The organism is Marinimicrobium alkaliphilum, from assembly GCF_003259155.1.
GTDB lineage: Bacteria > Pseudomonadota > Gammaproteobacteria > Pseudomonadales > Cellvibrionaceae > Marinimicrobium_A > Marinimicrobium_A alkaliphilum.
This window is the reverse complement of record NZ_QGMQ01000007.1, coordinates 115,344-173,014: the sequence shown is the minus strand read 5'-3', so window position 1 is coordinate 173,014 and position 57,671 is coordinate 115,344. Positions and strand designations below refer to the sequence as shown.

The 57,671-nt window shown below is 59.1% G+C and carries 51 protein-coding genes and 1 pseudogene (1 of these 52 only partly in view); 11 read left to right on the top strand and 41 right to left on the bottom strand.

Annotated features, from left to right (window positions below; all coding sequences use genetic code 11):
* Positions 1–209 precede the first annotated feature (209 nt).
* The 3 genes from pelA to DKW72_RS12805 all read right to left on the bottom strand — a co-directional run bounded on the left by pelA (position 210) and on the right by DKW72_RS12805 (position 4,533).
* Complete coding sequence (pelA, locus tag DKW72_RS12815; protein ID WP_111642780.1) at positions 210–1,436, bottom strand: pectate lyase; 1,227 nt, start codon at positions 1,434–1,436, stop codon at positions 210–212.
* A gap of 121 nt (positions 1,437–1,557) precedes the next feature.
* Positions 1,558–3,174, bottom strand: a complete 1,617-nt coding sequence (locus tag DKW72_RS12810) for a carbon-nitrogen hydrolase family protein (RefSeq protein WP_111642779.1) — start codon at positions 3,172–3,174, stop codon at positions 1,558–1,560.
* A 21-nt stretch (positions 3,175–3,195) separates the two neighbouring features.
* On the bottom strand, positions 3,196–4,533 hold the full coding sequence (locus DKW72_RS12805) for an MFS transporter (protein ID WP_111642778.1): 1,338 nt from the start codon (positions 4,531–4,533) through the stop codon (positions 3,196–3,198).
* 114 nt (positions 4,534–4,647) lie between these two features.
* On the opposite strand from DKW72_RS12805, the gene DKW72_RS12800 reads away from it, so the two are divergent.
* Together DKW72_RS12800 and DKW72_RS12795 are read left to right on the top strand one after the other, a co-directional pair.
* Positions 4,648–6,990 (top strand): fatty acid cis/trans isomerase, encoded by a 2,343-nt coding sequence (locus DKW72_RS12800; RefSeq protein ID WP_111642777.1) that lies wholly within the window; start codon positions 4,648–4,650, stop codon positions 6,988–6,990.
* Positions 6,991–7,103: 113 nt separating this feature from the next.
* Positions 7,104–7,826: a hypothetical protein gene (locus DKW72_RS12795; RefSeq protein ID WP_111642776.1), complete on the top strand. Its 723-nt coding sequence runs from the start codon at positions 7,104–7,106 to the stop codon at positions 7,824–7,826.
* Between the two features lie 50 nt (positions 7,827–7,876).
* On the opposite strand, the gene parE is transcribed toward DKW72_RS12795, so the two are convergent.
* From parE to glyA, 16 genes and pseudogenes are all read right to left on the bottom strand, one after another.
* The gene (parE, locus tag DKW72_RS12790) at positions 7,877–9,766 is read right to left on the bottom strand and encodes a DNA topoisomerase IV subunit B (RefSeq protein WP_111642775.1); all 1,890 of its coding nucleotides are present in this window, start codon (positions 9,764–9,766) and stop codon (positions 7,877–7,879) included.
* A gap of 35 nt (positions 9,767–9,801) precedes the next feature.
* Positions 9,802–10,389 carry a YqiA/YcfP family alpha/beta fold hydrolase gene (locus DKW72_RS12785; protein ID WP_111642774.1) on the bottom strand — a complete coding sequence of 196 codons (588 nt, stop codon included), beginning with the start codon at positions 10,387–10,389 and terminating at the stop codon, positions 9,802–9,804.
* Between the two features lie 9 nt (positions 10,390–10,398).
* A pseudogene (cpdA, locus tag DKW72_RS12780) lies at positions 10,399–11,187 on the bottom strand (3',5'-cyclic-AMP phosphodiesterase); the annotation flags it as partial.
* 121 nt (positions 11,188–11,308) lie between these two features.
* The gene (gene smrA / locus DKW72_RS12775; protein WP_111642772.1) at positions 11,309–11,896 is read right to left on the bottom strand and encodes a DNA endonuclease SmrA; all 588 of its coding nucleotides are present in this window, start codon (positions 11,894–11,896) and stop codon (positions 11,309–11,311) included.
* Positions 11,897–11,930: 34 nt separating this feature from the next.
* Complete coding sequence (locus tag DKW72_RS12770; protein WP_111642771.1) at positions 11,931–12,557, bottom strand: class I SAM-dependent methyltransferase; 627 nt, start codon at positions 12,555–12,557, stop codon at positions 11,931–11,933.
* A gap of 47 nt (positions 12,558–12,604) precedes the next feature.
* Positions 12,605–14,542 (bottom strand): acetate--CoA ligase, encoded by a 1,938-nt coding sequence (gene acs, locus DKW72_RS12765; protein WP_111642770.1) that lies wholly within the window; start codon positions 14,540–14,542, stop codon positions 12,605–12,607.
* A gap of 382 nt (positions 14,543–14,924) precedes the next feature.
* Positions 14,925–16,403, bottom strand: a complete 1,479-nt coding sequence (locus DKW72_RS12760) for a mannitol dehydrogenase family protein (protein ID WP_111642769.1) — start codon at positions 16,401–16,403, stop codon at positions 14,925–14,927.
* A gap of 110 nt (positions 16,404–16,513) precedes the next feature.
* Positions 16,514–17,722, bottom strand: a complete 1,209-nt coding sequence (gene manD / locus DKW72_RS12755; protein WP_111642768.1) for a D-mannonate dehydratase ManD — start codon at positions 17,720–17,722, stop codon at positions 16,514–16,516.
* A gap of 295 nt (positions 17,723–18,017) precedes the next feature.
* Entirely contained in the window at positions 18,018–18,398 is a 381-nt protein-coding gene (gene panD / locus DKW72_RS12750; RefSeq protein WP_111642767.1) for an aspartate 1-decarboxylase, read from the bottom strand.
* Between the two features lie 26 nt (positions 18,399–18,424).
* Complete coding sequence (panC, locus tag DKW72_RS12745; RefSeq protein ID WP_111642766.1) at positions 18,425–19,288, bottom strand: pantoate--beta-alanine ligase; 864 nt, start codon at positions 19,286–19,288, stop codon at positions 18,425–18,427.
* A 250-nt stretch (positions 19,289–19,538) separates the two neighbouring features.
* Positions 19,539–20,936 carry a replicative DNA helicase gene (gene dnaB, locus DKW72_RS12740; RefSeq protein ID WP_111642765.1) on the bottom strand — a complete coding sequence of 466 codons (1,398 nt, stop codon included), beginning with the start codon at positions 20,934–20,936 and terminating at the stop codon, positions 19,539–19,541.
* Positions 20,937–21,075: 139 nt separating this feature from the next.
* Entirely contained in the window at positions 21,076–21,522 is a 447-nt protein-coding gene (rplI, locus tag DKW72_RS12735) for a 50S ribosomal protein L9 (RefSeq protein ID WP_111642764.1), read from the bottom strand.
* A gap of 48 nt (positions 21,523–21,570) precedes the next feature.
* Positions 21,571–22,416, bottom strand: coding sequence for a YybS family protein (locus DKW72_RS12730; protein WP_157960485.1), 846 nt, complete (start codon positions 22,414–22,416; stop codon positions 21,571–21,573).
* Positions 22,417–22,424: 8 nt separating this feature from the next.
* Entirely contained in the window at positions 22,425–22,655 is a 231-nt protein-coding gene (gene rpsR / locus DKW72_RS12725) for a 30S ribosomal protein S18 (RefSeq protein WP_111642762.1), read from the bottom strand.
* A gap of 2 nt (positions 22,656–22,657) precedes the next feature.
* On the bottom strand, positions 22,658–23,110 hold the full coding sequence (gene rpsF / locus DKW72_RS12720) for a 30S ribosomal protein S6 (RefSeq protein WP_111642761.1): 453 nt from the start codon (positions 23,108–23,110) through the stop codon (positions 22,658–22,660).
* Positions 23,111–23,284: 174 nt separating this feature from the next.
* Complete coding sequence (gene glyA, locus DKW72_RS12715; RefSeq protein WP_111642845.1) at positions 23,285–24,550, bottom strand: serine hydroxymethyltransferase; 1,266 nt, start codon at positions 24,548–24,550, stop codon at positions 23,285–23,287.
* 243 nt (positions 24,551–24,793) lie between these two features.
* On the opposite strand from glyA, the gene DKW72_RS12710 reads away from it, so the two are divergent.
* Positions 24,794–26,275, top strand: a complete 1,482-nt coding sequence (locus tag DKW72_RS12710; RefSeq protein ID WP_111642760.1) for a DUF3300 domain-containing protein — start codon at positions 24,794–24,796, stop codon at positions 26,273–26,275.
* 66 nt (positions 26,276–26,341) lie between these two features.
* On the opposite strand, the gene DKW72_RS12705 is transcribed toward DKW72_RS12710, so the two are convergent.
* The 7 genes from DKW72_RS12705 to urtA form a co-directional block, all read right to left on the bottom strand.
* Positions 26,342–26,710 (bottom strand): FmdB family zinc ribbon protein, encoded by a 369-nt coding sequence (locus DKW72_RS12705; RefSeq protein ID WP_111642759.1) that lies wholly within the window; start codon positions 26,708–26,710, stop codon positions 26,342–26,344.
* A 6-nt stretch (positions 26,711–26,716) separates the two neighbouring features.
* Positions 26,717–27,949 (bottom strand): formamidase, encoded by a 1,233-nt coding sequence (fmdA, locus tag DKW72_RS12700; protein ID WP_111642758.1) that lies wholly within the window; start codon positions 27,947–27,949, stop codon positions 26,717–26,719.
* Between the two features lie 214 nt (positions 27,950–28,163).
* Entirely contained in the window at positions 28,164–28,853 is a 690-nt protein-coding gene (gene urtE, locus DKW72_RS12695) for an urea ABC transporter ATP-binding subunit UrtE (protein ID WP_111642757.1), read from the bottom strand.
* 31 nt (positions 28,854–28,884) lie between these two features.
* Positions 28,885–29,634, bottom strand: coding sequence for an urea ABC transporter ATP-binding protein UrtD (gene urtD, locus DKW72_RS12690; protein ID WP_111642756.1), 750 nt, complete (start codon positions 29,632–29,634; stop codon positions 28,885–28,887).
* Positions 29,631–30,782 carry an urea ABC transporter permease subunit UrtC gene (gene urtC, locus DKW72_RS12685; RefSeq protein WP_111642755.1) on the bottom strand — a complete coding sequence of 384 codons (1,152 nt, stop codon included), beginning with the start codon at positions 30,780–30,782 and terminating at the stop codon, positions 29,631–29,633. The genes urtD and urtC overlap by 4 nt, the downstream gene beginning before the upstream one ends.
* Before the next feature lie 12 nt (positions 30,783–30,794).
* The gene (urtB, locus tag DKW72_RS12680; RefSeq protein WP_111642754.1) at positions 30,795–31,721 is read right to left on the bottom strand and encodes an urea ABC transporter permease subunit UrtB; all 927 of its coding nucleotides are present in this window, start codon (positions 31,719–31,721) and stop codon (positions 30,795–30,797) included.
* 79 nt (positions 31,722–31,800) lie between these two features.
* Complete coding sequence (gene urtA, locus DKW72_RS12675; protein ID WP_111642753.1) at positions 31,801–33,072, bottom strand: urea ABC transporter substrate-binding protein; 1,272 nt, start codon at positions 33,070–33,072, stop codon at positions 31,801–31,803.
* Between the two features lie 318 nt (positions 33,073–33,390).
* On the opposite strand from urtA, the gene DKW72_RS12670 reads away from it, so the two are divergent.
* Together DKW72_RS12670 and DKW72_RS12665 are read left to right on the top strand one after the other, a co-directional pair.
* Entirely contained in the window at positions 33,391–36,777 is a 3,387-nt protein-coding gene (locus tag DKW72_RS12670) for a hybrid sensor histidine kinase/response regulator (protein WP_111642752.1), read from the top strand.
* A complete protein-coding gene (locus DKW72_RS12665) occupies positions 36,764–37,675 on the top strand; it encodes a response regulator transcription factor (protein ID WP_111642751.1) in 912 nt (303 codons plus the stop codon). The genes DKW72_RS12670 and DKW72_RS12665 overlap by 14 nt, the downstream gene beginning before the upstream one ends.
* Positions 37,676–37,705: 30 nt before the next feature.
* Here the strand turns inward: DKW72_RS12665 and DKW72_RS12660 are convergent, their stop codons facing one another.
* Positions 37,706–37,909 (bottom strand): hypothetical protein, encoded by a 204-nt coding sequence (locus tag DKW72_RS12660; protein ID WP_111642750.1) that lies wholly within the window; start codon positions 37,907–37,909, stop codon positions 37,706–37,708.
* A gap of 313 nt (positions 37,910–38,222) precedes the next feature.
* On the opposite strand from DKW72_RS12660, the gene DKW72_RS12655 reads away from it, so the two are divergent.
* A complete protein-coding gene (locus DKW72_RS12655; RefSeq protein ID WP_111642749.1) occupies positions 38,223–38,390 on the top strand; it encodes a DUF1328 domain-containing protein in 168 nt (55 codons plus the stop codon).
* A gap of 47 nt (positions 38,391–38,437) precedes the next feature.
* Here DKW72_RS12655 and DKW72_RS12650 read toward each other — a convergent pair whose 3' ends face one another.
* Positions 38,438–40,153 (bottom strand): glycoside hydrolase family 43 protein, encoded by a 1,716-nt coding sequence (locus DKW72_RS12650; protein WP_111642748.1) that lies wholly within the window; start codon positions 40,151–40,153, stop codon positions 38,438–38,440.
* Positions 40,154–40,262: 109 nt separating this feature from the next.
* Positions 40,263–41,528 carry an endo-1,4-beta-xylanase gene (locus DKW72_RS12645; protein ID WP_111642747.1) on the bottom strand — a complete coding sequence of 422 codons (1,266 nt, stop codon included), beginning with the start codon at positions 41,526–41,528 and terminating at the stop codon, positions 40,263–40,265.
* Positions 41,529–41,714: 186 nt separating this feature from the next.
* On the opposite strand from DKW72_RS12645, the gene ettA reads away from it, so the two are divergent.
* Positions 41,715–43,376 (top strand): energy-dependent translational throttle protein EttA, encoded by a 1,662-nt coding sequence (ettA, locus tag DKW72_RS12640; protein WP_111642746.1) that lies wholly within the window; start codon positions 41,715–41,717, stop codon positions 43,374–43,376.
* An 84-nt stretch (positions 43,377–43,460) separates the two neighbouring features.
* Positions 43,461–45,044 carry a CapA family protein gene (locus tag DKW72_RS12635; RefSeq protein WP_111642745.1) on the top strand — a complete coding sequence of 528 codons (1,584 nt, stop codon included), beginning with the start codon at positions 43,461–43,463 and terminating at the stop codon, positions 45,042–45,044.
* A 336-nt stretch (positions 45,045–45,380) separates the two neighbouring features.
* Here the strand turns inward: DKW72_RS12635 and DKW72_RS12630 are convergent, their stop codons facing one another.
* A complete protein-coding gene (locus DKW72_RS12630) occupies positions 45,381–45,677 on the bottom strand; it encodes a PilZ domain-containing protein (protein ID WP_111642744.1) in 297 nt (98 codons plus the stop codon).
* A 53-nt stretch (positions 45,678–45,730) separates the two neighbouring features.
* Positions 45,731–47,212 carry an AAA family ATPase gene (locus tag DKW72_RS12625; RefSeq protein ID WP_111642743.1) on the bottom strand — a complete coding sequence of 494 codons (1,482 nt, stop codon included), beginning with the start codon at positions 47,210–47,212 and terminating at the stop codon, positions 45,731–45,733.
* Positions 47,213–47,302: 90 nt separating this feature from the next.
* On the opposite strand from DKW72_RS12625, the gene coq7 reads away from it, so the two are divergent.
* The gene (coq7, locus tag DKW72_RS12620) at positions 47,303–47,950 is read left to right on the top strand and encodes a 2-polyprenyl-3-methyl-6-methoxy-1,4-benzoquinone monooxygenase (RefSeq protein WP_111642742.1); all 648 of its coding nucleotides are present in this window, start codon (positions 47,303–47,305) and stop codon (positions 47,948–47,950) included.
* 174 nt (positions 47,951–48,124) lie between these two features.
* Here the strand turns inward: coq7 and DKW72_RS12615 are convergent, their stop codons facing one another.
* Entirely contained in the window at positions 48,125–48,547 is a 423-nt protein-coding gene (locus DKW72_RS12615) for an OsmC family protein (RefSeq protein ID WP_111642741.1), read from the bottom strand.
* A gap of 262 nt (positions 48,548–48,809) precedes the next feature.
* On the opposite strand from DKW72_RS12615, the gene crp reads away from it, so the two are divergent.
* Positions 48,810–49,445, top strand: a complete 636-nt coding sequence (gene crp / locus DKW72_RS12610) for a cAMP-activated global transcriptional regulator CRP (protein ID WP_111642740.1) — start codon at positions 48,810–48,812, stop codon at positions 49,443–49,445.
* A gap of 485 nt (positions 49,446–49,930) precedes the next feature.
* On the opposite strand, the gene trpC is transcribed toward crp, so the two are convergent.
* The 5 genes from trpC to rpe all read right to left on the bottom strand — a co-directional run bounded on the left by trpC (position 49,931) and on the right by rpe (position 55,086).
* Positions 49,931–50,731, bottom strand: a complete 801-nt coding sequence (trpC, locus tag DKW72_RS12605) for an indole-3-glycerol phosphate synthase TrpC (RefSeq protein ID WP_111642739.1) — start codon at positions 50,729–50,731, stop codon at positions 49,931–49,933.
* 12 nt (positions 50,732–50,743) lie between these two features.
* Positions 50,744–51,778 (bottom strand): anthranilate phosphoribosyltransferase, encoded by a 1,035-nt coding sequence (gene trpD, locus DKW72_RS12600; protein WP_111642738.1) that lies wholly within the window; start codon positions 51,776–51,778, stop codon positions 50,744–50,746.
* 57 nt (positions 51,779–51,835) lie between these two features.
* A complete protein-coding gene (locus DKW72_RS12595) occupies positions 51,836–52,414 on the bottom strand; it encodes an anthranilate synthase component II (protein ID WP_111642737.1) in 579 nt (192 codons plus the stop codon).
* A 491-nt stretch (positions 52,415–52,905) separates the two neighbouring features.
* A complete protein-coding gene (trpE, locus tag DKW72_RS12590; protein ID WP_111642736.1) occupies positions 52,906–54,393 on the bottom strand; it encodes an anthranilate synthase component I in 1,488 nt (495 codons plus the stop codon).
* Positions 54,394–54,402: 9 nt separating this feature from the next.
* Positions 54,403–55,086, bottom strand: a complete 684-nt coding sequence (rpe, locus tag DKW72_RS12585) for a ribulose-phosphate 3-epimerase (RefSeq protein ID WP_111642735.1) — start codon at positions 55,084–55,086, stop codon at positions 54,403–54,405.
* 87 nt (positions 55,087–55,173) lie between these two features.
* On the opposite strand from rpe, the gene DKW72_RS12580 reads away from it, so the two are divergent.
* Positions 55,174–56,130 carry a DUF3530 family protein gene (locus tag DKW72_RS12580; protein WP_111642734.1) on the top strand — a complete coding sequence of 319 codons (957 nt, stop codon included), beginning with the start codon at positions 55,174–55,176 and terminating at the stop codon, positions 56,128–56,130.
* Here the strand turns inward: DKW72_RS12580 and DKW72_RS12575 are convergent.
* The 4 genes from DKW72_RS12575 to bioD all read right to left on the bottom strand — a co-directional run.
* Positions 56,127–56,306, bottom strand: coding sequence for a DUF3094 family protein (locus DKW72_RS12575; protein WP_111642733.1), 180 nt, complete (start codon positions 56,304–56,306; stop codon positions 56,127–56,129). The two genes, DKW72_RS12580 and DKW72_RS12575, sit on opposite strands and share 4 nt — an antisense overlap.
* A gap of 109 nt (positions 56,307–56,415) precedes the next feature.
* A complete protein-coding gene (locus DKW72_RS12570) occupies positions 56,416–57,213 on the bottom strand; it encodes a putative metalloprotease CJM1_0395 family protein (protein ID WP_111642732.1) in 798 nt (265 codons plus the stop codon).
* A gap of 25 nt (positions 57,214–57,238) precedes the next feature.
* Positions 57,239–57,505 (bottom strand): hypothetical protein, encoded by a 267-nt coding sequence (locus DKW72_RS12565; RefSeq protein ID WP_111642731.1) that lies wholly within the window; start codon positions 57,503–57,505, stop codon positions 57,239–57,241.
* A 71-nt stretch (positions 57,506–57,576) separates the two neighbouring features.
* Positions 57,577–57,671, bottom strand: partial view of a dethiobiotin synthase gene (gene bioD / locus DKW72_RS12560; RefSeq protein ID WP_111642730.1) — the 3' end only. Its footprint extends 583 nt past the window's final position; the window shows 95 of its 678 coding nt (coding positions 584–678); its start codon lies beyond the right edge, outside the window — the gene reads right to left on this strand; its stop codon occupies positions 57,577–57,579.

Sequence of the window (57,671 nt, the reverse complement as noted above, 5' to 3'; positions counted from 1 at the left end):
TTAAAATATCCGTTTATCCGCCCGCTGACTCCCTGGTCATTCCCTACTTGGGCGGAATACTTCGGTCCGGCGCGGATATTAGCAACCGCCCTCTTCGAAAACAACGCGCATAGACCGGAATGTGATACAAATCACACTTACTGATACAAGAAAGCCCCCAAACGGGGGCTTATTGTGTCTGCAAAAATAAGTGATTTTACGCCAAGGCGTCACTCGCGCGGATCGGGAAAGCGCTCGCGCCATTCAGGGTACAACGCCAACACCTCGTTGCCATTGTCGGTGTACCAACCAAACCCCCGGCGGCGCTCTTCGGAAATGTCCATGACGTCATAATTGATGGAGCCATCGCGATCACCGAAGATCGGACGCATGCTGGGGACCTCGATAAAACGCCCCCAGATGGGCTCGGCATTCGGGTTGGCGCGCACCACCCGCTCGCGCCGATCCCACTCGTAACCTTCAATTTTGTGCGCATCAAACCAGGCCACTGCGTCGTGGATTACCGGCACCAGGTGCTCGGGCACCTCGTCCAGTCCCATCAGAAAGATCAACAGCGAACCGCTTTCCCCGGTTGCCAGCGACGGCGGTTCAAACGCCCGCGCCCAATCCGGCTCCAGGGTATACCGATTATACTGAGCGGCCCAGATGGTAGCCTCACCATCCACCACGACCTGGGAGTTGGTGATGCACTCAAAGCCTTTTTGTCTTGCCACGCGCGCGCGCTCGACCAGCTCATCGGACACAAAATCGAAAGGCGCATCGTCGCCGCCCTCAATCGCCCAGGTGAGCATGTGAATATTGTTCTCGACCGTTTCGTCGTTAAAGGTAATGTGGTCGTGATAGCCCCCGTGCAGCGGGTAAATCTGGGGCCAGCAACCGTTGGGATACTGGGCGTTAATCACCAGATTCAAGCCGCGAATAAAGGCTTCTGCGTACTTTTCAGAGCCAGTGGCGTGGTGGGCCCGCCCGAGCAGACGCATGGGCGCAAAGGTGGCGTCGTTGTCGAAGGTGGGCACATACTTGGGCTCATTGCCGAAGGCCTCTCCCGGCTGACGCGGGCGCTCACTCATATCGGTGCGTTTTGACCAGCCCCCGGAGGGCGTCTGAAAACTGAGCACATTGTTCATGATGCGCCGGCCCTCATCGGTATTAAACCAATCAAGATCCGGGTGCACGTTGAAGCCAAAGCGATTGGCGCGGGTCGGAATAGCCTGCTCCTCCCAGCCCAGTGCGGCCAGCTCAGCTTCGATATAGTCGCGGTCTATGCTGGCCCAATGCTCGGAGCGTTCAAGATAGGCCTGCCAGGCCGCCGAATCGGCGTTCACCCCATGACTATGGGCCTCTGAGGGCGCCGAAGGCGCCGTGGCAGAGGGCTGGCAGGCGGACAGGCCGCCGGCGACCACTGCCACCGCTAAGGTCGATAGAAGTATTTTCATAAGTCTCTCATTGGGTTTTATGTATTATCGCCTTTGACACTAACAAGTCCGGTGTGGCCCCGGCCAGACAGGAAATGTTAAGTTTTGTCCCCGGCCCCCATTCACCGCTGTGGATAACTCCCTAGCGGCTCTTGGAGCCCGGTGTGCGCCGGCGACGGCGCTTGTCACCCTTCCACAACACCTGATACAGATCGTGGCGCCGGTCTTTCAGGTTCTGTACGGTGCCGCCGTTGCGTGCGCCAATCAATGCTTCCGGGCGCAGGTCAGCAAAGGCCACCGTCTCAACATTGGGCGTGGTATCGGCCGCAATACCGTCGCGGGCGAAAGGAAAGTCGCAGGGTGTCAGAATACAACTCTGGGCATACTGAATATCCAGGTTCGACACGTTAGGCAGGTTACCGACATTACCGGACATCACCACGTAAATCTGATTCTCCACGGCCCGGGCCTGGCAGCAATAGCGCACCCGCAGGTAACTCTGGCGCTCATCAGTGCAAAAGGGTACAAACAGAATCTGAATCCCCTGATCCACCAAATGGCGCGCGAGCTCGGGGAATTCCGAGTCGTAACAGATCAATACCCCAATGGGTCCACAGTCGGTGTCGATGGCGCGCACGCTGCTGCCGCCTTCGATATCCCACCAGTAGCGCTCGTTGGGCGTAGGGTGAATCTTGGCTTGCTCAAAGGAGCGGCCATCACGTAAAAAGATGTAGGAAATGTTCTCAATGCGTCCGTTCTCGACCCGGGTCGGGTGCGACCCGGCGATAATGTTGACGTTGTATTTGAGCGCCATATTGCGAAACACTTCCTTGATCGCAGGCGTGTACTTGGTCAACGCTTCAATCGACTCGAAGGGCGAGAGCTCCTGGTCCTCAATGGACAGCAACTGCAGGGTGAACAGCTCGGGAAAGACGACAAAATCACTTTTGTAATCCGCCACCACATCGACAAAGTACTCGACGTTTTTAATAAATTCACCAAAAGAAGTGACCTTGCGCAGCATGTATTGCACGGTGGCAATACGCACCACGTCAGGCATACGCACGCCGTACTTTTTCACCGGGGTGTCGTCTTCAGCAGGCACTTTTGGGTTGTACCACACCATATGCGCGGCACAGTTCATAGATTCGAGGTCGTCGTCCAGATAACCCTCAATCACCCCGTGGACCGAAAAGCCATTGCGCAACTGAAAGCTGAGCACAGGATCCTTGATTTTCTTGTGGACTACCTGATCAATGTAGTTCTCGACAGTCTTGCATTTTTTGATGCGTTTACGCAGGTTGGGCAGGCGCCCCGCAAACACCACGCCTTTCAAACCAAATGACTGACACAGTTTTTTACGCTCGTTGTACAGGCGCTGACCAATGCGGTAGCCCCGGTAGGCATTATCGATGCAGACTTCCATCCCGTAGAGCCAGTCACCGTGAATATCGTGACGGCTGGCATAGCCATTGCCGGTGATCTCATTCCAGGTATGAGGCTTGAGCGCGATATCCCCGGACACCCGAAAGGTGGCGCAGTAGCCCACCACTGTCTCATCCACCAGAACCACAATCTGCCCCTGGGGGAAATTATTGATCTGGCCGACAATGGCCGAGTGGGTGTACCCCTCCATGCCCACAGGGTTGTATACCCGGTCGGACAACTCGACAATTGCCGGGACATCCTGCAGGACGGCATTGCGCACCGTAAGCTGGGAGCCCGCCTTTTGGAGTTTGTTCTCTGAAACCTGTGCCATAAACGTTTTTCCTACAACCGATTAACCGCTGACATCTTTCAGCCGAGCACCATAAATAGCCGCCACCAGGGCCACCACACCAAGAATGCCGAGCACGCCCGCCACCCCCAACCAAATACTGAGCAAACCGATACTGCCTGCCACCAACATTAGCACGCCGATCACCGTATTGCTCACCGCCACATAACTCGCGCGCGTTTCGCGGGTCGCCATATCCACCAGATAGACCTTGCGCCCCAAACGAATGCCGCCGTGGCAGACACTGATGCCGAGGAACAGCAAGGCATGAAGCCAGGGCGACGTCAGCAGCCTCGCGTCCAACGCTGCCAGTAGCCACGCCACGAGGCAGAGCGCTCCGGCCCCGGCTGAGGCGAGGGCCATGGCCCGGCGGCTGGAGCGGTCACTCATCTTGCCCCACACCGGCGCACTCAGACTCGCTGCCAGGCCGCTGGCTATGATCAACAGGCCCAGACCGGTCATATTGTCGGTATATTGCTGAGCCAGAAGCACAAAAAACGGCGGTGCCAGCGCCGAGCTGAGCAGCAGTGCCCGCGCCAGCACAAAGTGGCCAAAATCCCGGTCCCGCCAGAGCAGACTCACGCTTTTGAGCGCCTCGCTGAAGGCATTGCCGCCACCTTCGGTAGCCCCGGGCGCCTCCTGTATCTGTACAAACAGCACCATCGCAAGCGCCCACAGCCCCGCCGCACCGAGCAAAAACAGGGTAAAGACACTGCCCGCCTCATCGCCGCGCAAATACTCCGTGTAAATACCGATACCCAGGGTCGCCACGCCGGCAATACTGGCGCTGTAACCCATAAGCGCGCCGCGCCGGGTCTTGGACACGGTTTTACCGAGCACATCCTTGGCCGACACCGAACAGAGCCCTCGCGCCAGACTGTAGATCACCAGCAAACCGATCACCAGCCAACCCACGGCATTCCCTTCCAGGCGCGCGCCCGAGAGCGCCATACCCACCAGCGCCAGCAGGGACAATAAGGCACCGACCAGCCAAACGTACTTGCGCCGTGCCAGACGCCGAATCCAGGCAGCCACCAATAGTTGCGGCAGCAGCACGCCGGCCTCGCGAATCGGCACCAGAAAACCGGCAAAGCCGCTTGAGGCGCCCGCGGCCCCTAGCAGCCAGGGCAGGATCAGGCGCGCGCTGGACAGTTCATCGGCTATCTTGCTCAGGGCATTGGCGCCCAGGTACGCAAAATAGTTGCGCGGCTGATGCCGACAAGCACTCTCCGGGATGTCCTTGCAGACCCGAGCATCCTCGTCTTCGTTGATTTTTTGATAAAAGGCGCCCAAGCGGGGATAGTCCGGGTAGGGGTGATCGGGCGCTGACTCTTGACTCATACTGACTCCTCGCAAGTGGAGGCCGTATGTTAGCCCGTTAGCGCCGACAGTGCGACGCCGCAGTCCTTTCGCTATACTGGCGGAAATCCTCCGACCGCAGGGACCCCCCGCACCATGCGCCCGAACCGCCGCTGGACTCGCCTCGCCCTGTGCGCCTTTGTCATTCTGGCGGTGGGCTGCACCGCTTACGCTGTCAACCAGTGGGACCGTGAGTATGGCCCACCCCAGGCGCGCGAGCGGCAAGAAACGCTGGCAGAGATCAACTATCAGGATCACATTCGCCCGATTGTGGAACAACGCTGTGTAGTCTGCCACGGCTGTTTCGACGCCCCCTGCCAACTCAACCTCCAGAGCTTTGACGGTCTGTTGCGCGGCGCCCACAAGGACAAGGTGTACGACGGCACCCGCCTGAGTGGAGCGACCCTCACGCGCATGTTCGAGGATGCCCAAAGCACTGCCGAGTGGCGCGACAAGGGTTTTTACCCGGTGCTCAACGAGCGCGACAACAATGCCGAAGCCAACCAGCGGGCGAGTGTCCTGGCCCGCCTTCTGGTACTCAAGCAGGACAATCCCCTGCCGACCGATGTCGCCGAGCTCGAAGGCTTCGATTTTGAAACCAACCGTAGCCAAGAGTGCCCGAAGCTGGAAGAGATGGACCGTTACGAGCGCCGCTACGCCCAGTGGGGTATGCCCTATGGGCTGCCCAGCCTGAACCGGCGTGAGCACAACAAAATCATGGATTGGCTCGCTCGGGGCGCCCCCGAGGGCAAGCCGGTGCGCCTCAACCCGGCCATTGACGAGACCCTGACTGAGTGGGAAGCGTTTTTCAATGGCGGCAGCAAAGCCGAGCGGCTGACTGCGCGCTACCTGTACGAGCATCTGTACCTGGCCAACCTCCATTTTGACAAACTACCGGATACCTACTTCAAGTTGGTGCGCTCCAAAACCCCGCCGGGCGAACCCATTGAGCGCATCAGCACCCGCCGCCCGTTTGACGATCCCGGGGTTGAGCGGGTCTATTACCGCCTGTGGCACGATCATTCCGCCGTGGTTGCCAAACTGCACCTGCCCTACAAACTGGATGAGGCGCGCAAGACCAATTGGCGACAGTGGTTTTTGAGCGACGCGACTCAGGTCGACGCCCTGCCCGACTATGATTCCAAAAGCTCGGCCAACCCTTTTATCACCTTTGCCGACCTGCCCGTCGAGGGTCGCTACCGCTTCCTGCTGGACGAAGCCCAGTTCACCATCATGAACTTTATCAAGGGCCCCGTTTGCCGGGGCCAGGTGGCTCTCAACGTGATTCAGGATCACTTCTGGGTGTACTTTACCGACCCAGACCTGGTCACCCACAAAGACGCCGAGTTCCTGGCCAACAACGCCGATGCACTGCACCTGCCCGCCGAGGTGGGAGATACCTGGCGTCCCATCAGTCACTGGCGGCGTTACTCCCGCCAGCAGGAAGCCTTCCTTACGGCCAAAGCCGAGCATTTGCAGACCCGCATTGACGAAGAAAGCAACGGCGAAATCGGCCTCGACTGGATCTGGGACGGCGACGGCAACAACGACAATGCCGCACTCACCATCTTCCGCCACAGCGATAGCGCCACCGTCAGCAAAGGCCTGATCGGTCAGCAACCGAAAACCGCCTGGGTGATCGACTATCCGCTGCTCGAACGCATTCATTACCTGCTGGTGGCCGGCTTCGACGTTTACGGCAATGTGTCCCATCAACTGCTCAGCCGACTGTATATGGACTTTTTGCGGATCGAAGGAGAAATGAACTTTATCGCCTTGCTGCCCGAGCAGGCCCAGGATAACGAAGTGGCCTACTGGTACCGGGACGCCGAAGATGAAATTGAGAATTACCTGTCGATTTACATCAAAAGTCTGGAGGCGGACCTGGCCGTGGATTACCAGAGCGGCAACCCGAAGGCGGAACTGTTCGAGCGCCTGCGCGATCGACTCGACCCGGTCCTCAGTCGCCAGCACGAGTGGCCCGAAGGTCTGAGCGAAGGTACCCGCGACACCCTGAGCCAGCTGCACAATCAGCGCGGCTCAGCCATCAGCTATCTGCCCCAGACCACCCTGATTGAGGTCCCGGAGGTGGGGGTATTCACCGTGCTGCGCAACAACGCCTACAGCAATCTGTCGTCGCTGTTCTGGGAGAACCAGCGGCGCCGGCCCGAAGCAGACTCTACCACCCTCGCCTTCGGCATCATCGGCGCCTACCCCAACGCCTTTATGCGGGTCGAGGAAGATGAGCTGGCGGACTTCACACGGCGCATCGGCACCCTGGCGAGCGAAACCGACTACCGGGCGCTACGCGACCGCTACGGTATTCGCCGGAACGACCCGGAATTCTGGGCCACCAGCGACCGGATTCATGCCTGGTATTTGGGCTATCAGCGCCGTGAAGCGGGTTTACTGGATTACAACCGGCTGGAAAACCGCTAGATTGGCGCATTTATCAACCGACTATCTTTTTCTTCGGCGGTATACTTATGACATCGCTCTCCACTGGGAGTGATGGGCACACCAGTGCTGACCCATGGAACAGGAGAAAACCCATGAACCTAGCAGTGAAACTCACCCCCCCTGCCGCTTTTTTGCGCCTTCTTGTCACCTTCGCATTGGCCTTGGGGCTGACAGCCTGCGGCAGCAGTAGCAGCGACGACGAGCCCACCAACGGCAACGGTAACGGCGGCGGCACCCAAATTCCGATTGGCGATGGCAACTTTGCCACCAGCGGCGACATCGACATGGTCGAGTACGGCTTTCCCGCTGGCAATGCCACCCTCACGTACCAGGAGTACGACGTCGACCTCGGCGAAAACATTGACTACGGCACTTACACAGAAACCTGGACCCGCGACGGCAATGAAGTCAGCGTTACCAGCTCAATGGGTTTTACCCTGACAGCCACTATTCATAGCGATCGCATTTCTATGAGCGCGATGGGCTTTGAAGTACAGTATCCGCGCTTCGTCAATTCCGGCAGTGCTTATATCGACGATGAGGACATACGTGAAGTGGCGTTCGGCCCCTACAGCAGCTACACCTTTGAGCCGGGCGGCGGCTTTGAAGCTCGTACTTACCAGGATGTTGTTATCGTCATGGAGCACGACAAGGAGTACGAAGATGTCTACATGAGCGTCTTCGTCAAGGGCGAAGGCTCGGTCGGTTCCAAAGAGTTTTGGGGTTGTCCGGACGACGTCACGCTCGATCCCACTATCGACTATACCGAGGTGTGTGGCACGTCGTACTATCTCGAACTTCTGGTTGAGGATTGATACCCTCGCCGACTTCAAACAGGTCAGGCGCCGCAAGGGCGCCTGATTTTTTACAGCAGGATCTCCGCAATATTCCCCTTCGACTCCAGCCAGGTTTTGCGGTCGCCCGAGCGTTTTTTGGCTAACAGCATATCCATCATACTGTCGGTTTCGTCGTCTGCCTCGATGGTCAATTGCACCAGGCGGCGGGTATCGGTGGCCATGGTGGTTTCGCGCAGCTGCAGCGGGTTCATTTCGCCCAGGCCTTTAAAACGCTGGACGTTGACCTTGCCTTTCTTTTTCTCTGCCTCGATGCGATCGAGAATACCGCTTTTCTCACTGTCGTCCAGGGCGTAATAGACTTCCTTGCCCACATCGATACGGTACAGTGGCGGCATGGCCACAAATACATGGCCGCGTTCCACCAGCGGGCGGTAGTGGCGCACGAAGAGCGCGCACAGCAGTGTCGCAATGTGCAAACCGTCAGAGTCGGCATCCGCAAGGATACAGATTTTGTGGTAGCGCAGCCCTTCCAGATCGTCACTGCCGGGGTCGATGCCCAGGGCCACTGAAATATCGTGTACCTCCTGGCTGGCGAGGACTTCGTTCGAGTCCACCTCCCAGGTGTTCAGGATTTTACCGCGCAGGGGCATGATCGCCTGAAACTCCCGATCCCGGGCCTGCTTGGCCGAGCCGCCGGCCGAGTCCCCTTCCACCAGAAATAGCTCGCCGCGCGCCGGATCGTCGCTGGCGCAGTCCGCCAGCTTGCCCGGCAAGGCTGGGCCTTGAGTGACTTTTTTACGCGCGACCTTTTTGCTTGAACGCACCCGGCGCTGGGCGTTATTGATAAACAGCTCGGCGAGCTTGTCGCCATCTTCCGTATGCTGGTTGAGCCACAGAGCGAACGCATCTTTGGCGACACCGGAGACAAACGCCGCCGCTTCGCGCGAGGACAGGCGCTCTTTGGTCTGACCGGAAAACTGGGGATCGGCCAGTTTGGAAGAGAGCACAAAGCTGCAGTTGTTCCAGATGTCTTCAGGTGCGAGCTTGACCCCGCGCGGCAACAGGCTGCGGAATTCGCAGTAATCACGCAGCGCTTCCAACAGGCCCGTGCGCAGGCCGTTAACGTGAGTCCCTCCCTGGGCGGTGGGGATCAGGTTGACATAACTCTCCTGAATCAGCTCACCGCCTTCAGGCTGCCACTGCACGGCCCAGGTTACGGCCTCGGTTTTGCCACTGAACTCGCCCGTAAACGGCGCTTCTGGCAATGTTTCCCAGCCCTGGGTAGCGGCCAGCAGGTAATCCTTAAGACCGTCTTCGTAGTACCAGGTATCGGTCTCACCGGATTGCTCGTCGGTAAAGTTGACCGTCAACCCGGGGCACAACACCGCCTTGGCGCGCAGGATATGACGCAGGCGACTGACCGAAAATTTGTGGGAATCAAAGTACTTGGGGTTAGGCAAAAAGCGTAAGCTGGTACCGGTCTGGCGCTTGGGGCAGCTGCCAATCACCTCCAGTTCCGTGGCTTTATCGCCGTTCTGAAAGCCCATCCGATGAATGCTGCCATCGCGCTTGATGGTGATTTCCACCAGCGTAGACAGCGCGTTGACCACCGACACCCCGACACCGTGCAGACCGCCGGAGAACTGGTAGTTTTTATTGGAGAACTTCCCCCCCGCATGCAGGGTGCACAGAATCACTTCAATCCCGGGCTTGCCCTGTTCCGGGTGAATGTCCACAGGCATACCGCGACCATCGTCGCTGACGGTAACCGAGTGATCTTTGTGCAGCGTCACGTCGAGGGTTTTGGCGTGTCCGGCCAGCGCCTCGTCGACACTGTTATCGATCACCTCCTGGGCGAGATGATTCGGTCGAGTGGTGTCGGTGTACATACCCGGGCGCTTTTTGACCGGGTCGAGCCCCGTGAGGACTTCAATATCTTCTGCAGAATAATTGGCCATAATTCGGTGACTGAATTCCGTAAGGTGTTGCCGGGTTACCGGTCGCGGGCGACCAGAAACGCGATGAGTTCGGGGAGGTGGCGGTCAAAGTTCTGAAAACTGTGATCGCCGCCCTCTTCAATGGTTTGCTTGCAGCCCTGATAGCGCGCTACGGCCTCGCGGTAGTCCAGGGTTTCATCCCCGGTCTGCGCCAACAACCAATAGTTGTCCTTGCGGGTGAGCGCATCGACGTAGACCGCTTTGATCTCGTCCACATGGTGGGCGTGCAGCCGGTAGCTATCATCCGTGTGATAGCCTTTGAGGTCAACCTCAAGGTACTCCGGCATAAATGCCCAAGGCTTTACCGAGGGGTTGATCAGAACCGCCTTGAGATCGTAGCGTTCCGCCAGCCAGGTGCACCAGTAACCGCCCAGGGAGCTGCCCATCAGCACCACCGGCCCCGCCGCCTGGAGCGACTCCACCAGATTTTCCAGATAGAGCTGAGTCTGGCGCGGATAGGGTGTCAGGTGGGGACAAAAGAAGCCGATGTCGGGCCGGTGCGCCTTGAGCCACCGGGCCGTAGCCTGGGCTTTGTAGGACCCGGGCGAGCTCAGAAAGCCGTGAATATAAACAAGTGAAGTCATCGCTACCGGTCAGTAACCTGCAGACTGGTAATCGATACCATAAGCCTTGTCAGCCACCCGGGAAACACCGGTGGTAAAAGCGCCATCGGCGGCCAACTCGAACCAACGGTAGCCAGGTAGCGCATCGTCAACGGCAAAGTCATGACTGTGGGGTTTAAACTGGATACTGGTTGCCGGTGTGGCCAGTAACGGCACGCCGTTGCGATCAGCGGCAAAGTCCTGATGCACATGGCCCCAGCAGATGGCTTTTACAGCGGGTGAGGTATCGATGAGGGCAAAAAAGGCCTCAGCGTTGCGAAGAATATATTGGTCGATCCAGGTACTGCCCACCGGCACCGGCTGGTGGTGCAGCATCACCAGAGCGTGTTCACCCGCGCCGATGGCGTTGAGGCTGCGCTCGAGAAAGGCCAGCTCATCGTCCGCCAAATACCCGTGGACATGCCCGGGAACACTGGAATCGAGCAGAATGATGTGCCAATTCTCCAGGCGCATGACTCGCGCTTCCGGCGTCGGCGTAACACCGATATCCGCCATCAGGCGCGCAGAATCATGGTTGCCCGGCAGCCAGCCAAACGGGACGTCAAAGTAGTGATGCACGTGATCGACGAAACGCTGGTAGCAGTGTTCGTGGCCCGCGCTGGCAATATCGCCAGTGCACACCAGAGCGTCAACCGTGGACTGTTCGCGCGCGATCAAGCGGAGCACATCGTCCAGGCTCTCATCCGTATTCAGCCCCAGTAACTGGTCGTTGTCCTGGGCGCCCAAATGGCAATCGGTAATCTGTATCAGGCGCACGCCGCTCTCGCTGTTATATCGTCCGTTATTGGTCGCTTACACTCACTCACAACCTTAAACCGTCCGCCGATTTTTCGCCAGAGCCAAGGGCCGGGTTTTGGCGTTTTTTGTGACCTGACTGCCGTCAGGAGCGGCGTTTGTGTTGGCGTTCCCAGTTATCGAGCCTTTTGCGCTCACTTTTACGCAACAGAATATAGGTGGCGCCACTGGCTCCGTGCTGCTTTTGCGCCGAATGGAAGGCCAGCACCTCTTCAAACTGGGGCAACCAATGGGCTATACAACTCTTGAGCAGCGCTGGCTGCTCGCGCCCCACCCCTTTGCCGTGGGTGATCAAGGCACAGCGGATATCGTGGGCCATGCAGTCTTTGACGAACTGATACACCGCGCGGCGCGCCGTATCGACGGTCATACGGTGCAAATCCAGGCGCGCATCGATGGTGTATTTGCCCAAGCGCAGGTTTCGGTAGACCCCGTGCTGCACCCCGTCGCGCTTGAACTCAAGAATGGCATGAGGATCAACCGCCTCGACGTGGTCACCGGACAGGAAGTTGCTGTCGGCACGCACCTCTTCGGTAGCCGCTTCCCGGCGTTTGGCCTGGCTGACCGCCGACGGGCGCTTTTCCGTCAAGGCCACTCGATTGTCGGGCTGATGGCGAACAACATCGCGCATCGCGGCACGAAACCCGTCATCGCCGTGATCGTTCTGGTTCATGGTTACTGCCTGCTTAGCGCCAGCGCGCCCGGCCTCAGTCCTCCTCGGCCGGGTCACAATCAAGGATATAGCCCACCATTGCCTGGGGGCGCTTCATTTCCCAAGGGGTGTGGTAAGCATCAAATTTGGCTTCGCACCACTCAGCCACAGCGGTAAAGGTCGGCCTGCCGGGGTCAGTGACAATCACCCGGGTACCCACTTGATGGGCCCGGTTTATCAGCCCTTGCAGCGGCTTGATCAGAGAATCCCAGAAACAGATGTCCGACGCGATCACCAGATCGAAGGGTTCTAGGTCTTTCTTGCGCACCTTTTCATACCGGCAATCCCAGGTTTCCACCTCCACGCCATTGAGCGCCGCATGGTAGGCCAGGTAGGGAAACACTTTGGGATCGGCGTCGAGGGCAGTCACTTGGGCATCGTAGCGCTTGGCGCAAAAAATGCCCGACAGCCCCCAACCGCTGCCGATCTCCAACACCCGCAAGCCCGGCTCCATGTCGATGGTTTTCAGGTAATCCATGAGCAGCAGACTGGAGTGCCAGACCTTGTTGCCGTGAATATCGGCTTCTCCCAGCTGGCGGCGCAGGCGCCGCATGTGTGGGTGGGTGTTCTTGCGCATGGTCAGACCAAAAGCCGTGCGCGAAGTCGCCTGCTTGCTTGGCATACTGCTCCCGTATTTACTGCTGTTTACGTTGAACCATTGCCGGACGATTACCGGTTGGCACGATTTTCGATCAAATCATCCACAACCGCCGGGTCAGCCAGGGTTGAGGTATCCCCCAGGTTGTCCAACTCGTTGGCGGCTATTTTACGCAAAATACGACGCATAATCTTGCCCGAGCGGGTTTTTGGCAACCCCGGTGCCCACTGGATGACGTCCGGTTTGGCGATGGGCCCGATCTCTTTGGTACACAACGCCACCAGCTCCGCGCGTAACCCATCGCTGGGCTCCTCGCCGCCCATCAAGGTTACGTAGGCATAGATGCCCTGCCCTTTGACGTCATGGGGATAGCCTACCACCGCCGCCTCCGCCACTTGCTTATGCAGGACCAGGGCACTTTCGACTTCCGCCGTGCCCATGCGGTGGCCAGAGACGTTGAGCACGTCATCGACCCGTCCGGTAATCCAGTAGTAGCCATCCTCGTCACGCCGGGCACCATCGCCGGTAAAGTAGTAGCCGGGATAGGTGCTGTAGTAGGTGTCGATACAACGCTGGTGGTCGCCATAAACAGTGCGCAGCTGACCTGGCCAGGCGGCCTTGATGGCCAGGTTACCCTCACCCGGGCCCGCCAGCTCCTTGCCTTCCGCATCAAGCAGTACCGGCTGGACACCAAAAAACGGCAGGGTTGCGGAGCCGGGTTTCAGGTCTACAGCGCCCGGCAGGGGGGTGAGCATATGCCCCCCGGTTTCGGTCTGCCACCAGGTATCCATGATCGGGCAGCGATGGTCGCCCACCACTTGGTAATACCACTCCCAGGCCTCGGGGTTGATGGGCTCACCCACGGTTCCCAGCACCCTCAACGACTCGCGCGATGTGCTGGTGACGAAGTCGTTGCCCTTTCCCATCAGCGCCCGGATGGCGGTGGGGGCCGTGTAAAAACTGTTGACCAGGTGCTTGTCCACTACCTGCCAGCAGCGCGAGGCGTCGGGATAGGTGGGCACACCCTCGAACATCAGGGTGGTGGCGCCGTTGGCGAGTGGGCCATAGACAATATAGGTATGCCCGGTAACCCAGCCGACATCGGCGGTACACCAGTAGACATCGCCTTCCTGATAATCGAAGACGTACTTGTGGGTCATGGCTGCCTGCAGCAGGTAACCGCCGGTGGTATGCAGCACGCCTTTGGGTTTGCCCGTGGAGCCAGAGGTGTACAGAATGAACAACGGGTCTTCGGCGTCCATCCACTCGGGATCGCAGGTTTCGGGCTGACCGGCAATCGCTTCGTGATACCAGACATCGCGCTTTTCGCGCCACTCGATGTCGGCGCCGGTGCGGCGTACCACGAGGCAGGTACTGACGTTGGGGCAGTCAGCCAGGGCCTCTTCAACATTGGCTTTGAGCGGGACGGTTTTACCGCCGCGTACGCCTTCGTCGGCGGTGATGACGGTACGGCAGTCGGCATTCTGAATCCGGTCTTTCAACGCGCCGGGGGAGAAGCCTCCGAAGACCACCGAGTGCACAGCGCCGATACGTGCGCAGGCGAGCATGGCATAGGCAGCCTCGGGAATCATGGGCATATAGATACACACCCGGTCACCTTTCTTGACACCGCGCTCGCGCAGGACGTTCGCCAGGCGACACACTTCCCGGTGTAATACCTTGTAGGTAATCAGCTGATCTTCGGCAGGGTCGTCGCCTTCCCAGATGATAGCGGTCTGTTCGGCGCGCTGGTCAAGGTGGCGGTCGATGCAGTTGACACTGACGTTCAGTTGTCCGCCCGCGAACCAGCTGACCTCGCCTTTGCGCAGGTCGCTTTTACTGACGCTGTCCCACTTTTTGTGCCAGTCGAGAAAGTGTTCGGCCTGTTCGGCCCAGAAGTTGTCCGGGTCGTCGACGGAGTGCTGGTACATGTCCCGGTATTGTTCGGCATTGATGTGGGCGTTAGCGCGAAATTGTTCAGGTACCGGGTAGACGTGTTTCTCTGACATTGGGCCTCCACTGACTCTTGTTCTTGGCGAATGGTTTTGAGTTAGTTTGGCAGAAATTGTCAGGACGGGCCAGCTTGTCGGTATTTTTGCGGTGGGTGATTGGGTCGTTTGGGGGGCGGGCGAAAGCGAAACCCCTTGGGCGACACGCATAAACCCATCCGTGGGGCTCGACACCGACATCCTGTCGGTGACGGTCGCCCAAGGGGTTTCGCTTTCGCCCTGGATTTACCCTTCTGAGCTTCACCCACCACACGAGGGTTTGGGTTTAGTCTTTCAAGACCGTCACCCGCGGGACTGCGGGTGTCGAGCCCCCAGGGATGGGTTTACGGCGTGTCTTGAAAGACTAAACCCAAACCCGACCAGTCAACGGAGACGCTCAGCGTTATCCGAAGTGGTGTTGGACGGTGGTGCGGACGCCGTCTTTGTCGAAGGCGGTGAGCCAGCGGGTGACGCCGTCGACAAAGGGGGGCTGGTGCTGGAGGTCGGTGTCGAACACAGCGTCCAGGGCGAGGGCGGCTTTGACCATGGCGGCCGGGTCGCCTTTGTGGGGTGCGAGGGTGGTCTTGAGGGTGTCCGCCAGGGGATCGTTGATGTCGATGACTTGGCCCGCTTCGTCTTCGCCGGTGGCGAAGCGGATCCAGGCCGCAACCGCCAGGCAGATGATGTCGATGGCGCCGCCGCGTTCCAGCTGCTCGCGCAGCGGGTAGAGTAGGCGCTGGGGCAGCTTGAGTGAACCGTCGCTGGCGATCTGAAAGGTGCGATGTCGCAGGGCGGTGTTGTGGAAACGGGCGCGCAGTTGCGCCTTGTAGGCTTCGATATCAAAATCGCCAGGCGCATTCACGGTTTCGCCCGCATCCTTGGCATGAAATTGTGTGACCATCGTCTCGAAGGCGGGATCGGCCATGACGTCGTGAACGAATTCATAGCCGGCCAGATAGCCGGAATAGGCCATCAGTGAGTGGGCGCCATTGAGCAGGCGCAGTTTGATTTTCTCAAAGGCCTCGGCACTTTCTACCAATTGGGCACCGGCGTTTTCCCACGCCGGGCGACCATCGACAAAGTCGTCTTCAATCACCCACTGGCTGAAGGGCTCCGTGAAAATGGCACCCTCGTCCCGCAGACCCAGCCGTTGTGTCAGTTCGTCGCGGTCGGCGTCGGTGGTGGCCGGTACGATGCGATCCACCATGGTGCTCGGGAAGGCGGTGTGCTCACCAATCCAGTCTGCGAGCGCCGGATCGAGCTGGGCGGCGTACTGGGTTATGACCCGCTTGAGGACTTCACCGTTGTCCGGCAGGTTGTCGCAGCTCAGGGCCGTAAAACTTTTGTGCCCGGCGGCACGGCGCGCCCGGAGTGCGGCGACGATCAGGCCGACGATGGTTTTCGGGGCCTCGGGGCTGGCCAGGTCGGACTGGATGTCCCGGTTGCCGAGGTTGAGGTTGCCTGTGGTCGTGTCGTGGCAGTAGCCCCGCTCGGTGACGGTGATGGATACGATTTTGATACCCGGGTCTGCCATCGCGGCGACGACAGCGGCCGGGTCGTCCGGCGCGACCATGACCTGCGTGACCGAGCCCACCACCCGCAGACGACGCTCGTCGTTGTCGCGCACCACAACGGTATAAAGGCCGTTCTGTGGCGCCAGCTGATCCCGCACGGCCGGCGAGCGCAGGCTTACCCCGATGATGCCCCAATCGCCCCCGGACTGATTCAATACCGTATCCGTGTACTCGGCCTGGTGTCCCCGATGGAAGGCGCCCAGGCCCAGGTGGACAATGCCCGGCTTTAGGCTTGTGCGGTCGTAGCGGGGGGTTTCAATAGAAGCGGGAACTCGGGCCAGGGTGGCACTGCTGAGACGGTCGGTCACGATTGCGAATACTCCTCGATTGATGATGCACTACTCCGTGCCCACACCCCGCTCGGCAAGGGGGGCGCGGACGCCAAATAGTCTAAATTACTATATTTGCTGTCAACGATCTACCAATTGTACATGGTGCCATCTTCAAGACGGTTGACCGGCAGATAGGCAGGCTTATAAGGGTAGCGCGCTGCCAGGGTCTCGTCGATATCAACCCCGTGACCGGGTTTGCTGCCGGCGTGCAGATAGCCGTCTTTAAAGTGATAGTCGTGGGGGAAGACCTCGTCGGTTTCCGGGGTGTGGCGCATATATTCCTGAATCCCGAAATTGGGCACCCAGGTGTCGAAGTGCAGGGCCGCGCCCATGCACACCGGTGACAGGTCGGTGGCTCCGTGACTGCCTGTGCGCACATGGTAGAGGTCCGCGAGATTGGCAATCCGGCGCAAATGCGTGATGCCCCCGGCATGGACCACGGTAGTGCGGATGTAGTCGATCAGCTGCTCGGTGATCAGTTGCTGGCAGTCAAAGATGGTATTGAAAATCTCCCCCACCGCCAGCGGTGTGGTGGTGTGCTGGCGGATCAGGCGGAAGCTTTCCTGATTCTCCGCGGGAACGGCATCTTCCATCCAGAACAACCGGTAGGGCTCCAGGTCCTTGCCCAGGCGTCCGGCCTGAATCGGCGTGAGCCGGTGGTGGACATCGTGCAGCAGGTGATGATCAAAACCGAATTTATCCCGCAGGCGCTCGAACAGCTGGGGCACGTGCTTCATGTACTTTTCGGTCGACCAGACGTTCTCGGAAGGTAGCTCCGCGTCGGCAGGCTCATAGTACATCTTGTCCTTGGCGACGCCGTAGGTGGAAGGCAGCCCAGGCACCCCGCATTGGGCCCGAATGGCCTTGTAACCCAAGTCGATATACTTGGCGACCTCGTCCACAGTCTCCTCGATTTCGACGCCGTTGGCGTGACCATAAACCATCACGCCATCCCGCGAGCGCCCGCCCAGCAATTCATACAGAGGCAGACCTGCCACCTTGCCCTTGATATCCCAGAGGGCGGTGTCTATGCCGGCAATGGCGGTCATGGTCACCGGACCGCGACGCCAATAGGCACCGCGATAGAGGTATTGCCAGATGTCTTCGATCTGCGCCGGGTCGCGCCCGATCAGGCAGGGAAAGAGGTGCTCTTCGAGATAGGCCACCACCGCCAACTCACGGCCGTTGAGGGTGGCATCGCCGATACCGTAAACGCCCTCGTCGGTCTCGATTTTGACCGTGACGAAGTTGCGCCCGGGACAGGTGATGATGGTTTTACAGTTGATGATCTTCATGAAATCTCCGCAACAGGCCGCCAAAGGTAAAGTGGTCAGGCCAATTCTAGCGGGTTTCTTCGGATTGGTCGAGCCCGCGGCTGAATTATCGCTCAGAGGCGAGTCAGATGTCGTTCAGCGAGCCGAAGGGGGCGGGGTGGCGGCGATTCAGACTGGGGGCTGGTAAGCCGGGTTCGGCGCCTCAGTGTCGGATTACGCCCTTCGGGCTAATCCGACCTACTGGAGACGACGCACCATTGTTCGAGTAGGTCGGATTAGCGCAGCGTAATCCGACACTGAGGCACCCAAACAGAGACTAGGCGACCTGGACAGGAATGGTATTGGTGGTGCGCTCTACCCGATTGCGCTCATCCAGGTACACCAACTTGGGCTTGAATTTGGCCAGCTCGGCCTCTTCGTACTGGGCATAGGCGGCGATGATCACCCGGTCCCCCACCTGCACCTTGCGTGCGGCAGCGCCGTTCATGGAAACGGTGCCGGAGCCCGGCTCGGCCAGAATCACATAGGTGGTAAAGCGCTCGCCGTTATTGACGTTGTAGATATCAATCTGCTCAAACTCCCGCAGCCCGGCCAGCTTGACCAGATCCGCATCGATGGCGCAGGAGCCGTCATACCAAAGCTCGGCCTGGGTGACCGCGGCCATGTGCAGTTTGCCTTTCAGCATTGTCGAGAGCATAGCTCCTCCAGTGATCGTGCGCCAAATCAGCCTTGCGGCCGATCCAGCACCAGAGAGACATTGTCAATCAAGCGCGCAGCACGGGTGTACATGGCGCCCAATACAGTAATTTCCCGGTCATCATGGGCGGCCGGCTCGAGCGTCCGGCTGTTGCTGATGGTGATGTAATCGGGCTTGAACCCGGCCTGGCGAATCTGTTCCCGGGCCTCGTCTTCCAGCGCGATAAAATCCCGCCGGCCTTGTTCTATCTGCTGGCTGATCCACAGCAGGCTCTGGTAAAGCTGAGACACCGACGGGCGCTCATCGTCACCGATATAGCCATTGCGCGAGCTCAGGGCCAGGCCATCGGCCTCGCGCACGATATCCCCGGCGATAATCTGCACCGGAATACACAGGTCTTCGACCATCCGCCGGATCACAGCCAACTGCTGAAAATCCTTGACGCCGAATACCGCCTCATCCGGCTGAACAATATTGAACAGCTTGGTCACCACCGTGGTGACCCCCTCGAAGTGCCCGGGGCGACTGGCGCCGCAGAGCACGTCGGTCATGGTGGGCACCACCACCCGGGTCTGCTCCGCCATGCCATTGGGGTAAATCTCCGTCTCATCCGGGCAGAACAGGTAATCGCAGCCGATTCCTTCCAGCTTGCGGGTGTCCTCGGCCAAGGTCCGAGGGTACTTGTCCCAGTCCTCATTCAATCCGAACTGTAACGGATTGACGAAAATACTGGCAACCGTGACCTCGCAGCTCTGCTGAGCCCGCTCAACCAGCGCCAGATGCGCCTCGTGCAGGTTGCCCATGGTGGGCACAAATCCAATGCGCTTACCGGCCCGGCGTTCCTTGGCCAGCGCGTCGCGCAACGTTTGGATATGATGGAAAACCTGCATGAAGTCTAACCTGGGGTGTTGTTTGCGGCTCGGCCCCGCCGTTTCGGGGCGGAGCCCCGGTCGGGCGCGCGATAATACACTTTTGTGCCAAAAATGTACATTTTTTGCGCATTGAGGGCAAATGAGAGGGTGTGCCGTTTTTTGTCGGATTACGGCTGCGCCTAATCCGACCTACAGGGAGCAAAATGCCAATGTTTATGTAGGTCGAATTAGCCGAGGCGTAATCCGACAATGAGCCACTCAACCGGAATCAATACTCGTCCTGCTGGAAATACTCGGGCGCAAGGTTCTCAAAACGGGTGAATTTGCCGATAAAGGCCGCCCGGCAGGTGCCTATCTCGCCGTTCCGCTGCTTACCCAAAATCAGCTCGGCGATGCCCTTATCCGGGCTGTCCTCGTTGTAGTAATCGTCGCGGTAGATAAACAGGATCACGTCCGCATCCTGCTCGATCGCGCCCGATTCCCGCAAATCCGAGTTCATGGGGCGCTTGTTGGGGCGCTGCTCCACCCCCCGGTTAAGCTGGGACAGGGCCACCACCGGGCAACTGAACTCCTTGGCCAGGGCCTTGAGCGAGCGTGAGATCTCCGAGATTTCCTGGGTCCGGCCCTCGGTGGAGCCCGCCACCTGCATCAACTGCAGGTAGTCGATCATAATCAGGCTGGGATTGCCGTGCTCCCGCGCGATGCGCCGGGTACGGGCGCGCACCTCCTGGGGGGTCAAGCCTGGGGTATCGTCAATAAACAGGGGCCTGTCCTTGATTTTGGACACGGCCGCCGACAGCTTGGGCCAATCCTCTTCGGTAAGTTTACCGTTGCGAATCCGGCCCTGATCGATTCGCCCCACCGAGGACATCATCCGCATCACCAGCGCCGACGAGGGCATCTCCATGCTGAACACCAGCACCGGCTGTTTTTGGCTGAACAGCGCGCTTTCGACAAAATTGAGGGCGAGCGCGGTTTTACCCATGGACGGCCGCGCCGCCAGAATGATCAACTCGCCCGGCTGCCAGCCGGAGGTGCGCTCGTCCAGATCCGCCAGGCCGGTGGTCACCCCGGTGATGTCATCCCCGGAGCGAAACAGCTCGTCGATGCGCGCCACAGCCTCCTTGAGCAGGTCGTTGACCCCGAGCAGACCGCCCTCTTTCGGGCGATCCTCGGCGATCTCGGCCATGCGCTTTTCCGCCAATTGGAGCAGGTCATCCGCGTCCAGGCCCGCGGGGCTGTAGCTGGTTTTCTTGATCTCCTGAGCCACGGATATCAGTTGGCGCAGAGTGGAGCGCTCACGCACAATGCGGGCGTAAGCCAGAATGTTGGCGGCGCTCGGGGTGTTGGCGGCCAGCTCGGTCAGATAGCCCAACCCGCCGACCCGCTCCAGCTCATCGTGGCGATGCAACTCTTCGGACAGTGTAATGACGTCCAGCGGCGCCGACTGCTCCACCAAGATGGACATCATGCGGAAGATCGCCTTGTGGTCACCCCGGTAAAAGTCGACCTCGGATACCACTTCGCGCACCGCGTCGAAGCGCTTGTTGTCGAGCATCAGGCCGCCGAGCACAGCCTGCTCGGCCTCCACTGAATGCGGTGGTGCCTGGGTCAGCAGCGGGCTCTCGGCCTCGTTGTCGGGAATTTCGTAGGGGGCGTCAGACATAGCGAGTCAGTATTCTTGTATCCCTGTGCGGCCATGGCCGGCATAAAAAAATCGGGCAACCGCGACAGCGGTAGCTGTCGCAGTGTGCCCGATTTCGTTGTGCTTGTCAGCAGTCCGGCCCTAAGGCCGAGCGGCGGACTTACTCGGCCACAACGGTCAGCTTGACGGTTTGCATCACTTCGGCGTGCAGCTGTACGTCGATCTCGTACTCGCCCACTTCGCGCAGTGCGCCTTCCGGCAGTTTGACTTCAGCTTTGCTCACTTCAACGCCCGCGGCGGTGATGGCGTCAGCCAGGTCGCGGGTGCCAATAGAACCGAACAGCTTGCCTTCGTCACCGGCGTTGGCGGCGATGGTCACGCTGATTTCAGCCAGCTTGGCCGCACGCTCTTCAGCGTTGGCTTTTTTGGCATCAGCAGCAGCTTCCAGCTCAGCGCGGCGCGCTTCAAAATCGGCGAGGTTGGCGGCCGTTGCCGGAACCGCTTTGCCTTGGGGCAACAGGAAGTTGCGGCCAAAGCCCGACTTAACGGCGACTTTATCGCCAATATTACCCAAATTACTCACTTTCTCGAGCAGAATAACTTCCATCTCGTTAACCCTCTAATGTTGTCATCTATCTGACGAACGGCAGCTCTTTTACTGCTTGGGCTTGACCCGTCCGCGAAAATTAAGCCATGTATCGACAAAAGCCACAGCGATCAGTAACTGGCCCGCCGGGGGAACAAATACCAATAGCAGGTAGAAGACTACCAACCACGGGGTTCCCAGTTTTCGGCGTGCGGCCAGGCCGTGAAACAACGCCAACCCGGCGAGCGTCAAGGGCAGGGTAAAAACCGTTGCCCAAACCCCGTACTCCGGTCCCTGAAACAGAGCGAAGACCCCGGCACCCAAGCTGACAATGGCCTGGGGCGCCTGCAAGCGCAACCCGTGAAACTCCTGGCGAAACCCGCCCGGGTTGTACAGCAGGGCCTGCCACCAGCGCCCGAGCAGCAGCCCGAGCAAGGTGCTGAAGGCAACGCCATAGGCGATCAGCCCCAACACCGTGGATTGACCCACTGCCAAGCCCTCGGCGGCCTCATCCTGGAGACTGTCCAGGAGTTCCTGAAGCACGACCGCGATACTGGCCAGAGCCTCAGGCGCCAGCTGGGAGACAGTCAGCGCCGCCAGAACACTCAGGGCCACCAAACTCATCAGCGCATGGGGCCAGGAAGCACTGACCCGCAGGATTTGCGCTGCGATCAGCGCTGTTACCACGGCAGCCACCGTCATTAGGGGCATAACCGGGCTGAAGTCGCTAAACAGCAGCGTCAACAGCGCCGGCAACAGGCCCCAAACGGCAATCAGCAGGCCTTCGCGCAAGCCCATCCGCAATCCCACCAGGGAGATTGTCGCCGGGCCTATCAGTGGCACCCAATTACCCAAAAGGGCGACCACTGCGGCTCGCGTGCGACTGCGCATAATAAAATTTGCCAGTGCACGCATGGTAAAACTTAGTTGTCGTGGCTATCAGTGTACGGAATCAGGGCCAGGTAGCGAGCGCGCTTGATCGCGGTCGACAGCTGACGCTGGTACTTGGCCTTGGTGCCGGTGATGCGGCTGGGCACGATTTTACCGGTTTCGGTGATGTAGGCCTTCAGGGTTTCGATATCTTTATAATCGATACGCTTGACGCCTTCAGCGGTGAAACGGCAGAACTTGCGACGACGGAAAAAACGAGCCATGGTTAAACCTCCTGCTCTTCGTTGGCGGATTCGTCAGACTCGGCGCTCTGCTTGCTGTCAGAGGCGTCGTCGGAGTCGTTGTCATCGCGGTTGTCTTCGCGACGGGCCGGACGGGCTTTACGCTCGCGACCTTCTTTCTCCGCCTTCAGGATCGGCGACTCGCCGGTAACGGCTTCGTCTTCGCGGATGACCATGCTGCGCAGCACGGCATCGTTGTAACGGAAGTTGGTGGTCAGCTCTTCCAGGGCTTCCTCGGTGCACTCAACGTTGAGCAGCACGTAGTGAGCCTTGTGGATTTTGTTGATCGGGTAAGCCAGCTGACGGCGGCCCCAGTCTTCCAGGCGATGGACCTGGCCACCACCGTTTTTAACGGCAGCGGTGTAGCGCTCGATCATACCGGGCACTTGTTCACTCTGGTCCGGGTGGACCATAAACACGATTTCGTAATGACGCATTGTAGCTCCTTACGGGTTAAAGCCTCCCAATGCACGGGGCACCGGTGAGACAAGGAGAGGCCCCACCGATGCGGGGCCCGTTAAGGGGCGGCTATTCTAGGGACTTTACCCCTGCGATGCAAGGTTAAAAAGTGACCAGAGCCACCCCGACGCTGAAGCCCGGGGGCCGCGGCCTTATTGGCCGTAGACCGGGAAGCGCTTGCACACCTCCAGTACTTTGGCTTTGGTGGCCTCAATGGCCTTATCGGCACTGCCGGCTTCCAGGGCGTCGAGGATGTCGCACATCCAGTTGGCCAACTGGGTACACTCATCTTCTTTAAAGCCGCGAGTGGTGATCGCCGGGGTCCCGACACGCAGGCCCGAGGTGATAAAGGGCGAACGGGGGTCGTTGGGCACGGCGTTCTTGTTGACCGTGATATTGGCCAGGCCCAGGGCCTCGTCGGCGTCTTTACCGGTGTACGCCTTGCCGATCAGATCCACCAGCATCAGGTGGTTTTCCGTGCCACCCGAGACGATTTTGATGCCGCGCTCGATAAAGGTCTTGGCCATGGCCTGAGCGTTTTTGACCACCTGTTGCTGGTAGGTCTTGTACTCCGGGGTCATGGCTTCTTTGAAACTAATGGCCTTGGCGGCGATCACATGCATAAGAGGGCCGCCCTGGCCGCCCGGGAAAACTGCCGAGTTGAGCTTTTTCTCAATCTCTTCATTGGCCTTGGCCAGGATGATGCCGCCGCGCGGACCGCGCAGGGTCTTATGAGTGGTAGAGGTAGTGACGTCGGCGATCTGAACCGGGCTGGGGTAGACGCCCGCCGCGACCAGACCCGCCACATGGGCCATATCCACCAGTAAGTAAGCCCCCACTTTGTCGGCGATGTCGCGGAAGCGCTGCCAATCCATCACCTGGGAGTAGGCGGAAAAGCCGGCGACGATCATGCGCGGCTTATGTTCCAGCGCCAGGCGCTCTACCTGCTCGTAGTCCAGCAGGCCGGTCTCGGGATTCAAGCCGTACTGCACGGCATTGTAAATCTTGCCGGAGAAGTTGGGCTTGGCGCCATGAGTCAGGTGACCGCCGGCGTCCAGGCTCATGCCCAGGATGGTATCACCGGGCTTGCACAGGGCCGCATACACAGCGGTATTGGCCTGGGAGCCCGAGTGCGGCTGAACGTTGGCGTAATCGGCACCGAACAGCTGCTTGGCGCGCTCGATGGCAATGCTCTCGGCCTGGTCCACGTACTCGCAGCCGCCGTAGTAACGCTTGCCCGGGTAGCCCTCGGCATATTTGTTGGTCAGTTTGCTGCCCTGTGCCGCCATCACCAGCGGGCTGGTGTAGTTTTCAGAGGCAATCAGCTCGATATGCTCTTCCTGACGTCGACCTTCGTGCTCAATGGAGGACCAGATATCGGGATCGTAAGCGGCAATGGACTGGCTTTTGTCAAACATGGCAATACCCTGCATCGGCCAGCGCGGTGCTGGCGTAAGTAAATGTAAAAAACCGTTTGGAAAGGCGAGGACACCCAACTAAAAAAGAGCGCGAATTGTACACTATTCACTCAGGGGTGTTCCATGCAAAATACTCATGAACGGTGTTAATGTGGCTCATACGTTGAGTCATTCAGTTTGGGTTAAGGCCGGGATGCGTATGCTGTAACCTGACCCTTGAATACCCAGTGCGAGGACTGGCTTATGAACAGGTTTATTTCACCGATACTATGGCTCCTGGTGGCACTGCCACTGCTGTGGAGCACCGCCGCCAGTGCCGATGATGAGGCGGGCTTCAGTCAGGCCCAGCTCGACAGCATGCTGGCGCCGGTGGCGCTCTACCCGGATACCCTGCTGTCCCATATCCTGATCGCCGCCACCTATCCGCTGGAAGTGGTTCAGGCCCAGCGCTGGCTTGAGAACAATCCCGGGCTCGAGGGCGAAGCCGCCGTCAACGCCGCCGAGGATCGAGGCTGGGACCCGAGCGTGACAGCGCTGCTGGCCTTTCCGCGCATTCTCGAACAGATGAGCGACGACCTGGAGTGGACCCAGCAGTTGGGAGACGCCTTCCTGCTGGACGAGGAGCGCATGGTGGCCACCATTCAGACCCTGCGCCACCGGGCTCATGAAGCCGGCAACCTGAGCTCCAATGACTATATTCAGGTGCAGCGCGAACGCGAGGTAATCTACATTGAGCCCGCGCGCGAACGCATTGTGTATGTGCCCTACTACGACACCCGCGTGGTCTACGGTCACTGGTGGTGGGACGCCTACCCGCCGGTGTACTGGGGCTACCCTGCCCATTATTCGCACCATAGCGGCATCTACTGGAGCAGCGGCTACCGGGTACACAGCGGCTTTTATTTCAGCTCCTTTTACTGGCCCCGGCACCAGGTGGTGGTGATCCATCATCGCCATCACCATCCGCACCGCTATTACAGCGGACGCAGTGTCGCGAGCCACCGCAACGCCCATCACTGGCGCCACAACCCTCAGCACCGGCGGGGTGTGGTTTATTCCAACCCGAGCCTGCGCGATCGCTACGCCCACGAAAACCGCCGCCAGTGGGATCAGCAGCGCCGGAATGAGCGGGTGCACACTGGCGTCAGTCGCCAGCAACAGCGGGCATCCGGCGGACGCCCGACCGGCACCACCGAAGCGCCGGCGCGTACCGAGCGCCTGCGTAACCGGTTGAGTGGTCAGGACAGCCGCACGACCACAACCCGAAACCGCGGCAGCGAAGAGCGCGGTGCAACCCGGCAGCGCGGCACCACCGGAGAGGCTCAACGGAACACGCGTCCTGAGCGCCAAACCTGGATGGACCGCAACCGCCAGCGCCAGGAGCAACCGGTGCAGCGGCAAGAGCAGCCAGCGCAACGCCAGCAGGCACCACAGCGCGAAACGCAGCAACAGCCGCAGACCCGGCAGCGCCAGTGGAGCACTACGCCACGTCAGCAGGCGGAGCCGCAACGCTCGGGCCAGCAGCAACAACGGCAAAGCTGGGGCAACGAGCGCCAACAGCGGCCTTCGGGCGCCACGCAGTTGCGCTCGCAACCGCGCAATGACAACGCTGGGACGCAGAATCGCAGCACCCGCCAAAGCCCGGCAGGCAATCAACGCTCTGCACCCGCAACGCGCAGCAGTGGCGACAACGAGCGCCGGAGCTGGCGCAACCGGGCCGACTAGGCCGCCCACCGTCCACAACAAAAAAAGCCGGGGCAGTGCCCCGGCTAACGTGAATGTTGACCCACCTCAGTGACTGATCATCCACGGCCTCATTGAAGGAAACATCTTTTTGCCGTCAGCGGTATAGAACAATTGTGATTTACTCACCGACTGCTGACCACAACCACAACCTTTGCCATGTTTATGCTCACGTCGGGCCTGGGCTTCGCGACGCTGCTCAGGGTTGGAAAACAGCGGCTGGTGGCGACTGCGTTCGTTGCGCTCCCGAGCCTCGCGCTGCTGCTCGTCCATAACCCGAAGTTGCGGCGGCAACACAATGACGCGCGCCGAAGCCTTACCGCACGCGGGGCAGGGCTTTACATCACCGCTTTCGTCCAGACTTGCCAGCGCGTAGAACAAACCGTGTTCCCGGCACTTGTAATCGTACAGGGGCATAAGGCGTTACTCCTTGTCAGCCGATTTGGGAATATCCACCCCCGGGGTGACCTTCTTCTCAGGCCCCTCGGCACTGGGGTTGATATCAAAATCGAAAATCCCGGTCGGTAGCCACAAGGTTGCACAGGCGTTGGGAATATCCACGACCCCGCTGATATGCCCTTCAACCGGGGCACAGCCGAGAATCGCGTAAGCCTGGGCTTTGGTGTAGCCGAACTTGGTGAGGTACTCGATAGCATTGAGGCAGGCTTGCCGGTAGGCCACGTGTACATCCAGATAATGCTGCTCGCCCTGCTCATCGACCGAAATGCCCTCGAAGATCACGTAATCATCGTAACTGGGCTTGATCGGGCTGGGCTTGAAGATCGGGTTCTTGATGCCGTACTTGGCCATGCCGTCTTTGATCAGATTGACGCGCAGGTGAATCCAGCCCGCCATTTCAATCGCGCCACAGAAGGTGATCTCGCCGTCGCCCTGGCTAAAGTGAAGATCCCCCACGGACAGGCCACCGCCTTTTACGTAGACCGGGAAATAGACTTTCGCACCGCGAGACAAGTCCTTGATGTCACAGTTGCCCCCATGCTCTCGTGGCGGCACAGTACGCGCGCCCTCGGCGCTCGCGCTCTTCGCCGCATCGGGTTTCATGCGCCCCATATGCGCGGTGTCGGAATAAGGCAGAGCTGCCAGCGGCGGTACCCGCTCGGGATCGGTGTCGACCAGTTTCTGCTCCCGGGTGTTCCATTCCGCCAACATTTCCTTGGAGGGCAGGCAGCCGATCAAGCCCGGGTGAATCAGACCGGCAAATTCAACGTTGGGAATATGCCGGGACTTGGTAAACATGCCGTTAAACTCCCAGATCGATTTCTGCGCTTCAGGGAAGTGCTCGGTCAAAAAGCCGCCGCCATTCTGCTTTGAGAAAAACCCATTAAAGCCCCACTGACTGTCTTCGAATGCGCCAATATCGAGAATATCCACTTCCAGCAAGTCACCCGGCTCGGCGCCATCGACCCCAATGGGACCGGAGAGAAAGTGGACCTGAGTCAGATCGACATCGCGCACGTCGTCGGCGCTGTCGTTGTCGGCAATCTGACCGCCGGTCCAGTCGTAACACTCGACAATAAAGTCATCGCCGGGCTTGACCGTTGCCACCATCGGAATGTCCGGGTGCCAGCGGTTGTGAATCATGTCGTTCTCGTAGGGGGATTTGTTCAGGTCGATCTTGATAATGGTATCGGTCATGGCGATTCTCCTCGGTATAGGGACGAGCGCGTAGAGCACGCTTGAGGGTTAGTATCAAAGATCCCCAGGGGTGGGTGAATACGCCAATTGCGCAGAGACCTACGTCAAATGACGTAGGTCTCTGAAGTGCCAACCGCCACTACAAAAAAACGACCACACCCGCGTACAGGTATGGCCGCAACGTCAGCGCTTGCTCGACGGGAGAACCGGGTCGCTAAACCGCCAGGTAAGAGGCCACCTTGGCCTCGTCAACACTTTCACGCAGTTCTTCATGCACGATCTCGCCTTTCTCTATCACCAGAATCCGGTCGGCAATATCCAGGGCGAATTTGAGCACCTGCTCGGAAACAATGATGGACAGACCCCGTTGATCACGGATCAGCTTGAGCGTGCGCGCCATTTCACTGATGATCGACGGCTGAATACCTTCTGTGGGCTCATCCAGCAGTAGCAGCTTGGGATTGCTGGCAAGCGCCCGGGCAATGGCCAGCTGTTGCTGCTGACCACCCGAGAGGTTTCCTCCACGCCGGTTGCGCATATCCAGCAGCACCGGAAACAGGTCGTAGATATCCTGCGGTACCGAGCGCCGCCCGGTCGACACCAACCCGGTTTCGATATTCTCGCGTACCGTCATGGTCGAGAAGATCATCCGCCCCTGAGGGACAAAACCAAAGCCCGCTTTTACCCGATCGTGACTTTTCAGACCCGACACATCTTTGCCATCGAGCACAATATTTCCCGCCCGGCTGGGAATCGTGCCGATCAACGAGTTCATCAGTGTGGTTTTACCCATACCGTTGCGGCCCATCACCGCGACGATTTCAGCCTTGCCAACCGTCAAGTTCAGATTGCGCAGAATCTCGCTCTGGCCGTAGGCCACTGAATAGTTACTTACATTCAACATAGCGTCACCTTCTCATTCGCCAGGGCCGGGATTAATGGCCGAGATAGACCTCGATCACTTTCGGATCATGCTTCACTTTGTCTGGTGAGCCTTCCGCCAGAATTCTCCCCTGGTGCAACACCGTGACCTTGTGCGCGATCTCTGCCACGAACTGCATATCGTGCTCAATGACAATCATGGTGTGTTCTTTGGCAATCTCCCGTAACAGAACGGCCGTCTGGCGCCGTTCGGCTACGGACATGCCCGCCACCGGCTCGTCGAGCATCAGCAGCTCCGGCTTCTGAATCAATAACATGCCGATTTCCAGCCACTGTTTCTGTCCATGACTGAGCAGGTCCGCCTGGGTATACAGCTGGTCGGAAAGAAAAATCCGCTCGGCCACCTCTTCAATGCGGGCGATCACTTCGGGCGAGCGTTTGAACGCCAGGCAGCCAAAAACGCTGCGGCCACTGGGGTAGGAGATCTCCAGATTCTCAAACACCGTCAGATCTGTGTATACCGAGGGGTTCTGAAACTTTCGCCCTACGCCGGCTTTCACGATATTGGGTTCGGACATTCTGGTCAGCTCACGGTTCTTGAACTTGATAGAGCCGGAGGTCGCCTGGGTTCGTCCGCATATCAAGTCGAGCACCGTTGTCTTTCCGGCGCCATTGGGGCCGATCACCACGCGGATCTCGTTCTTGTCAACGTAGAAGTTGAGATCGTTGACCGCTTTGAATCCGTCAAACGATACCGTCAAGCCTTCTACCGCGAGAATAAAATCAGTATTGGTCGGACTCATGAGGTCACTCCCTGCTCAGGTACAGTTAGGGTATTGCGTGTCTTATCGCGCCCAAGGACACGCGCCATAAGGGCGTCGACCGGCCTCGCGAAGAAAGTGTTGTAGACGCCGGCAACGCCGTTGGGCAATGCCAATACAACCCCGATAAAGATCAGGCCCATGGCAAACAGCCACAGCTGAGGAAAAGCCTCACCGAAGGTGGTTTTGGCGATGTTGACCAGAAGTGCACCATACACCGCGCCCGGCAAGGACAGCCGCCCACCCACCGCACAGAAAATCACCATTTCAATGGAGGGCACAATGCCAACAAAGCTTGGAGACATAAACCCCTCCTGCAAGGTAAACATCGCCCCGCCAATACCGGCGAAGGCTGCGCCGACGCAGAACACAAATATCTTGAAGTTGGCGATATCGTAACCGGAGAACCTGACCCTATCTTCTTGCCCGCGCATGGCAATCAGAATTTTCCCCACCTTACTCATGCGGATAAACTGGGCAATGAACAGGCACACAAACAGCATGGCGACACACACAAAGTAAAAAACGTAGCTGGCAAAGTCGGTGTTGATCTCCCAGCCCTTGAGGGTTCGCAGATCGGTAATGCCATTGACACCGCCAGTCAGGCCCTGCTGACCGATAATCAAAATCGTCATGATGGCGGCAATCGACTGGGTGATGATCGCAAAGTACACGCCACTCACCCGCCGCTTGAACATGGCGAAACCGATCAGGTAGGCGAACACCGCGGGCACCACAACAATCGCAATCAAGGCAACTGTCAGGCTGTTAAAGGGCACCCAGAACCAGGGCAGCTCAGTGATCCGGTTCCAGTCCATAAAGTCCGGAATACCGGGTGTGCTCTGAATACTGGTGTTCTCAGGCGAGGAGGCTTCGAGCTTGAGGTACATGGCCATGGCGTAACCACCCAGGCCATAGAACACCCCCTGCCCGAGACTGAGAATGCCGCCGTAACCCCAACACAACACCAGGCCCACAGCGACGAAGGCGAAACTCAGAAATTTTCCCACCTGGTTCAGGCGCAGAATATCCAGGCTCAGCGGAAAAACTACCAATAGCAGCAAGGCCAGCACGGCAAAGGCAAGAACGTCCTGACGCGACATATACTCTTTGAAAGTATTGAATGGCATAGCAGTGTCCTCCTAGCGACGGACCTTGAGGGTGAACAGACCTTGCGGGCGAAGCATCAGGATCACCACTACGGTCAGCAGGGTGAGCACCTTGGCCATGGAGCCGCCCATAAAGAATTCGAGAATCGATTGTGATTGGGAAATGGTAAACGCTGAAGCTACGGTACCCATCAGACTGGCTGCGCCGCCAAATACTACGACCAGAAAAGTATCGACAATGTACGCCTGGCCCGCGGTCGGCCCAGTCGAGCCGATCATGGTGAAGGCACTGCCAGCGATACCAGCGATACCGCAACCCAGCGCAAAGGTCATGCGGTCAACACGCGCGGTATTGATACCGACCGCGCCCGCCATGGGCCGATTCTGGACAACTGCACGCACCTGCTTACCCCAGGAAGACCGGTACATGAGCAAGGCGACGGCAATCGTTGCCATGACGGCAATCGCCATCACAAACATGCCGTTAATGGGTACCTCAATCATATCGGTCAAGCGGTAGGAGCCGTCGAGCCACTCGGGTGTTACCACCCCAACTTCGCGCGCACCAAACACCGAGCGGTAGGTCTGCTGCAAGATCAGGCTCAAGCCCCAGGTCGCCAAAAGCGTATCCAGAGGCCGTTTATAGAGAAACCGGATCATGCCCCACTCGACCAGTGCACCCAGAGCCCCGGCAGCAAGAAATGCGAGCACAATCGCGACCAGAAAGTAGTAGCCAAAAAAATCCGGGATGTGGCTGGCGAACATATTCGAGGTCACATAGGTAACGTATGCGCCCAGAATCATAAACTCACCGTGGGCCATATTGATCACCTTCATCTGCCCGAAGATGATCGCCAACCCCAGCGCCATCAATACAAACACGGCAAAAAGAATCAAGCCAGCGAACCCTTGCATTGCGAAGATCGCACCCAACTCGGCCGTAGTAAAATCTGAAAACATGGTCCTTACTCCCAGGTCGCAGTGATTTATCCACGCTCAAACAGATCTCCGCGCCCGAGGGCGCGGAGCGGGTAACGAGTTACTGATAGCCTTCCGGGAAAGGGTTGGGCTCCATCAGCTCTTCAGTCTCATAGATCACGTCGAACTGGCCATCACGTCGGGCTTTGCCGATACGCAACTTGGACCAGAGGTGATGATTGTCGTGAACCTTGACGTAGCCTTCCGGGGCGGTGGTCAACTCGATGCCCGGCGTGGCCTCACGGACCTTGTCGATATCGAAGGAGCCAGCTTTCTCAACAGCCGCCTTCCACAACCAGGGGCCCAGATAGGCGGCCTGTGTTACGTCGCCGATCACAGAGTCTTCACCCCAACGCTCTTTAAAGGCTTTGACAAAGGCCTCGTTGTTGGGGTTGTCCAGGCTCTGGAAGTACTTCATGGCCGAGTAGGCGCCCTCAATGTTCTGACCGCCGATACCCAAGACTTCATCCTCGGTGACAGAAATGGTCATCAGCGTGAAGTCTTCACTGGTCATATCCAGACCGGCGGCGCGCAGCTGCCGATAGAAGGCCACGTTGGAGCCACCGACAATAATGGCGTAGACCACATCGGGCTTACGCAGGCGAATACGGTTGATCACGGAGTTGAAGCTCGTGTGCCCGAGCGGGAAGTAATCCTCTCCCAAAACCCGACCACCGAGATGCTCTTCGATATGAATACGCGCGATCTTGTTGGAGGTGCGTGGCCAGATGTAGTCTGAGCCCAGCAGGTAGAAGGTTTCCGCGCCTTTTTCACGGTGCACCCAGTCCAGCCCCGCAAGAATCTGCTGGGTGGCCTCCTGCCCGGTGTAAACCACGTTCGGCGACTGCTCCAGACCTTCGTAGAAAGTCGGGTAGTAAAGCATATTGTTGTAGCGCTCAAAGATCGGCAGCACGGCCTTACGCGAGGCCGATGTCCAACAGCCAAACACTGATGCGACGTTGTCCTGACGGATCAGTTTTCGCGCCCGATCCGCAAAGGTCGGCCAGTCACTGGCACCATCTTCCTGAATGTACTGAATCTGCCGACCAAGCACACCACCCATGGCATTGATCTGTTCGATGGCAAGAATCTCCGCTTGCACCGACCCTTCTTCACTCAGGGCCATAGTGCCGGTAACCGAATGCAGAATCCCGACGGTGACCGTGTCATCGGTCACCGCCAGCCCCGTAGTGTTGACTTCAGCGGTGGGGGGCTTTTCGGCCCAACTGGGTACCGACAACATCAGCGTCGCCGCGAACGCGGCAATGCTACCGGCCATAAGGCCTCGGCGAGTGAGCCCTTTGAAGGGGCCTTGGGTTTTTGACATGTTCATGGCGGTTCCTCGTTCAGGTTAGCGACAGGACTTTTGTCCATGGTCACCATTGTGCGTGGCGACCACCTCGCTGCCCATTCGACAAATACCCCAAGGCAGTACGTTATTTGACGCATGGCGTCGGACGCAGAAAGGTTTTACAACTGGGGGTTGAGCGCAACGCTGCGCGGGGGACTACTGGCACATAAATTGACTGGGCACTTGTCAGGCTGCCTGATTTCGCCAAGGCACAGGAAGATTGCCCGCGCAGCCCCAAAAACGTGCGACAGCACAGGGCACTTTTCATCAGATGCGACTTTTTGGGGCAAGCAACGTCTTATGACAGCGAAACAACATATTTTTCGTGTACGGCGTAACTACAACCAATGGGTGGCCAACGAAACCCTGGAAGATTATGCATTGCGCTTTACGGCCAAGAGCGCCCGACGCTGGTCGTCGAGCCGGGTTGCCAACACCGCCCTGGGCGCCATTTCCTTTCTCGCGCTCGAGGCCATTGGCGGGGCCATCACCTTACAGTACGGTTTTGCCAATGCGGTGGCTGCAACCCTGGCCGTGGGTCTGGTCATTCTCCTGACTGCCATTCCGATCAGCTACTATGCCGCCCGCTATGGGGTCGACAGTGATCTGCTCACCCGGGGCGCCGGCTTTGGTTATATTGGCTCAACGGTTACCTCTCTGATTTACGCCACCTTCACCTTTATTTTCTTCGCCCTTGAGGCGGTGATCATGGCCATGGCGCTGGAGCTGTTGTTCGGCGTGCCCCTGATCGCGGGCTATCTGTTGTGCGCCGTCATGATCATTCCCCTGGTCACCCACGGCATCACCCTGATCAGCCGCTTTCAGCTGTGGACTCAACCGGTCTGGGTGACACTGCAACTCCTGCCTTTTGTCTTCATCATTTATCTGGACGCCAGAGCGGTGGACGACTGGACCCAGTTCGCCGGGCTCAATACGGTCGACGGAGCAGGGTTGAACCTGCTGATGTTTGGCGCTGCGGCCGGAGTAATGTTTGCACTGATTGCGCAAATCGGTGAGCAGGTGGATTTTTTGCGTTTCGTTCCCGAGGCCCGTCCGGGCAATCGGTTGCGTTGGTGGGCGGCAATCATGGCCGGGGGACCGGGCTGGATAGTCATCGGGGTAATCAAGATTCTCGCGGGCTCGTTTCTGGCGGTGCTGGCCCTGAGTCACGGCGTCAGTGCGGATGAAGCCGCCGATCCGACCCGTATGTATATGGTGGCATTCAGCTATATCACCAGTTCACCTCAGGTCTCTCTGGCCGTCGCCGGCATTTTTGTCATTCTGAGTCAGGTCAAGATCAATGTCACCAACGCCTACGCCGGCTCCATCGCCTGGTCCAACTTCTTCTCTCGGCTGACTCACAGCCACCCGGGCCGCGTCGTCTGGCTAGTGTTCAATGTCAGTATCGCGCTGCTGGTCATGGTACTCGGTGTTTACGAAGCCCTGGAAGCAACACTGGGTTATTACGGTATCGTCGCAATCTCCTGGGCTGGCGCACTGGTCGCCGATCTGGTGATTAACAAACCCCTGGGGTTCTCGCCCAGACACATCGAATTCAAGCGCGCCCATCTTTACGACATCAACCCGGTAGGGCTGGGGGCCATGCTGAGCGCCACCCTGGTGGGGTTCATCTGCCTGAGCGGCACCGTGGGCGATGTGGCGCAAGCGCTCGCACACTTCATTGCCCTCGGCATCGCACTCGTGGTCGCACCGCTGATCGCCTGGGCCACTGATGGAAAGTACTACATCGCCCGCGACCCGGTTTTGATCCACGGCGAAAATGACGGTCGGGTCGGGTGTTCGGTGTGTGAGAACCGTTTTGAGCCGGAAGACATTACCCATTGCCCTGCCTATGCTGGCCATATCTGTTCGCTGTGCTGTTCGCTCGACGCACGCTGTGGCGACGCCTGCAAACCCGGCGCGAGCTACTGGGAGCAGTTGCACAGCATAGCGCGGCCCTTGGTGCCAGCGGGCGTACTCGACCGGATCAATTCCCGCATGGGCCACTTTATCGCCCTGATGTTTCTGGTCAACGGCTTGTCAGCACTGCTGCTGTCGCTGATCTACTTTCAGGCCCCGGTCACTGACGCTATCGCGATGACCCTGATGGCTGGCACTTTATGGAAAGTATTTTTTATTCTTCTGATCATCACCGGCGTCATCAGCTGGCTGTTCGTGCTCGCGCACGAAAGTCGCGTTGTCGCGCAGGAAGAGTCAAGCCGTCAAAACCGTCTCCTGACCGAAGAAATTGAGGCCCACGAGGTGACTGACCGAGCCTTGCAGTGTGCCAAAGAGCAGGCTGAATCCGCAAATCAGGCGAAGAGCCGCTACCTGACCGGAATCAGTCATGAGTTGCGCTCGCCACTCAATGCGGTTCTCGGCTACGCTCAGCTGCTGGAAAAGGACCCCAGCATTCCGCCGGAGCGACGCGAAGCGCTGGGCGTCATCCGTCGCAGCAGTGAGTACCTGTCAGATTTGATCGAAGGTCTTCTGGATATTTCGAAGATCGAAGCCGGGCGTCTGGATCTGCACAAGAACGAGATGCGCCTGGATCTGATGATGGATCAGCTGGTAACCATGTTCCAATTACAGGCCCGCGACAAAGGTCTGGCCTTTGACTTCTATTGCCCCTACCGGCTGCCCCACAAAGTCCGGACTGATGAGAAGCGCCTGCGTCAAATTCTGATCAACCTGCTGTCCAACGCCATCAAGTACACCGACCAGGGCGGCGTCACTCTGACTCTGCGGTATCGCAGCCAGGTGGCGGAATTCATCATTGAAGATACCGGGGCGGGGATTGCAGAGGACAACCTGGAACGTATCTTCATGCCCTTTGAACGCGTCAGTGCGCCAGGCAATGGAGCCAGTGGTACCGGCTTGGGATTGACCATCACCAAACTGCTCACCGAAATCATGGGCGGTGACATCTCTGTCAGCAGCCAGCCCGGCAAAGGCAGCTGTTTTAAAGTTGCGCTGATGCTGAGCAGTGTCAGCAGCGCCGACAGTATGCCCGAGCCGGCAACCCAGCGGCCGTTGCTCGGCTACGAGGGCGAGCGAAAATGTATCGCCATCATCGACGACGAACAATCTCATCGGCAACTGATGCGCACAGCGCTGATCCCATTGGGGTTCGATGTGGTTGAGGTCAGCGATCCCGGTCATGCCCTGCCAATTCTTGAGCGCCGCCCAGCCGACCTGATTATGCTTGACGTTTCCATGCCCGGCATCAGCGGCTGGCAATTACTGACCCAGTTGCGGGCGCGTTTTGCGGACACCCCGGTGGTGATGGTGTCAGGCGACGCCAGCGAAGGACGTCATGAGGCCGATGAGCGCCCGGACCATCACGGGTATTTTGTCAAACCCATCCGGCTCGACCAGTTGTTCGAACACATGGGCCGATTACTGGGTCTTCAGTGGCGCCATGACACTGGCTCAAGCACACCGGCCGAACACATTCAAACCCAGACACTGGACGGTATACGTCTGCCCGAACCCCACCACATCCGACACCTTCTGGGGCTCGCGGTGATTGGCCACCGTAAAGGTCTGCTCGAATCCCTGTACGAGCTGCGTAAAAGCTCCCAGGGCAACGACACTTTTTACACCGAACTGATTCGGCTGACCAATGACTTTCAATTTGACACCATTAAAAAATTGCTTCAGGTGACTGACAATGCCTCTACCTAAAAAGCGCCCCGAAACCGTTTTGGTTGTGGACGACTCCCTCGACAGTATCCGCATGATCAACGACGTGCTTGAGCAAGCGGGAATGACCGTACTGGTCGCGCTCGAAGGCTCGCAAGCGCTCAACATCACCCGCAACATAAGCCCGGACCTGATTCTTCTGGACGCGGTCATGCCCGGTATGGACGGCTTCGAGGTCTGCCGCCAATTGAAAGCCAACCCGGCGCTGGCAGACTGCCCGATCATATTCATGACCGGCCTGAGCGATACCGAACATGTGGTGATGGGACTCAACGCGGGCGGCGTCGACTACATTACCAAACCCATCAATCCCGACGAGCTGGTGGCGCGCATGCGCGTGCACATGGCCAATGCTCATATGGCGCGCAGCACACGGGTTGCCCTTGACCAGGCCGGGCAACTGCTGTTTGCGGTGGATGATGCAGGGCAGCTGCTATGGGCGACGCCGCAAGCACGCCAGAAAATGCACGCCTGTGGTTTACTCAGCGAAGCGGCGGGCACAGACTTTTGCCAGGCACTACGCACCTGGATTGCGCACGAACCCGCGCCCGGACATCTGCTGACAACCGACAGTGAACGGCCTTTGACGCTGGAGTTTCTGGCCAACATTTCGACACAGGAGTACCTACTCCGACTGAAAGCCAATGCCAGCCCCAGTGAAGCCACCGAGCGTCTGCGCGAGCACTTTGCGGTGACCGGACGGGAAGCGGATGTGTTGCTGTGGATCGCCAACGGAAAGACCAATCGGGAAATTGGTCAGATTCTGGAAATGAGTCCGCGTACGGTGAACAAACACCTGGAGCAGATTTTTAAAAAATTGGGGGTAGAAAACAGAACGGCGGCCGCAGCCGCCGCGATTCGGTGCCTGACCCGGGCATAACGTCAATGCCGGGTCAGCACACGCAAACCATTAATCATCGTCCAGCTCTTCTTCGATTTCATCGCGGGTGTCATCCCAGGAATCCTGCGCATCCTCAATGGTATCGTCGATGTTTTCGCCGGCCTCTTCGGCGGGACCCTGATTGTCGCAGGCCGCGAGCAGCGTGCCCCCCATCAAAGCCAGGACAAACGCCAGGGCCAGGGTACGAAACTTACTCTTGCTGTTGTCGTTCATGAATATCATCCTCTTGATCGTCTGTGGCCAGCACCGGTTGAACCTCCGGTGCTAAAACACAACGCTCATGTTGAAAGTTCATGCCAAAACTTGCGAGTAACGCCTACAACGCTAGACCAGAGTGACAGAAAAATCCAGCTTTTTACACACACTTTCACGCATTTGGCGCCCAACTCCTCAGAAAAGGGCTCATTATGAAAAACTGGAAACTTTAGGCGCTTGATCTAGTCTTGGTATCAAGGTCGCGCGAAGTATCGCGCAACGCCGTGACCGACGTGAAGTACTCCCCATTCACTCTTAAAAGGAAGACATTATGCTTTCATGGGCGTTAGTATTTCTTATCATTGCCGTCATCGCCGGGGTTTTGGGCCTGAGCGGCATCGCAGGTGTCGCCACCAATATCGCTTGGATACTGTTTGTCGTAGGCCTGATACTGGCTATTATCTTTGCCATCACAGGTCGGCGCCCACCGCCGCCTTGACGATCACTGTAAATAAAAAAGGGACCGCTCAGCAGGCGGTCCCTTTTTTATTTGTACTTCTCGATACGCGCGTGCACGCCGATGTGAGCCCCCACAAACCCGCCGGCAACGGCGGTACTCAAAACCCTGCCATCAAGATTTTCCGCCAACCGTTGGCGTTCAGCTTGACCCGCGACCCGGTAGTAAAACCCAATGTCGCCCTGATCGCCCACCACGAACAGTTCGATCGCCCGGGCACCCTCGATATGGGTTGTCGCTATCTCGGCGGCTGACTCCCCGGCGGCCTGCTCCAGAAATAGCCGATAGCCATCTTCAGAGGCGCGCTCAAGACCAAGATAGTAATGGTGACTTTCGTTCTGAAAGACCGCCAACCCTGCCGACATGCCCTCAGCCATAGGCAGTTGCAGTTCGGTGCTGGCCTGATAGCGCCCGTGCGCCTGACGCCGAGCCAGGAACGAGGGCTGCGCCCGATCCGCCAGGGTCAGACGCTGGGGTGCCAGTATCAACTGCCCCTCGCGTTGACGGTACCACCGGGATTCAGACACCCGCAGCCTACTCCACTCGAACGCGAGCTGCGCGGTATCAAAATCGTCGCGCCACGTGAAGTTTCCGGTGCGCGGCGGCAGTGTCTTGTCCCACTTCGGCAGGTCCGGACGCGTGAGCCGCATAGGGACCTCGGTTTGCGCACGCAGAATAATGGGCCAATCATCCTCCCAGGCAACCGGCAGCAAAAAGGTCTCACGGCCAGTGTTATGGTGACGCCCTTCGTAAGTCCGGGTCGCGAGAAAGACGGCCCACCAGTCGCCGTCAGGCAGCTGCACAAAATCCGCATGTCCAGCACTGTTGATGGCGTTGTCACGGTCAACCGGCAAGTCGCGCTGAGTCAGAATGGGGTTGTTTGCGTAGGCTTCAAAAGGCTCATCGAGGCTGCGCGAGCGGAAAATGACCTGCGAGTGTTCGTGCCCGGTACCGCCCTCGGCCGCCGTCAGGTAGTACCAGTCGTTGTGCTTGAAAATGTGCGGCGCCTCGATCCAGACTGGCTCGTCTTCAATCGTGACACCTCCATCCACCAGCAACCGACGCGGAGGGATCACCGCGCGCGCCTCAGGATCATACTCCCACAGCCACAGCGCCCGGTGGCCCTCGTACAGAGGCTCATCATCGGGCGGGCCATCGTTGTGGGCAATATAAATCCGCCCGTCGTCGTCAAAGAAAATGTCCGGATCAATACCGCCGACTTCCGGCAACCAGATGGGATCCGACCAGGGGCCAGCGGGATCTTTCGCGGTGACAATAAAATTGCCTCCGGCCCAGACGCCGGTGCTGATCACGTAAAAGGTGCCGTCGTGATAACGGATCGTGGGCGCAAAGATGCCCTCGGAGACCTGCCGCTCGTCGAGCAACAACTGATCGGGCCGGGTCAGCACGTGACCGAGCTTGTCCCAGTTCACCAGATCCCGGCTGTGGAAAATGGGAATTCCCGGACTCCACGCGAACGATGAATGGATCATGTAGTAGTCATCGTCGACCCGCACAATGCTCGGATCAGGATAGAAACCGGCGATGATCGGATTCTGGAATTCATCCTCGGCCAAAGGCTCGGCGAAAATGTCATCCTCTCCGCGATACTCAAACCAGTTGAACCGCGCGAGCGGGGCGATGTCGGTCGGCTCCGAGGCGGTCGGTTCAGGCTGATCCTGACAGCCCACCAGGCACAGCACCAACACGATCCCCCCCAAGCTCAAACTGTTGCGCCAACGCATTCGGTGTTCCCCATTATTTATCGGAATGCGTGAACGTTAGCGCGTTATAGTTACTGTGACAATATTGGCGCGACGGATTTTACACTTCTAGACACAGGCGCTCGGGAAATTAACAATCCCGCTCACGCAGGGCGTCCGCCACGCCCATCAACGCCGGCTTGGGTGTAAGGTCGTCGTTAAACAGCAAGGGGCGCGCCTCGACGCCATCGTCAAAAAAGTGGTCAATCAGCCAGCTGTCGCCATCGGCCAACCCCCACACGGTGACCCCGCCACGCAGGGTCTCAGGCACCGCCTCAAGATAGGCTTCAACCACCTGGCAATATCGCCGGCGTTGGGCATCGGCGGCGGCTTGGGTAAAGCTTTCATAATCCACCTGACCCGAAAATGGGTTGTTGATGGGAATATCCAGCTCAGTGATTTTGACTTTCAGCCCGCGCTCAACCACCTGCTCGAAAGACGCGCGAATATTATTGATACTTGGCCACCCCAGCTGGATATGCATCTGAAAACCAATCCCGTCGATGGGAATATCACGCGCCTGAAAGTCGTCCACCATATCCAGCACCGCCGCCAACTTGCCATCGTTGGGCACAAGGTTGAAGTCGTTGTAATAAAGGTCAGCGCTGGGATCACCGGCACGGGCAGCCAGGAAAGCGGTTTCGAGGTAGCCTGGGCCCTCGGCCCGCTCGTAGAAGATCGACGCATCGCCGTCGTTCCAGCAATTTTCAATGCCGGTCCGGTACTCACCGCTATCCAGGAACGCCTCATTGACCACATCCCAGCTCTCGACACTGCCCGCAAACTCGGCAGCAACGGTCTGAATATGGGTGGTCAGTTGATCCAGGAAAGTATCCCGGTCACCGTCGAAGTCGCGCACCCACTGGGGCACCTGATAACAGGAATGCCAGAGCAGCGCGTGGCCGTGAAGGGTCATCCCCTCAGCCTCAACATAGTCACGCAGGGCGTTGGCCTCACCGTAGGTATAGCTGCCCCACTGGTTGTGCAGATAACTCATCTTCATGATGTTGCCGGCGGTGAGCTGGTTGAAATGCTGCTCGATCACCGCCCGCTCCTGGTCCCCCCGCTCGCCCGAGCGAAGGATACTGCGGCTCTCGCCCCCCGCAGACACAGCGATGCCCACGGGGAAATCGGCGAGCGCGTGTAAGTGGTCGAAATCCAGCTCGGCAGTCACCCCGGTAGGTTCCGCGGGCCCGTCGTCCGGCTCGCCGTTGCCGTTACTATTCCCGTTGCCGGCGCCATTGCCATTGGTCGCGTTGCCGTTGCTGGGCCCGCCCGGCGTATCCAGAGGGTCGGACGAACTGCTGCCACAGCCCGCCAGGCTGAACATCACCAGAAGCAATAAGAAAGTTTTCATAGGTCACCGTAGGTTATTGTGCATTATTGTTGAGGCGCCAAAAGCCACCTTAAATTCACTTGGACTATATGGTGTTTAGCCTATAAGACCCGGCTCGCAATTACAAGGGAATGAGGCTTAGCAATTGCACTCCCCCGCCGCTTTCGGTAACTTGCGCCTTTTGATCATCAAGAGGTTTATGCCCCCATGGCGCAATACGTCTACAGCATGAATCGGGTTGGCAAAGTGGTGCCCCCGAAACGCGAGATTCTCAAAGATATCTCCCTGTCCTTTTTCCCCGGCGCCAAAATCGGCGTTTTGGGTCTGAACGGCTCGGGTAAATCGACCCTGCTGCGGATTATGGCCGGCGTGGACAAGGACTTTAACGGCGAAGCCCGGCCCATGCCGGACATCAAAGTGGGCTACCTGCCCCAGGAGCCCGCACTGGACCCCGAGAAGGACGTGCGCGGCAACGTTGAAGACGGCCTGCGCGAAGCCGTAGACGCCCTGGCAGGGCTGGAAGAGGTCTACGCCGCCTACGCCGAGCCCGATGCCGACTTCGATGCCCTGGCCAAGCGCCAGGGCCAGCTGGAGGACATCATCCAGGCCTGGGACGCCCACAACCTGGAGCACAAGCTGGAAGTGGCCGCCGATGCCCTGCGCCTGCCGCCCTGGGATGCGGACGTCACCAAACTCTCCGGGGGCGAGCGCCGCCGGGTCGCCCTGTGCCGGTTGCTGCTATCCCGCCCGGACATGCTGCTGCTGGACGAGCCCACCAACCACCTGGATGCCGAGAGCGTGCATTGGCTGGAGCAGTTCCTGCAGAGTTTCCCCGGCACCGTGGTGGCCATTACCCACGACCGTTACTTCCTGGACAACGCCGCTGGCTGGATTCTCGAACTGGATCGCGGCTACGGCATTCCGTACGAGGGCAACTACAGCACCTGGCTGGAAGCCAAGGAACAGCGCCTGGCCCAGGAGTCCCGCTCCGAAGCCGCCCACCAGAAGGCCCTCAAGCAGGAACTGGAGTGGGTACGCCAGAATCCCAAGGGCCGCCAGGCCAAGAGCAAGGCGCGCCTGAATCGCTTCGACGAGTTGCAATCCCAGGAATTCCAGTCCCGCAACGAGACCAACGAAATCTACATTCCGCCGGGTGAGCGCTTGGGGGACAAGGTGATTGAGCTGGAAAACGTTACCAAGGGCTACGGCGACCGCCTGCTGATCGACAACCTCACCATGAGTGTGCCCAAAGGCGCCGTGGTCGGGATCGTCGGCGGTAACGGTGCGGGTAAATCCACCCTGTTCCGCATGATCGCCGGCACCGAGCAACCGGACAGCGGCACAGTCACTCTGGGCGAGACCGTCAAGGTCGCCTATGTGGAGCAGAGCCGGGAAAACCTGGAAGACAAGAAAACCGTCTGGGAAGCCATCTCCGACGGCCAGGACATGCTGCGCATCGGCAACTACGAGGTGGGCTCACGCAACTACGTGGGCCGCTTCAACTTCAAAGGTTCGGATCAACAGAAACGCGTGGGCGAATTGTCCGGGGGGGAGCGTGGCCGCCTGCACCTGGCCCACACCCTGAAGCAGGGCGCCAACGTGCTGTTGCTGGATGAACCCTCCAACGACCTGGACATTGAAACCCTGCGCGCCCTGGAAGACGCCATTCTGGCTTTCCCGGGCTGCGTTCTGGTGATCTCGCACGATCGCTGGTTCCTGGACCGGATCGCCACCCACATCCTTGCTTATGAAGGCGACTCGGAAGTGGTGTTCTTCGAGGGTAACTACACCGAATACCACGAAGACTTTGTCAAACGCAAAGGCGAAAACGCCCAACCGCAGCGGATGAAGTACAAGCCGTTGAAGTAACCGCAGCGCCGGCGGGTTTGATCCTGCCGGCGTTTCATTGACGCTGTTTGATCGCCCCCAATAACGGACAACAGGTGATCCATCATGAGCAAGGAATACTGGCATCATCTTTGGCTGGGATTAACTCTTGGCTTTCTTATCAGTTGCGGCCCACAATCCGACACGCCTTCGCCAGAAGGCGCCGAGCGGAACGGCCAGCTCATCTTCGGCGGCGACGTTTTTCTCACTCGCTACGCTCACGTGCCCATTGATCGTCACGGTTACGACCACCCCTTTGCCGGCATTCAGCATTGGCTGGATGACAGCGACGCGGTACTGATCAATCTGGAGGCGGTACTCAACGCCCAGGGGCGAGCGAACAGTAACAAGGGCGAGCGCAGTCCGTTTTTGTTTCGCGGACGGCCGGATCTGGCACAGGTGCTGCACAGCGCCGGGGTCACGATGGTCACCGGTGCCAACAACCATGTAGGGGATTACGGCCCCGAGGGTGTCGCCGAGCAGTTGGAGATTCTCGCCGCAGCGGGCATCGAGGCCACCGGCATTGGTCAGTCCTGGCGCGACGCACGCCGCTACCGGCGAATGTCTGTGGGCAACCTGGTCGTGGCGGTGATTGGTGTGGATTCCACCATGCCCCACTTCAAAGCTGGCTGGCGTCGACCCGGCACCTTTTATCTGGACGAGCGCCGGCCGAATGCCTATGTGCGCGCCGTGCATCGGCAGGTGCGTCGGGCACGGAGAGAGTCCGACCTAGTACTGATGACCGTACACTGGGGGCCAAACGGTGCGGACCGACCCACGGAAGAGCGACGCGAACTCGCCGCACGATTGATTCGCGAAGCGGGTGTGGACGCGATCCTTGGACACAGCGCCCACAGGATTCAGGGTGTTGAAGTCATCGACGGCAAGCCGGTTGTCTATGATGCCGGCAATATGCTGCTCGACTACCGGGGCAGCACCTGGGAGGCGCAATCGCTGTTATTTGAACTGAGCCTGACACCGGGCGGCGTCAGCGAGATTGTGTTTCGTCCCATCCAATTGCACCACACCCGCACCGTACCGGCGGAAGGCGAAATCGCCGAGGCTATCATGGAGCGACTGATCACGCTGAGCCGGGAGTTTGACGCCGACTTCGCCGTGCAGGACAACCGCCTGAAACTGCCTCAGCGAGACACTGCGACAGCGGGCAAGCATTCACTGGAGCCGCTGACGGTAAGCTCACTGCCGTCACGGGACAGTGTTCACCCTGCCGCCCTGGTTGACCAACTGCCCGACGACCTGATCCCCGTGAACCACGTCTTCAGCAACGGCATGACCCTGCTCGGCGTCCGCCCGGTGCCAGCGGAGGTCCAGCACCGTTACGGCTTTTTTGTGACCAGTTACTGGAAAACGGATAGCCCTGTGCACCAGTCTGCACTGATTACCGTTCGCCTGCGACCGGACGACGAAGGCCCTGTCTGGGCCAATCGCGATACCTATCGCTTCCACCAGCCGGGCGACTGGTCCTACCCCACAGACCTGTGGCAGCCGGGTGAGATTGTTGAAGATCATTATTTTGTGCGCGGACATCAGGGTGCGGCCATCACCGAGCACGGCATCTATCTGGGCGTTGATGTGGGTGGCCGGTTGTTGGGGGAAGTGCGGATTGGAGAAATCACAGTCGTGCCTTAGAAAGGTATTACGCTTCCGATTGGCATTGGCTGCCACATTGTCGGATTACGCCCTGCAGGCTAATCCGACCTACTCCACCAATGGCACGTCGCTTCCGGTAGGTCGGATTAGCGCAGCGTAATCCGACAAAAAACACACCAAACCCCAACCAATGGCGCGTCGCTTCTGGTAGGTCGGATTAGCGCAGCGTAATCCGACAAAAAACACACCAAACCCCAACCAATGGCGCGTCGCTTCTGGTAGGTCGGATTAGCGCAGCGTAATCCGACAGTTTGCCACCGACCCAATACAGCGCGTCAATGTCCGAGCAGGTCGCATTGGCCCGGCGATCGCGCCCTAACGCATTTTGGTTATTTTTACGCCCAGGCGATGACCTTGACCTTCCGGCTCACAGTGAACGACTTCCGCATCGGCATCGAAGGCACTCAGGTGTGCGTTAGGAGAGGCAATCTGCACGCGAAGCTGAGTGCCAGGGGGCACCGGATCCGACACCCGCAAGCTGACGCCAGTGGCACTCAAATCACGGCAGGTTGCCGCAAGCGCTTCACTTCGGCCTTCGATATACACCCGCGCCTCGGCATCTACGGACATACGGATAAAATCGCGCTTGTCGTCGGATTTCCAGTTGGTCATTGCCTTTCCCTCACGCTGAAGTGCGGCCCGCACCGGTCTGGTACCAGTGTAGATCAGGCGGGCACGGTGCGCTCGCCGGCCCAGTGCCGCAGTTGCTGAATCTTCTCGGACATGACCACCGAGAGCGGATTGGTCTCAATAATCGCCTGGCGGATCTGATCGGTATCGAGCACGCACTGATCGGCAGACACCCGGTAAAGAGCGCTGACCACGGCCTGCTCGATTTCGGCCCCGGCAAAGCCGTCGCTGGCTTCGGCAAGTATCGCCAGGTCGAAGCGCGCCGGGTCGTGGCCGCGCTTGCGCAGGTGGATCGCAAAGATGTCGGCGCGCACATCAGCGTCCGGCAGGTCGACAAAGAAGATTTCGTCCAGACGCCCCTTGCGAATCAGCTCGGGTGGCAAACGGGTGATATCGTTGGCGGTAGCGACGATAAATACCCGGCTCTGGCGCTCGGACAACCAGGTGAGAAACGCCCCCAGCAACCGCTGGGAGGTGCCGCCGTCATTGTCGCTCTGGGACATCCCCTTTTCGATCTCATCGAGCCAGAGTACACAGGGTGCCATGGCGTCGGCCAGGGCCAAAGCCTGGCGCAGGTTGCGTTCGGTTTCACCGTGGTATTTGTTGTACAGGGCGCCTACATCCAGGCGCAGCAAGGCCTGCCCCCACAAACCCGCCACCGCCTTGGCGGCCAGGCTCTTGCCGCTGCCCTGAACCCCCAGCAGCATAATGCCCTTGGGGTGATCCAGGCTGCTGTCCGTGCCGATAAAAGCGTCGCGCCGGGCATTGAGCCAACGGCGCAGATTGCTGAGCCCGCCAACATTGGCAAAAGACTGGGTATCCTGCTCGAAGCTCATCACGCCTTCCATATCGAGCAGCTCGAATTTGGCCTTGTTGACCGCGGGCAGGTCGGCATCGGTTATGGCGCCGTCCTCCCAGATGGCGATGCGCACCAGACGCCGGACGTCGCTGACGCTCAAACCCTGAAGATTGCTCACCAGTTTACGCAGGGTGATATTGTCGGTTTTGATGCGCGCCCGGCCGTTGCGCTCGGACCAGGTCTTGGCTTCTTCACGGATGATCTCCATGATCCGCTCATCGTTGGGCAGCTGCAGCGGGTAGGTCGCCGCATAGCGGGACAGCTCCGACGGCAGGCGCAGCTGATGACTGATCAGCACCAGGGTGTGGGGCACGGCCAGGTGGTTGAGGGCGATATCCTTGAGCAGGCGTACCACCCGGGGACGATCCTCGAGAAACGGGTGCAGGTCGCACAGGGCGAAAAGGCCCGGGCTCTGCTGGGCCTTGATCTGCTCCAGAGCCGCCTCGGGCTCGGTGTGGTCGGCACCCTTGGGCACCAATTGAGGGCCAAAACTCATCTGGCTGAGGCCGTCGGTGAGCGACCAGCGATAGAGATCGTGGGCGCGCTGGCGCGCCAGGCGTTGGAGCATGTCGAGAGCTTTCTTCTCTTCGTGGGTTTCAATCACCACCAGCGGTACCCGTGAATCGAGCAGCAGCTGCAGGTCTTTGAGGTCTTGCATGCACATCGGTCCTTGAGCTTTTGTTGTCGTTATGGAATTTCACGTAGAATACTGGGAACCAAAGATTATGCCAACGGGGGTTTTTCTGCCATGACCCAGCGCACATTGAACAGTATCGACCGTCTGATTGACGGTTTTGACCACGCCCTGCGCACCATTACCGGCGGCACCCAGGCGGGTACTGAGCGCCCTTCCCCCGCCCATGACATGCCGGAGCCGGACCTGACCCGGCGCGAACGCAAGCGCGCCGCGGCCCTGATGCGGGTCAATCATACCGGCGAGGTGTGCGCCCAGGCGCTCTATCAGGGCCAGGCCCTGACTGCCAAACTGCCCACCGTCCGTGCCGAGATGGAACAGGCCGCCGCCGAGGAGATTGATCATCTGGTGTGGTGTGAGGCACGAGTGAAGGAGCTGGGGAGCCATACCAGCTACCTCAACCCGGTATGGTACGGGCTGTCGTTTACCCTCGGGGCCGGAGCGGGTTTGATCAGCGACAGGGTCAGTCTGGGGTTTGTGGCGGCCACGGAGGACCGGGTGTGCCGTCATCTCGAGGAGCACCTCCAGCGCCTACCGGTGGACGATGACAAGAGTCGGCGGATTGTCGCGCAGATGCTGGAGGATGAGGCCAAGCACGGCCAGGCGGCCTTGGATGCGGGGGGCATGGTGTTTCCCCGGCCGGTGAAGGCGGCCATGGGGCTTGTGTCCAAGGTCATGACCGAGAGTAGTTATCGGGTGTAGGGCGGGCCTACAGGGTTGTGGTTGGCGTTTTGAGTTGGGTTGGGTGCCTCAGGTGTCGGATTACGCCCTGCGGGCTAATCCGACCTACTCGGGACAGCGCGCCATTGTCCACGTAGGTCGGATTAGGCGCAGCCGTAATCCGACAATAACACCACCGACCCGACCCCGTGCAGATTACGGGGTTTCGACAATCTCGTAATCGTGGGTGATGTCGACACCACCCGCTTCGAGCATAATCGAGGCCGAGCAGTATTTGGTGGCCGACAGTTCCACCGCCCGCTTCACCTGATTTTCCTTCAGGTTCTTGCCGGTCACCACAAAGTGCAGATGAATGCTGGTAAACGGCGACGGCACCCCCTCCGCGCGCTCAGCCTGCAGCTCCACTCGGCAATCAGTCACCGCCTGGCGGGACTTTTCCAGAATACTCATAACGTCAAAGGTCGAGCAGCCACCCAACCCGAGCAGCAGCATCTCCATCGGCCGCACCCCAAGGTTGCGCCCGCCGTGATCCGGCGGCCCATCCATCACCACCGTGTGGCCACTGCCGGACTCACCCAAAAACATTTTTCCATCAACCCATTTTACGGTTGCCTGCATGCGTCTACCCTCAATTTGGTCACTGACTGAATCAATTGGCGGCAAGGTTATCACACTGGTCATGGGAACAATAATGTCGCCCTAATCAACACCTCAAGTCACTGGGGAACATTCTTCCGACAATACGGGTCAAACGCCGCCTCCAGCCCAACCGCAGCGCGAGTACAGACGCTTGCCATACGCCCCCATTCGGATTATGGTCTGTGTCTCAATACTGCTACAATGTTTGCACTACATTACAAATAGAATCAGGAGTTGACACTTGGTCGCCGTCTCATTTTCACCCCAACTCACGAATGTGGACGAATTCCTTAGCCACTGCCACCGCCGCCGCTACCCCGCCAAGAGCACCATCATCTACGCCGGGGACAAGAGTGACTCGCTGTTTTTTATCGTCAAGGGTTCAGTCTCGGTATTGATCGAGGACGACGAAGGCCGCGAAATGATCGTAGCCTACCTGAACGACGGCGACTTTTTTGGAGAAATGGGTCTGTTCGACCAACAGGACTCCCGCAGCGCCTGGGTGCGCGCCAAGGCCGCCTGCGAAGTCGCTGAAATCAGCTACAAAAAATTCCAGGAGCTGGCTGAAAACCACCCTGAATTTTTGTTCGCCCTCGGCAGCCAGATGGCCCGCCGGTTGCGCAACACCACCCGCAAAGTCGGCGACCTGGCGTTTCTCGATGTTACCGGCCGGGTGGCACGCACGCTGTTGGACTTGTGCGACGAGCCCGATGCGATGACCCACCCGGACGGCATGCAGCTCAAGATCACCCGCCAGGAAATCGGGCGGATTGTGGGTTGTTCGCGGGAGATGGTCGGGCGGGTGTTGAAGACGCTGGAGGATCAGGGGTTGGTGGCCGTGAAAGGCAAAACCATGGTGGTGTATGGGACACGCTAAGGTTGGGTTCTTTTCGTGCTTAAGCCGGTTTACGGCCTTGGGGGCTTGCTCCCGGGACTCGCTGTAAATACGTCCCTGTACGCTCGAAGTCGGCCGCAAGCGGCCCGGCCCTCCGCTAAAGCTCCGGGCGTTCAGCCAAGCGCAAAGCTGTGCTTTGCAAACGCTCGGCCTCACCCATGCCTCCTACGGTCCCGGGAGCAAGCCCCCAAGGCCTCCACGTTACTTCACCACCGCAACCCTTAGCGCTTGAGGGTGAAAGTGAAAGGCGGCTTCGTAGCTCGACCCTTGCTTCAACACTTCCTTCCCCCGTTTTATTAGCTGATTTTATTTCTACAGCGCGCAGACGCGATGCGAAGCCCTTCGGGGGTAAGGGGTGCGGGACTGTAGGAGGCCTGGACGGCCGACTACAAGCCTACAAGGATGTATTCACGGCGTGTCCCGCACCCCTTACCCCCGCAGGGCGCCCCCACTCCAATACTGAAAAATCAGCTAAAAAACGTCTTCAGCTCGGCGCCGGGGTCTCGGGCGCGCATAAAGGCTTCGCCTACCAGAAACGCATGCACATGGTGCGCACGCATCGCCTGCACATCAGCGGGAGACAGAATTCCGCTTTCGGTCACCACAATACGCTCAGGGCCAATCTGCGGCAGCAGATCGTAGGTGGTCTGCAAAGTCACATCAAAGGTGTGCAGGTTGCGGTTGTTGATACCGATCAGCTTATTGGGCAGCTCCAGCGCCCGCTCCAACTCCGCCGCATCGTGCACCTCCACCAACACATCCAGCCCCAACTCCAGCGCCAGGGTATTGAGATCATGTAACTGCTGGCGCTCCAGCGCCGACACAATCAACAACACACAGTCGGCACCGAGCGCGCGGGCTTCATAAATCTGGTACTCATCTACCAGAAAGTCTTTACGGATCACCGGCAGCTCCGTGGCCTCCCGGGCTTGCTGCAGATACTTGTCCGCGCCCTGAAAAAAATCCACGTCGGTCAACACCGACAGGCAGGCGGCCCCGCCGCGCTCGTAGCTGCGTGCCAACTCCGCCGGGACAAAATGCTCGCGAATGATGCCCTTGCTGGGCGAAGCCTTTTTGATCTCGGCGATGACACCGGCTTCACCGGCTTCAATTTTTTTCGCGATCGCGTCGACAAACCCGCGCGGGGCGCTCTGCTCCAGAATCTGGTGTTGCAGATCGTGGGCGCTGGTGCGCGCTTTGCGTTCGGCAATTTCTTCGTGCTTGCGCGCGATGATCTTGCGCAGTACGGTCGGGGTTTCGTTAGCCATGGTCACTACTCGTCAATCGGCAAACACAGAGGTGTAGTCTGCCAGCTCCTGAATTTTTTCTTTTGCCAGCCCGCTGCCGATGGCATCGCGGGCCATATCCACGCCTTCAGCCAGACTGCTGGCCACGCCACTGACATAGATGGCCGCGCCGGCGTTGAGGGCAATGATGTCCGCCGCTTTTTCCCCGTGCTCGCCTTTGCGCTTACCCAGGGCATCGCGAATGAGGGCGAGCGAGCTCTGGGCGTCGGTGACGCTCAAGCCAATCAGGCTCTGGCTCTGCAAACCAAAATCTTCCGGGGTGATGGTGTACTCGGTAACGCTGCCGTTTTTGAGTTCGGCCACCTGGGTAGCACTGGCAATACTGATTTCATCCAGCCCGTCCTGGGCGTGTACCACCATGACATGTTCACTGCCCAGGCGTCCGAGCACTTCCGCCATGGGCCGACAGAGCTTGCCGTTGAAGACACCAATCACCTGGCGTTTAACCTTGGCCGGATTGGTCATGGGGCCGAGCATATTGAAAATGGTGCGCAGGCCCAGCTCTTTGCGCGGGCCAATCGCATGTTTCATGGCGCTGTGATGCGCCGGTGCAAACATAAAGCCCACACCGATATCCTGTACCGCGCGCGCCACCTGTTCGGGTGTCAAACTGAGATTGATGCCTGCGGCTTCGAGCACGTCGGCACTGCCGGTGCTGCTGGAAACGGAGCGGTTGCCGTGTTTGGCCACGCGACCACCGGCGGCGGCCACCACAAAGGCACTGGCGGTGGAAACATTAAAAAGGTTGGCGCCATCGCCACCGGTGCCGCAGGTGTCTACCAGATGTTCGACATCGATCACCACCGGCGTGGCCAGTTCGCGCATGACGCTGGCGGCGCCGGTGATCTCGTCCAGGCTCTCACCCTTCATACGCAGGCCCACCAGCAGCGCGCCGATCTGGGCGGGGGTGGCTTCGCCGGTCATGACCTGGCGCATCACCTGCGTCATTTCATCGGTACTCAGGTCGATATGCTCGACCACCTTCGCCAGTGCCTGTTTAATGTCCATAAATCAGCCTCGTTATTCTGCGTGGATACCGGCGCTCGGCCGGTTCTTCTTCATCATTCAGGAATTCAAAAAATTACGCAGCAGGTCGTGCCCGTGCTGAGTCAGAATCGATTCCGGGTGAAACTGGACGCCTTCCACCGCCAGGGTCTTGTGTTTCACGCCCATGATCTCGCCGCGATTGCCCTCCTCGTCCTGAGTCCAGGCGGTCACTTCCAGGCAGTCCGGCAGGCTTTCTTTTTCAATGACCAGAGAGTGGTAACGGGTGGCCTCGAAGGGATTGCTCAGACCCGCAAACACACCTTTGTCGGCATGATAGACCTGAGAGGTTTTGCCGTGCATGACCTGCGGGGCGCGAATGATCTTGCCACCGAAAGCCTGGCCGATACTCTGGTGGCCGAGGCAGATGCCCAGAAGCGGGATCTTGCCCGCGAAGGCCTCAATGGTTGCCACCGAGATGCCCGCTTCATTGGGTGTGCAGGGACCGGGAGAAATCACGATCTTTTCCGGCGCCAGAGTCGCGATTTCGTCAACGGTGATTTCATCGTTGCGCACCACCTTGACGTCCGCCTCCAGCTCCCCGAGGTACTGGACCACGTTGTAGGTGAAGGAGTCGTAATTGTCGATCATCAAAATCATGGGTTCGAGCCCTCTGGCTGCCTTGGGCCCAAGGTCGCGGGGGTGGGCCAAATATCGGAATCAGGCGGATTTTAGCATGGAATGGACGGGGGTTGGGGGCGTCATGGTTATGGGAGAGGGCGGTGCCTCAGTGTCGGATTACGCCCTGCGGGCTAATCCGACCTACTGGAAACAGCGTGCCAATGTTCGCGTAGGTCGGATTAGCCCGAAGGGCGTAATCCGACAATGTGGCACCAACCCGGCATCAACGCGCCATTGTCCGCGTAGGTCGGATTAGCCCGCAGGGCGTAATCCGACAATGTGGCACCGACCCGGCATCAACGCGCCAATGTCCGCGTAGGTCGGATTAGCCCGCAGGGCGTAATCCGACAATGTGGCACCAACCCGGCATCAACGCGCCAATGTTCGCGTAGGTCGGATTAGCCCGCAGGGCGTAATCCGACGCTGAGGCACCCTTCCAGAAGCCGCGCGTACTAACCCGGGACTAGCCGTCAATGCGGCTCGTTGCGGCCACGGTTGACCATATCCACCGCCCGGAAGATGGCGCGCGCCTTGTTCATGGTCTCCTTCCACTCCAACTCGGGCACCGAATCGGCGACTACGCCGGCACCGGCCTGCACGTAGAGTTTGCCGTCCTGAATCACCGCGGTGCGGATGGCGATGGCGGTATCCATATTGCCGTTCCAGGCGATATAGCCGACAGCGCCACCGTAAATACCGCGCTTTTCACTTTCCAGTTCGTCGATGATTTCCATGGCGCGGATTTTTGGAGCGCCGGACAAGGTGCCCGCGGGCAGTGCCGCACGCAACACGTCCATGGCTTTGAGCCCGGGCTTGAGTTTACCGGTGACATTGGAGGTAATGTGCATCACGTGGGAATAGCGCTCGACCACCATCTTGTCCGTGAGCTTGACGCTGCCAATTTCCGCAACCCGACCAACGTCGTTGCGCCCCAGATCGATCAACATCAAATGCTCGGCGATCTCTTTGGGATCGTTGACCAGGTCCTCTTCCATGAGTTTGTCTTCTTCGGGCGTGTGCCCGCGTCGACGGGTACCGGCGATCGGACGCACGGTGACTTCGCCGTCTTCCAGGCGCGCGAGAATCTCCGGACTCGCGCCCACCACCTGATGATCCCCGAGATCCATAAAGTACATATAGGGCGAGGGGTTCAGGTTGCGCAACGCCCGGTACAGATCGAGCGCCTCGGCCTCGAAATCCACCGACAGGCGCTGGGATATCACCACCTGCATGGTGTCTCCGGCGAGCACGTAATCCTTGATCCGGGTCACGGCGCGCAGGAAATTCTCTTCGCCAAAGCTGGAGGTGAAGTTATCTTCGCTCAAGCCACTGTGAGCCAGACTCAGGTTGGCCGTGGGCGGCGTCTCACCGCGCAAGCGTGTGACCAGTTCATCCAGGCGGGCGTTGGCCTTGTTGAAGGCATCTTTTACCTCCGGGTTGGCGTGCACCACCAGAATCAGTTTGCCCGCAAGATTGTCGAACACCAGCACTTCGTCGGACACAGTCAGCAGAATGTCCGGGCTGCCAATCACGTCCTCGGGCATGGTGGCGCGCAGATGCGGCTCCACATAACGTACACAGTCGTAACCGAAGTAGCCCACCAGCCCCCCGGTAAAGCGCGGCAAGCCGTCGACTTCCGGCGCTTTGTAACGCTCACGAAACGTCTCCACAAAGCTCAGCGCGTCGGCCTGCTCCACGCGTTCGACCACTTCGCCGTCGCGCTCCACCTGAATGTTTTCGCCCCAGGCTTTGAGCACCGTTCGTGCAGGTAAACCGATCATGGAGTAGCGGCCCCACTTCTCACCGCCCTGCACCGATTCAAACAGGTAGGAGTATCGCCCGCGCGCGAGCTTGAGATAGGAGGAGAGCGGCGTATCCAGATCCGCGAGCACTTCGCGCATCACCGGGATGCGGTTGTAGCCCTGATCGGCCAATGCCTGAAAATGTTCCGGAGTCATCACAAAGCCTTATTTGACGTGGGCCAGCTCAGCGCGCAGGGCACCGATGGCCTGTCCGTAATCGGACGCATTAAAGATGGCGGAACCCGCCACAAAAGTGTCGGCACCGGCTTCGGCGGCGGCACGAATATTCTCGACGCTGATGCCACCGTCGACTTCCAGGCGTGTGGCGGTGCCATTCGCGTCAATCAGCGCCCGAGCCTCTGCCAGTTTGTCCAGAGTATAGGGAATAAACGTCTGACCACCAAAACCCGGGTTCACCGACATCAACAGCAGCATATCCAACTGCTCGAGCACGTGTTTGATGGTGCTCAGTGGTGTCGCGGGATTGAGTACCAGCCCCGGCTTACACCCTTTGCTGCGAATCAGTTGCAGCGAGCGGTCGACGTGGCGCGAGGCTTCCGGGTGAAAGGTGATATAGGTCGCGCCGGCATCAGCAAACTGCTCAATCAGCGCATCCACCGGCTCGACCATCAGGTGCACGTCGATGGGCGCCTCAACGCCATAGTCACGCAGCGCCTTGCAGATCATCGGACCAAAACTCAGGTTGGGCACATAGTGGTTGTCCATGACGTCAAAATGCACGATATCCGCGCCCGCCGCGAGCACCGCATCCACCTCTTCACCCAGGCGCGCGAAGTCGGCGGCGAGGATTGAGGGTGCAATTTTGAAATCCCTGGTAAAGTTCTGCATAAACCACCCGATGACCTAGTATTAGCCAGCCATTGTACTCAAAGTTACCCATAACCGAAACGCGCAACCGGGGCCACCCTGAACCGAATGACTCGCCAGCCACTGAATTCAGCCTTTCGCTCCGGCCTGCGCGGCCTGCCGCTGCTGTTTGGACTCCTGTTGCTCTGGAGTCTGAACAGTCTGGCCCAGGACGAGGAGGCACCGGACAACGGCGTCCCCGACAATGGCGAAGCCGCCGCAGCGGAGGTCGATGCCCCCGAGCCGGAACCGGAAGTGCCTCCCGAGGAACCCATCGATGCGTCTCGGGAGGCGCGCGACAACCGTCTGCTGGCGGCGGCCGAACCCGAGCAGGTGCGCTGGCTGGAGACCCCTCAGGGAACCGTCCCCGCCCTGTTCACACTGGCCGAGACCCGGGTCACCAAAGGTGCTCTACTGTTATTGCATACCGCCGACCAGCCACCGGGCTGGCCCCTGCCGCTGGAGCAACTGCGGCGCCAACTGCCCCGCCACGGCTGGGCCACGCTGGCGCTCAACCTGCCCTCCCCGGGTGCCGAAGAGCGCAATCCGATCATTGCCGCCCGCCTGGACGCGGCTCTGGCGTTTTTGCGCGATCAGGGTCAGCTCAACATCACGCTGCTAGTGGACAATGGTTCGGCGGCGGGTGTTGTAGCGGCGGGTACCAACCATATCAGCACCGACGGCAATCCGCTGGAGGGGCAGATTCGGGCCCTGGTGATGATCAATCTGTTGCGCGGAAATTTGCTGGATCGAGAAGGCTTGGAAGCAGTATTTGCGGCACCGGCGCTGCCGGTACTGGATATTTTTCTGACGCCGGAACCGGCCGGGCAAGCCGAACAGCGCCGGCGCCAGCGGGCTGCGGCCATGCGCGCGGGCGTCGAGCACTACCAGCCGCTGCTGCTGCCAGGTCCGGAGTTGGCCCGACGGGAGGATCATATGCACTACTGGAGCCAGCGGGTGCGCGGCTTTATGGCGCGCCACGCCGAGGGAATCGAAATCCCCAATCCAGTCAACCCCGGGTTCTAAATAACCCCTTCCATACGTGCCAACATCAGGCTCACACCGCCCAACGCAAACATCACCAGAACGATCACGCCCAGAAGAGTCCACATCCGAAAGGGCTTGCGCTCAACGCTGTTGACACCGGTTTTCAGATATTCATCAACTCTGGCCTGATCTTCTGGGTACAGCTTGCTGGGCATGTCTTTCTCCGAGGCGTAAACAATGCGGTCATTCTAGAGGAAATCGGGGCTCACCAAAACCACCTCTCACTCCATAGAAAGACAGGTGTAAAGAACAAAGCGGGGAATCCTAGGCGTGCTGATCAAAAAATGCGCCCGGGGCACTACCAGTGGTGATGCCGATCTCGACCAATCGGCGGTTAATATCCATATTGCGCTGCACGGATTCGCCCATCAGCTCATTGCGCCGCTCTTCGCGAGCTTGCTCCTGGGCCTTACGCTCGGCCTCGGCTTCTGCCCGCGCCTCCCGCTTTTCAATCCGCTCCTGTTCCTGCTCGACCACTTCTTCACGCTCCCGACGGCTCAACTCGGCGCGAGCCTGTTGCTCCATACGCATGGCCTCCATAGCAACGCGGCGGTCTTGATCTGACGGCTCGACCGGAGCATAGGCTGCGCGCCGGATTTGCTGGGCTTTTTCGATGGTTGCTTCGGGGTCGTCAGGAATCTCGCTCGTATCTATCGGCACTTCACCCGCGACGGCATAACTGACCCCATCGGGGCCGCGCACAGTCTGGTAGCTCGGAGCGCCGGTATAGCGCCCGCCGGCCGCGGCGTGGGCCTGCTCATGGGCACGCACTTCGCGGTCGCGGGCGGCCAATTCACGTATCTGTTCCCGCTCCTGGCGCTCGCGCTGCTGCTCCTGTTCACGCTGGCGCTCCTTCAAACGCTCGCGTTCACTGTCCTGACCATTGCGCTCGTCGGGAGAACGGTAGTTCTCCTGACGCGCGCTCTCGGCGGACTGTTCGAGCGGCTTGAGTGTCGTGGGACGTTGATCGGGCGTTTCCAGCCCGACAGGCTGGCCCCCTGCTGGGGTGTAGGGCGTAATAGCGCTGGCACTGTAACCCGTCAAGGGCACGCTTGGGATCACGGCTCGATACCTACGCCCTGAAGCGTCAGGCCTCGGTGTCGATCAGGCGGCCGAGGTTCTCGCTCTCGGCACTGACGACCCGCGCAGAAGCATCAAACACTTGCTGCTGCTGTGTGATATTGATCAGAGGCTCGACCACATCCATGGTGTTGCCAGCGACGGGCTGGGCGGCAGATTGGGACTGTGTCTGGGTGGTACCCGCAGCCGCTATCTGCTGGGCAGAATTGACCATCTCACGCTGACTGGACTGCATGCCGATCAGGGCTTGATTTGTCGCTGAACCAATATCCATCGCGGCCTCCTCGGTAGGCTGTCTTACAGGAAAGTTTAACGCGTTCTGGTGCCAGTATAACCCGGCATTGTTCAAATTTCACCCAGCTCCACATACTCTGCCGCGTTTTCTGCAGAAACAGGCGCCAAATGGGGCAGGATGCCCAGGCAGGGTGCCTTAAGCATCA

Excerpts from the sequence above, each read along its gene's own strand:
- DKW72_RS12645 (WP_111642747.1), bottom strand. The coding sequence starts at position 41,528 with ATGAAAACTTTCTTATTGCTTCTGGTGATGTTCAGCCTGGCGGGCTGT.
- DKW72_RS12580 (WP_111642734.1), top strand. The coding sequence starts at position 55,174 with ATGACTCGCCAGCCACTGAATTCAGCCTTTCGCTCCGGCCTGCGCGGC.
- DKW72_RS12670 (WP_111642752.1), top strand. The coding sequence starts at position 33,391 with ATGACAGCGAAACAACATATTTTTCGTGTACGGCGTAACTACAACCAA.
- DKW72_RS12635 (WP_111642745.1), top strand. The coding sequence starts at position 43,461 with ATGAGCAAGGAATACTGGCATCATCTTTGGCTGGGATTAACTCTTGGC.
- DKW72_RS12730 (WP_157960485.1), bottom strand. The coding sequence starts at position 22,416 with ATGCGTGCACTGGCAAATTTTATTATGCGCAGTCGCACGCGAGCCGCA.
- urtC (WP_111642755.1), bottom strand. The coding sequence starts at position 30,782 with ATGCCATTCAATACTTTCAAAGAGTATATGTCGCGTCAGGACGTTCTT.
- DKW72_RS12810 (WP_111642779.1), bottom strand. The coding sequence starts at position 3,174 with ATGGCACAGGTTTCAGAGAACAAACTCCAAAAGGCGGGCTCCCAGCTT.
- DKW72_RS12615 (WP_111642741.1), bottom strand. The coding sequence starts at position 48,547 with ATGCAGGCAACCGTAAAATGGGTTGATGGAAAAATGTTTTTGGGTGAG.
- coq7 (WP_111642742.1), top strand. The coding sequence starts at position 47,303 with ATGACCCAGCGCACATTGAACAGTATCGACCGTCTGATTGACGGTTTT.
- smrA (WP_111642772.1), bottom strand. The coding sequence starts at position 11,896 with ATGAACCAGAACGATCACGGCGATGACGGGTTTCGTGCCGCGATGCGC.
- rpsF (WP_111642761.1), bottom strand. The coding sequence starts at position 23,110 with ATGCGTCATTACGAAATCGTGTTTATGGTCCACCCGGACCAGAGTGAA.
- dnaB (WP_111642765.1), bottom strand. The coding sequence starts at position 20,936 with ATGTCTGACGCCCCCTACGAAATTCCCGACAACGAGGCCGAGAGCCCG.
- urtE (WP_111642757.1), bottom strand. The coding sequence starts at position 28,853 with ATGTTGAATGTAAGTAACTATTCAGTGGCCTACGGCCAGAGCGAGATT.
- parE (WP_111642775.1), bottom strand. The coding sequence starts at position 9,766 with ATGGCCAATTATTCTGCAGAAGATATTGAAGTCCTCACGGGGCTCGAC.
- DKW72_RS12660 (WP_111642750.1), bottom strand. The coding sequence starts at position 37,909 with ATGAACGACAACAGCAAGAGTAAGTTTCGTACCCTGGCCCTGGCGTTT.
- DKW72_RS12575 (WP_111642733.1), bottom strand. The coding sequence starts at position 56,306 with ATGCCCAGCAAGCTGTACCCAGAAGATCAGGCCAGAGTTGATGAATAT.
- panD (WP_111642767.1), bottom strand. The coding sequence starts at position 18,398 with ATGCTCTCGACAATGCTGAAAGGCAAACTGCACATGGCCGCGGTCACC.
- DKW72_RS12705 (WP_111642759.1), bottom strand. The coding sequence starts at position 26,710 with ATGCCCCTGTACGATTACAAGTGCCGGGAACACGGTTTGTTCTACGCG.
- rpe (WP_111642735.1), bottom strand. The coding sequence starts at position 55,086 with ATGCAGAACTTTACCAGGGATTTCAAAATTGCACCCTCAATCCTCGCC.
- DKW72_RS12785 (WP_111642774.1), bottom strand. The coding sequence starts at position 10,389 with ATGACTTCACTTGTTTATATTCACGGCTTTCTGAGCTCGCCCGGGTCC.
- DKW72_RS12665 (WP_111642751.1), top strand. The coding sequence starts at position 36,764 with ATGCCTCTACCTAAAAAGCGCCCCGAAACCGTTTTGGTTGTGGACGAC.
- DKW72_RS12795 (WP_111642776.1), top strand. The coding sequence starts at position 7,104 with ATGAACCTAGCAGTGAAACTCACCCCCCCTGCCGCTTTTTTGCGCCTT.
- manD (WP_111642768.1), bottom strand. The coding sequence starts at position 17,722 with ATGAAGATCATCAACTGTAAAACCATCATCACCTGTCCCGGGCGCAAC.
- panC (WP_111642766.1), bottom strand. The coding sequence starts at position 19,288 with ATGCAGGTTTTCCATCATATCCAAACGTTGCGCGACGCGCTGGCCAAG.
- DKW72_RS12565 (WP_111642731.1), bottom strand. The coding sequence starts at position 57,505 with ATGGATATTGGTTCAGCGACAAATCAAGCCCTGATCGGCATGCAGTCC.
- DKW72_RS12655 (WP_111642749.1), top strand. The coding sequence starts at position 38,223 with ATGCTTTCATGGGCGTTAGTATTTCTTATCATTGCCGTCATCGCCGGG.
- DKW72_RS12595 (WP_111642737.1), bottom strand. The coding sequence starts at position 52,414 with ATGATTTTGATGATCGACAATTACGACTCCTTCACCTACAACGTGGTC.
- urtB (WP_111642754.1), bottom strand. The coding sequence starts at position 31,721 with ATGTTTTCAGATTTTACTACGGCCGAGTTGGGTGCGATCTTCGCAATG.
- DKW72_RS12805 (WP_111642778.1), bottom strand. The coding sequence starts at position 4,533 with ATGAGTCAAGAGTCAGCGCCCGATCACCCCTACCCGGACTATCCCCGC.
- ettA (WP_111642746.1), top strand. The coding sequence starts at position 41,715 with ATGGCGCAATACGTCTACAGCATGAATCGGGTTGGCAAAGTGGTGCCC.
- DKW72_RS12800 (WP_111642777.1), top strand. The coding sequence starts at position 4,648 with ATGCGCCCGAACCGCCGCTGGACTCGCCTCGCCCTGTGCGCCTTTGTC.
- fmdA (WP_111642758.1), bottom strand. The coding sequence starts at position 27,949 with ATGACCGATACCATTATCAAGATCGACCTGAACAAATCCCCCTACGAG.
- trpE (WP_111642736.1), bottom strand. The coding sequence starts at position 54,393 with ATGACTCCGGAACATTTTCAGGCATTGGCCGATCAGGGCTACAACCGC.
- rplI (WP_111642764.1), bottom strand. The coding sequence starts at position 21,522 with ATGGAAGTTATTCTGCTCGAGAAAGTGAGTAATTTGGGTAATATTGGC.
- DKW72_RS12630 (WP_111642744.1), bottom strand. The coding sequence starts at position 45,677 with ATGACCAACTGGAAATCCGACGACAAGCGCGATTTTATCCGTATGTCC.
- acs (WP_111642770.1), bottom strand. The coding sequence starts at position 14,542 with ATGTCAGAGAAACACGTCTACCCGGTACCTGAACAATTTCGCGCTAAC.
- glyA (WP_111642845.1), bottom strand. The coding sequence starts at position 24,550 with ATGTTTGACAAAAGCCAGTCCATTGCCGCTTACGATCCCGATATCTGG.
- urtD (WP_111642756.1), bottom strand. The coding sequence starts at position 29,634 with ATGAGTCCGACCAATACTGATTTTATTCTCGCGGTAGAAGGCTTGACG.
- DKW72_RS12650 (WP_111642748.1), bottom strand. The coding sequence starts at position 40,153 with ATGCGTTGGCGCAACAGTTTGAGCTTGGGGGGGATCGTGTTGGTGCTG.
- DKW72_RS12770 (WP_111642771.1), bottom strand. The coding sequence starts at position 12,557 with ATGCCAAGCAAGCAGGCGACTTCGCGCACGGCTTTTGGTCTGACCATG.
- trpC (WP_111642739.1), bottom strand. The coding sequence starts at position 50,731 with ATGGCTAACGAAACCCCGACCGTACTGCGCAAGATCATCGCGCGCAAG.
- pelA (WP_111642780.1), bottom strand. The coding sequence starts at position 1,436 with ATGAAAATACTTCTATCGACCTTAGCGGTGGCAGTGGTCGCCGGCGGC.
- urtA (WP_111642753.1), bottom strand. The coding sequence starts at position 33,072 with ATGAACATGTCAAAAACCCAAGGCCCCTTCAAAGGGCTCACTCGCCGA.
- DKW72_RS12710 (WP_111642760.1), top strand. The coding sequence starts at position 24,794 with ATGAACAGGTTTATTTCACCGATACTATGGCTCCTGGTGGCACTGCCA.
- trpD (WP_111642738.1), bottom strand. The coding sequence starts at position 51,778 with ATGGACATTAAACAGGCACTGGCGAAGGTGGTCGAGCATATCGACCTG.
- rpsR (WP_111642762.1), bottom strand. The coding sequence starts at position 22,655 with ATGGCTCGTTTTTTCCGTCGTCGCAAGTTCTGCCGTTTCACCGCTGAA.
- DKW72_RS12625 (WP_111642743.1), bottom strand. The coding sequence starts at position 47,212 with ATGCAAGACCTCAAAGACCTGCAGCTGCTGCTCGATTCACGGGTACCG.